Genomic DNA, 57671 nt, shown 5'->3' on the forward strand with positions numbered 1-57671 from the left:
ACGAAGCCGTTGAAGGGTTCGTGGTCGCTCCCGACAAGGAAGCGGTAATCGCCAACTGGGTTCGCGGGGACGGCACCCGAACGCGGGTGCGCCGCCGCCGTGTTGCCGGTCGGCCCGGCTCTCGCGCACCGAAGGAAGGGGAGAGCGGGTGCGGGCCGGCGTCAGGCGAGCCAGTGCCGGCGGCCGAGACTGATCAGCCGCATCTGCTGCGTCGCGAGCCGGGTGACGTGGTCCCGCTTCTCCGGGGCCTCCAGCGCCTCCAGGAACAGCGAGGCCGTGATCAGCATCTGGTCGACGTACAGGTGGGCGAGCATGAGGAGGTCGTCGTCGTTCCACCCCGCCGACTCGGGGTCCTTGGCCAGTTCGTTCCTCACCTCCTCGGCGAACCGGGCCAGTTGCTCCCGGATGGCCTCGCGCACCGGCTGCACCCCGCCATGGCGTTCCCGGGCGATGAATCGGACGTGGGCGGGGTAGGCGTCCACATGACCGGCGATCAACTCGACGGCGCGGACGATGCGTTCATCGCTGTCGCCCGCCGTGGACACCGTCGTCCGGATCATCGGGTGCAGGCTGCCCAGCGCCTCCTCGACCAGGGCCACGCCCAGGTCCTCGGTGGAGCGGAAGTGCCGGTAGAAGGCCGTCGGGGCGACGCCGACGGCGCGCGTGACCTCGCGCAGGCCCAGGCTGCTCAGGGACTGCTCCTCCAGGAGCGTCAGCGCGGCGTCCAGGAGCGACTGCCGGGTCTTCTGCTTCTGCGCCTGCCGGATGCCGAGGGTGTGACTCATGCCATGCAGTTAACAACTGTTCTCCGTAATTGAAAAGCCGTGCGACGCGCTAGACTCCAGAGTCAGTGAACAAGTGTTACTACAACCGTTCACCCAAACGTAACGAGAAGCATCTCGCACGCATCTCGGAGGGGGATCTCATCCCATGCTGTTCCTCGTCGCCGCACTTCTGCTGCTCGGCCTCGTGATGGGCACCGTGGCCCACACGTCGCTCACGGTCACCGCCGTCGCCGCCGCCGTCATCGCCGTCTGGCTCGCCGTCTTCGCGCTCCGCGAGCGCCACGGACGCCGGCGTCACACCTCGACCCACTGAACGCCGTCCCCTTTCACCGGGAGCTGACTGACATGCAACTCACCGCATCGGCCACGAGCCGCACCGGGGCCAGCGACGCCGACGGCATGGCCGTCGCGTCCTTCGTCCTCGGGCTCCTCGGCCTCCTCGTGCTCAACGTCTTCCTCGGCCCGATGGCCATCGCCCTGGCCGGCGTCGCCCTGTGGCGCGGCACGGCCCGCCGCGGCCGCGCCTTCCTCGGCCTCGGCCTGGGCGTGGCGGACCTGCTGGTCCTGGCCGCCTTCATGCAGGCCGACAGCTCGCTGTCGTGGAGCCTGTGACCACCACGAGCCGCGTGCGGCGCCGCGCCTCGCGGAAGCCCTGAGCCGCGAAGCCGCCACCTGTGCGCAGATAGCGGGCTTCGCCGTGCGTGAGGCGCGGGGCGTGAGGCGCCGGGTCCTTGTCAGGCGGGCGGCGCCGGGTGCGAGCCGGGCGTTGACGGCAGGCCTGAGCCGGGCGCGCGCCAGGCGTGAGCCGGCAGGTGTGAGCCGGTCGTGTGACGGCAGGGTGTGCCGCGCGTGAGGCGGCGGGAGGCGGCCGGGGACGAGCCGCGCACCGTCGTGTCCCCGTTCCGGTCGGGCCTGTCACCGAGACCGGTGACCGGGTCCCCGTAGAATCGGGGCACCATGGCATACCTCGACCACGCCGCGACGACCCCGATGCTTCCCGAGGCAGTCGAGGCACTCGCCGCGCACCTGAGTGTCACCGGCAACGCCTCCTCCCTCCACGCATCCGGCCGACAGGCCCGCCGTACGGTCGAGGAGGCCCGCGAGAGCCTCGCGGAGTCCCTCGGCGCGCGCCCCAGCGAGGTCGTCCTCACCTCCGGCGGCACCGAGGCGGACAACCTGGCAGTCAAGGGCCTGTACTGGTCCCGCCGCGACGCCGACCCCGCCCGGACCCGGGTGCTGGCAGGCCCCGTCGAGCACCACGCCGTCCTCGACGCCGTGCACTGGCTCGGCGAACACGAGGGCGCCACCGTCGAGTACCTTCCGGTCGACGCCTACGGCAGGGTCCACCCCGAGGCGCTGCGCGAGGCCATCGCCCGCAATCCCGACGACGTGGCCCTGGCCACCGCGATGTGGGCCAACAACGAGATCGGCACCATCTCCCCGGTCCGTGAACTGGCCGACGTCGCCGCCGAGTTCGGCGTCCCGCTGCACGCCGACGCGGTGCAGGCGTACGGGCAGGTGCCGGTCGACTTCGCCGCCTCCGGCCTCGCCGCGATGGCCGTGTCCGGTCACAAGATCGGCGGCCCGTACGGCATCGGCGCCCTGATCCTGGGCCGTGAGTACACCCCCGTGCCCGTGCTGCACGGCGGGGGCCAGGAACGGCACGTCCGCTCCGGGACCCTCGACGTGCCCGCGATCGCGTCCTTCGCGGTCGCGGGCACGCTGGCCGCCGAGCGGCGCGAGTGGTTCGCGCGGGAGATCGGCGCCCTGCGGGACAGCCTGGTCGAGGCGGTCCTCACCGCGGTCCCCGACGCGATCCTCGGCGGGGACCCGGCACCCGGCGGCCGCCTCCCGGCCAACGCCCACTTCACCTTCCCGGGCTGCGAGGGCGACTCGCTGCTCCTGCTGCTCGACGCCCAGGGCATCGAGTGCTCCACCGGCTCCGCCTGCACCGCGGGCGTCGCCCAGCCCAGCCATGTGCTGCTGGCCATCGGAACCGACCCGGACCTGGCCCGCGGCACCCTGCGCTTCTCCCTCGGCCACACCTCCACGGAGGCCGACGTCAAGGCGGTCGCCAAGGCGATCGGCCCGGCCGTGGAGCGGGCCCGGGCGGCCGGCCTCAGCTAGGACTCCTCGTCCGGATCAGCCCGCCCCCCGGGGCCGGTGTTCAGCCGTCCAGCACCATGAGGGACGCCATCATGCCCTCGTCCTCGTGCTGCAGCAGATGGCAGTGGAGCATGTACATGTAGGTGTCGTCGGAGAAGTCGGTGAACTCCATCGCGATCTTGAGGGAGCCGCCGCCGACCACCTCGAACGTGTCGTACCAGCCGAGTTGGACCCCGGTGGGGGCCGAGCCGTTGATCGAGACCAACTGGTAGGGCACGTCGTGCAGATGGAAGGAGTGCTCCAGCTGGGAGGCGTTGGTGATCGTCCAGATCTCCTTGGCCCCCAGCGTGGTGCTGATCATGGTCATGCCGGACATGGTGAGGCCGGCCTGACCGTTGATCTTCATCGTCGCGCCCGTGTTGCTGAGCGTGATGGTGCGGGCCGTGAAGCCGCTGGTGTCGTACCGCTCGATGGTGCTGAGGCTGCTCGGCAGGTCGTCCGGGGTGTCGCTGCCGCCGGCCGCGACCGTGAGGAAGTCGAACGTGCCGGAGCCGCCGCGGATCCAGCCCGTCGTGATGACGACCTGGAGGGTGACGTCCTCGGTGACGTCCATGACGAACTCGGCGCGGGCCCCGGCCACCAGCCGGATGGTGTCCACCGAGGTCGGCTCCGTCAGGTAGCCCTGGTCGGTGGCGATCTGGGTCAACTTGCCGCCGTCGCTGCGCTGGAGGGTGATGATGTCCGACGGCGAGGCGTTGAGCGCCCGGAAGCGGTTGCGGGTCCTGGTGGCGCTGAAGGTGAGCGTGGTGTCGTCGACGTTGGCGCCGTTGACCAGCACCGGGAAGCTGAGGCCGCTGGTGAGGTAGCCGGCCTGGTCGTACTTGATGTCGCCGGCGCTGTCGACGGCCAGGCACTGGAAGACGAGCGGGATGTCGTCGACGCCGTAGTCGCTCGGCAGGGCGGCGGAGGCGGTGGAGTCGTCCTCCACGATGATCATCCCGGCCAGCCCGTGGGTGGCCTGCTTCGCCGTGGTGCCCAGGGCGTGCGGGTGGTACCAGAGGGTCTTGGCCTCGTCCAGGACGGTGAAGGTGGGGGACCAGGTCGTCCCGGCGGCGAAGGCGTTCTGCGGGCCGCCGTCCATCTTCGGCGGGACGTGCGCGCCGTGGAAGTGGACGGTGGTCTCCTCGGTGAGGCTGTTGGTGATGTTCAGCAGGACGGTGTCGCCGCTGGTCCACTTCATGGTCGGGCCGAGGAACGACTGGTTGTAGCCGGCGGTGGTGCTGGTGACCCCGTCGAGCACCTCGCCGGTGCCGGCCTTCGCCTCCAGGGTGAAGGTGGTGGTGCCGTCGGCGGCGGTGCCTTCGAGGAGGTCGGGGACGGGCAGCGTGCCCGTGCCGGTGGCGGCGCCGGCCTTGTTGCCGCCCGCGTCGGTCAGCAGCCCGAAGGTCGCCCCCGCCGCCCCGACGGCACCGAGGCCGACTCCGGCCATCCCGCCGAGGAAGCGGCGCCGGTGCATTCCCTTCCCGCTCCGGCCCCCGGCCGCCCTGGTGTGCTCGCCCTTGCCGCCCCGGTCGCTTCTCGCGTGGGCGTCCCTGCCGTCTCGCTCCGCGCCGGACGCGGGCTCTGCGCTGTTCGTCATGGCCGTGGAGCCTCGACGCAGGGGCTGTGTGAGGACTGGGGCGAACCTGGGAGCGAGCCGAACAGGCTGTGCGAACGCCCTGCCGGACAGGCGCCGTCAACTGGCTTGTGCAGAGGCCAAGTTGGCGGTTCGCAGGTCATGCTCGTCGGGCGGGACGCATCGGACACGCGGACCTCGGCGATTGGTCACCATATGGCGGTCATGTGGGCTGCGTCACACAGCATCCCCGCTATGCGCTCGCTGTCCGCGCCGCGCGCACCAGCCGCAGGTACCGCTTCCAGTCCCAGTGCGGCCCCGGGTCGGTGTGGTCGGTCCCCGGCACCTCCACGTGCCCGATGACGTGCCGGCGGTCGACGGGGATGCCGTACCGCCCGCATATCCGCGCCGTCAGCCGCGCGGAGGCCGCGTACATCGCGTCGGTAAAGTCCTCGGGCCGGTCCACGAAACCCTCGTGCTCTATGCCGACGCTGCGCTCGTTGTACTCGCGGTTGCCCGCGTGGAAGGCCACGTCCAGCTCGCGGATCATCTGGGTGATGTGCCCGTCCTGACGGACGATGTAGTGGGCCGCGGCCCCGTGACCGGGGTCCTGGAACGCCTTCACCGCGCTCGCGAAGCTGCCCTGGGTGACATGGACGACCACCCGGTCCACGGCGTAGTCGTCGGGCCGGTCCGCCCGCCGCCAGTTCGCCGGCGAGGCCGCCACCCACCGCGCGCCCCGGAAGTCGACCGCGCCCGCCACCCGCGGCTTCTCCACGCCGGGCAGCCGCCACCACAGGTGCGCCAGCTCGTCGCGTGCGAGCGCGGCCGTGCCGGCGGCGGCCGCGGCCCCGCCGATGAGCAGGGCGCGCCGCCCGATACGCCGGTCGGTGTCGCGCTGTGTCTCCCCCATGTGATCGAGAACGGATACGCGCGGGCTCCGGTTCCCGCGCCCCCTTACCCTTGGAGGGCTATGACTGACACCCCGCAGCTTTCCCGTCCGCTCCGAGTCCTCGCCGCCATGTCGGGCGGTGTCGACTCGGCCGTCGCCGCCGCGCGCGCGGCCGAGGCGGGCCACGACGTGACCGGCGTCCACCTCGCGCTGTCCGCGAACCCGCAGTCGTTCCGCACCGGCGCGCGGGGCTGTTGCACCATCGAGGACTCGCGCGACGCCCGCCGCGCCGCGGACGTCATCGGCATCCCGTTCTACGTGTGGGACCTCGCCGACCGCTTCCGCGAGGACGTCGTGGAGGACTTCGTCGCCGAGTACGAGGCGGGGCGCACCCCGAACCCGTGCCTGCGCTGCAACGAGAAGATCAAGTTCGCCGCCCTGCTCGACAAGGCGCTCGCCCTCGGCTTCGACGCGGTCTGCACCGGCCACTACGCGCAGGTCGTGGTCCGCGAGGACGGCGGCCGCGAGCTGCACCGCGCCTCCGACATGGCGAAGGACCAGTCGTACGTGCTCGGCGTGCTGGACGAGCGGCAGCTCGCCCACGCGCTGTTCCCGCTCGGCGACACGGTGACGACGAAGGACGAGATCCGCGCCGAGGCCGAGCGCAGGGGCCTCGCGGTCGCCAAGAAGCCCGACTCGCACGACATCTGCTTCATCGCCGACGGCGACACCCAGGGCTTCCTCGCGAACCGCCTCGGCAAGGCCGAGGGCGACATCGTCGACGAGTCCGGCGCCAGGATCGGCACCCACGAGGGCGCGTACGGCTTCACCATCGGCCAGCGCAAGGGCCTGCGCATCGGCACCCCGGCCGCCGACGGCAAGCCGCGCTACGTCCTGGACATCTCCCCGGTGGACAACACGGTGACGGTCGGCCCTGCGGCCGCCCTGGACGTCTGCGCGCTCACGGCGATCAGGCCGCGCTGGTGCGGAACCGCGCCGAGCGGCCCGGGCACCTACACCGCCCAGCTCCGCGCCCACGGCGGCGAGACGGAGGTGAGCGCCGAACTCGTCGACGGCACCCTCCAGGTGTCGTTCGCCGAGCCGGTCCGCGGAGTCGCCCCCGGCCAGGCGATCGTCCTGTACGACGGCACCCGCGTCCTCGGCTCGGCGACGATCGCGACGACCACGCGGGCGACGGCCGGGGTGGCGTAGAAAGGATCTTCGGGGCTCCGCCGCCGTCACAGGCTTCCCCTGCGGAGCGTCCGCAGGGGTGAGCGAGACGAGCTGATCGTCTGCGTACGTGCCGCCGTGGCCGGTCCGGCGATGAGAGACGCGGCATCCTGCCCGCCCGTGCTGGCGCTCAGGTTCCGAACGGACGGCGCGCTGGTTCAAGTGCGTGCTGTGTCGGTTTTCCTAAGCTTCCACTGCCACCGGGTCACTCCGGTGTCCGTCAGCACCGGCAACGCCCGCACCAGCAGGGGTGCGCGGCGGGCCTCCATCCGGACAGTCGTACTCCGCTGCAGCCCGCCCGCTGCTGATCAGCCGATCCCACGCCTCCCGCGCGCCGAGCCCGGACGCGGCTGGGCGACCCACAGAGCTGACGCGAAGACAACCGTCCCGACTTTCAGACCCTTCAGCGCATAAGCGTCATCAGCTTCTTGATCGTCGAGGGGCTGATTTTCTGACATCCGGCGGTCGGGCAGGGCTGCCGTGGAAAGCGGAGAAATGATGAGCAAGAGTCCTTATGACTATGTCGTGGTAGGAGCGGGGACAGCGGGATGTGTGATTGCCTCCCGGCTTTCGGAACGCCCCGGCATGCGGGTGTTGCTGCTGGAGGCCGGAGCCCGGGACGCGACCGCGACGATGGCATCTCCTTGGGGCTTCCTCGGGTTCGACCCGTCATCCCTCTGGCTGGGCGCCTCGACCGTGCAGGCCGGTACAGGCAGAGCCGCTGATGTGCTGCGCGGCAAGGCGCTCGGCGGATCGTCGAGCATCAACGGCCTCTACCACCTGCGGGGGCACCGCTCCGGTTACGACGAATGGCCCGGCCTCGGCGCTCCGGGCTGGGGTTTCGACGATCTGCTGCCCTGTTTCCGCCGCAGCGAGAGCACTCGCAGCCGTGATGCCTCAGTACGCGGAACGGACGGCCCGGTCGTGGTCGCCCCGGTCCCGGAACCCCATCCCCTGGCCACGGCGGGCATCGACGCCGCGGTGGAGGCCGGGTTCGCACGCGCCGATGACATCGGCAGCGGGCTGGAGACCGGGTTCGGGTGGAGTGACATGAATCTGCCCGCCGGCGCCCGCCAGAGCGCGGCCGACGCCTACATCCGTCCGTTCCTCGACCGGCCGAACCTGGACGTCGTCACGGACGCGACCGTGCAGCGGCTGCGCACCACCGCGGGCCGCTGCACCGGCGTCGAGTACACCATCGGTGGGGAGCGCCGGTCCGTCGACGGCGCCGAGGTGGTACTGACCGCGGGAGCCATCGGTTCCGCACACCTCCTGATGCTGTCAGGGATCGGCCCGGCACAACACCTCGAGGAACACGGCATCGACGTCGTCGCCGACCTGCCGGGAGTGGGCTCCCATCTGCAGGACCATCCGATGGCGGGCGTGGTGTACGAGGCCATCCAGCCCGTACCGTTCGTTCCGGCCAACCCGCCGGCCGAAATGATGGGCCTGCTGTACAGCGACCCCGCCGCGGCCCGGCCGGACCTTCAGGTCTACGTCGTCGCCGCACCGCTCCCGTCGGCATGGGGCCGGCCGCCGGCCAACGGCTACTCCATCGCTTTCTCCGCGATGGCTCCGCACAGCAGCGGCACCGTGCGTCTCGCGGACGCCGATCCCGGAAGCGCTCCCGTCGTCGACCCCGGCTACCTGAGCGACGATCGTGACCTGGAGACCATGCGCAAGGGCCTGGCCCTGGCACGCCGCATCGGGGAGGCCGACGCGTTCGCCGACTGGCGCAAGCAGGAAGCGGTGCCGGGCTCCGGGACGAGCGGCGAATCCGTGGACGAGTTCATCCGCAAGGCGACCGGCCCCTACTTCCACTTCACCGGCACCTGCCGCATGGGAACCGACGCCGATGCCGTCGTCGACCCTGCGAACCTTCGGGTGCACGGAATAGCCGGACTGCGGGTCGCCGATGCGTCGGTGATGCCGTCCATCCCCTCGGCCAACACCAATGCGACCGTCTACGCCATCGCCGAACGGGCCGCCGAACTGATCGACTGAGCCTTCTTCAGTGCCCCCGGCGCTTCCATGACGCGCTCATCCCCGGCGCCCGGACCGCCGGCGGCTGGTCGGAGTCTTCGACCAGTTGCCGGCATCCTGCGTGCCGAACCCGAAGCGGCGGCGAGCTCGACGGGGCCAGGGCCCGTGTGGACGGCTGCCGCATACGCGTGAAAGAGGGGGGCCGACGCCGGTCCGTCGTCGGTCGGCCGGCGGAAGGCGGGCAGCGGACCGGGCAGCAAACACCACCCAAGGGTGAGCCACGGGGCGGCGGATCACCTCTCAGCTCGCCGGGAGCCGCCGGGTCCTACCTTTGGTCACGCGCTTTCGGCCGGCCCATGGCCCGAGGGGTGCCGGTTCGGCGGGAGCGAAGCCGCTCCGGTCGAGCGGGCGTACTCGGTGGGAGTCTGACCGTAGTGCTTCTTGAAGGTCCGGGTGAAGTGACTGCTGTCCGCGAACTGCCAGTGGGCAGCGAGTTCGGAGATACTCAGGCGACCTGACGGCGCGGTGAGGGCGAGCCTGGCCTCTTGCAGTCGCCGGTGGCGGATGTAGGTAGTCACCTGCTCTCCCACCGCGGCGAATGCCCTGTGCAACGTCCGGACGGAGACGCTGAGTTCACGCGCAAGCATCGCGGGAGAGAGTTCGGGATCAGCGAGCCGGCGGTCCGCGAGATCCTTGGCCGCCCGGGTGAGCGCGGGCGCCAGCCGGGGTTCCACGTCGTCGAACCGGCCCTTCGTCACCGCCTTGGCCAGCTCGATCAGCGCGCCGTGGGCGGCTTCCACACCGGCCGGGCCGAGGTCGGACACAGTTGTCTGGATCGTGTCCGCGAGGGCCGTCAGCAGGCGTATCTCGGCCGAGTCCGCCGCCCCGGTGATGGCCCGGTTCCCGAGCAGGGGCTTGAGTTCGCCGGGCGGCAGGACGAAGAACTTCGCCGTGATGTGCGCCGACGTCTCGAAGGCCGACAGACGCCCGACGTGCCGGACGAGGAACCGCCCTGCCGACACGGTCTGTTCGCCGCCACCGGGCGGGCCGCCCAGAGTCCACGTACCGCGCCGCACCACGTACATCGCCACCAGGTCCTGGTCGCCGCCCGGGGCGTCCGCGGTCCGGGTCGCCGACGCGGCGTGCAGATCGGCGATCGCCGCGCCCTGCACCTTGGCCACCTGTCCCCTGACCCGGAAGTCACCGACCGTGTCCGGGCTGAAGGCGGGCAGTTGGAAGACATCGTCGCCGATCTGCGTCTCCCACCCGCGCCGGAAGGAGTCGAGTCCCCGCGGTGCGGCGCCCGGGGCGGTCGAGTTCACTGAGAACACCCCGCGCGCGCCGTCGACCTCCGCTCCCGTACCGTCCACCACTCCCCGATCCCTCACCTTCACAGCTTCAACGCCATCCTGTGGTGCTCGTGTTCCGTACGGACGTCGCCGTGGTCCACGCGGGCACTGTGCCAGTCTTCCTGTAGACGGCCCGCAGGCGGGGTGTCTTGCAGGATCAGGGTCGGTCGGGAATGCCGCGCCTGCCCGGAGTCGGGTCGCAGGTCCGGGTTCGGACCGGGATGGATGCAGTACGACCTCGGCGTCGCCCCCTGCCGAGTCCGCTGGTCAGCGCGCGGCCATCTCAGTTACGGGTCTGAGGGCGGTGTTCCCCCTCGGCATGGCTGCTCCCCGCGCTCGTCAGAATCGCGCTCGCGACAACCTCGAAGAGGCGATCGGCGCGTGGCGCGAGCGAGGGCTGATCGCCGACCCAGGCGAGCATGGCTACCAGCGCGAACAAATCGGCACCGTCGATATCGCCCCGCGCGATGCCCGCGGCCTGGGCACGGGTGAGGAGCCGCGCACCGGCTGCGCGCAGGGTGACGCACGAAGCGTGGAGTGCGGATTCGGTGTCCTCGATGGCGGCTGCCATCAGTACGGTCACGCCCCGATACTCGGTTGTCCACGCGACGCAGTCGCGCAGCCACGAGATGAGAGCGTCTTCGGGCGAGCTCGCCGTCTCGAACTCGCCTGCCTTTGCCGTCAGTTCGTCGAAGCTCGTGCGGAGCAGGGCATCGAGCAGTGCCTCACGCGTCGGGAAGTGCCGCAGCAGCGTCGCGAGCCCGACATCGGCCCGGCGCGCGATGTCGCGCAGTGACACGTCGACGCCTTGCTCGGTGACGGCGGTGCCTGCTACTGCGAGCAGGTGGTCGCGGTTTTTCCTGGCGTCGGCCCGCATCTGCCCCTCTTGACTATCCGGATCAGTGGTCCATATATTCGGATCAGTGGTCCGGTTATGTGGATCACTGATCCGAATAAGCGTATCCCGCAGTGCGGGCAGGAGGAAACGATGCCGACAGACACGATGAGGGCGGTCCGGCTCCATGAGCACGGCGGCCCTGACGTTCTGCGCTACGACGAGGTGCCGATTCCCGAGCCGGGGCCGGGCGAGGTGCTCGTTCGCGTGCACGCGGTCGGCGTCAATCCTCCGGACTGGTACCTGCGCGGCGGGCTGACCAGAATGCCCGGGGAGGCGGAATCGACGGTCAGCCTGCCGGTGATTCCGGGGTCGGACGTGTCGGGCGTCGTCGAGGCTGTCGCCGCGGACGTGGAAGGTCTCGCCGTAGGTGACGAAGTCTTCGGTCTTCTGCGTTTTCCCAGCTTCGACGGCAGCGCATACGCCGAGTACGTGGCTGCGCCCGCATCGGACCTGGCACGCAAGCCGGTCGGCGTCGACCACGTGCACGCCGCCGGGGCGCCCATGGCCGGCCTGACCGCGTGGCAGTTCCTGATCGAGGTCGGACACGATCACCCCTCGCCCTTCCAGGAGGCACGGCATCGCCCGACGGCGCTCGACGCCGACACGACGGTGCTCGTCAACGGCGCCGCGGGCGGCGTGGGGCACATCGCCCTACAGCTGGCGAAATGGAGGGGCGCACGTGTCGTCGCGGTGGCATCGGGCGCGCATGAGACGTTCCTGCGCGAGCTCGGCGCCGACCAGTACATCGACTACACCAAGAGTCGTCCCGAGGAACTCGTGCACGACGTCGATGTCGTTCTCGACGCCGTGGGTGGCCCCGACAGCAAGCGCTTCCTGCGTACGCTCAAGCGCGGTGGCTCCCAGTTCCCCGTGCTTCCCGGGGACTTCGATGAAGAAGAGACCGCGAAGCTGGGTGTAACGGTCTCGAGCGCCCAGGTCCGCTCGAACGGCGCGCAGCTTGCCGAACTGGGGCGCTTGCTCGACGCGGGCACGGTCCGCGTCGCGATCGACAGCACGTTTGCGCTCGCGGACGCCCGAGCCGCGCACGAACGCGCCGCCCGAGGGCACATCCGGGGCAAGATCGTACTCACGGTCGCTTAGGAACGAGCCGTTTCCCCGACGCGGAGAGCCTGGGGCGCGCCTGGCGACGAAGGCGGTCGCGATGCTCGCTGCGGCGAACGGAGCCGAGCGCACGGGTCGGCTCCGTTCGCCGCAGGAGATCGCTTTCGCTGGAGCCGGGTCCGCGCCTTCCTCCGCCGCCGGCGCGAGTACGGGCTGACCGCCGAGTTCCACGACCGGCCGGCTTCTCGCCGGTGCGGCTGCCGGTGCCGGTGCCGGTGCCCGACGGGAGCCACAGCGCGCGGGCGACGTGAAGGGGCGCACCACGGCGCCCGCGCGCAGGAAACTATGCCGCGAAGAACTCCGCCAGCACCGGCGCGAGGACGGCGGGGTCCACCGCGTGCGTCTGGCCGTCCAGCGCGCGGTACACGCCCTCGGGTGCCGCGTCCGCGACGTCCTTCGCCGCCTGCCGCAGCCAGCCGGGGCTCGCCCCGCCGGCCAGGGCCAGGACCGGCACACCGATCGAGGCCAAGCGGTCCCGGGGCACCAGACCGTCGCCCATCACGGCGTCGTCGTAGGCCAGGCTCGGGGCGACCGCCTCCAGGTCGGCCCACATCGGGGACCGGCGTGCGCCCGCGATCATCTCCTCGGCCAGGCCGGTCAGCCGCAGGAACAGTTCCACGGCGTCCCCGCGCCGGCCCTGCGCGAGGGCCTCGGTCAGGTTCTCGGTGTACGCGGCCCGCTCCGGCGCACCGCCCCCGTGGTCGGCGAACGGCGGCTCGTACACGGCCACGGAACGGACCGGCAGCCCGGCCGCCGCCGCCTCCAGGACCAGCGCGCCGCCCGAGGAGATGCCGTACAGGGCCGCGTCGCCGCCCGCCGCCTCCACGATGGCCGCGAGGTCCTCGACCTCGCGGGCCACGGCGTACGGGGCGGTGTCGCCGCTCCCGCCGCGGCCCCGCCGGTCGTAGGCGACGACGGTGAAGCGGTCAGCGAGCAGCGGCGCAAGGGGCGCCACCGTGGCGCCCGTCGACATCGCGCCGCTCACCAGGACGACCGCCGGGCCCTGTCCGGTGCGTTCGTACGCGAGGGGGGTGCCGTCGCGCGAAAGGGTCTTCTTGTCCATGCCGTGGAGACTGCCGTACCCCCGCCGGCTCATCGGTCACGACACTTCGACTTCGTAGAAGCAGAGGTGGTCCTTGATCTCGGTGACGTCGGGCTTCGGGTCCGGGTACCCCCACACCAGGTCCGCCGCGTCCGGCAGCGACCAGTACGAGGCGGTGCCCTTGAACGGGCAGTACGTGTGGGTGTCGGAGGGGGTCAGCAGCTCCAGCCGTACGTCCTCGGCGGGCAGGTAGTACCGCACGGGCGAGCCCGTCTCCCGCAGGACCAGCGGCCGGTCGCTCTCCGCCAGCACCCGGTCCCCGTGGACGACCCTCACATGCTGCGTGCCGTGCTCGATGGTGATCGTGTGTCCTTTGGCCATACCGGAAGAGCACCCGCGGGCCCGTCGTTCTTCCCGCGTACGGTGACGTCATGCGAATCTGCGTCTTCCTCTCCGCCGCCGACCTCGACGACCGCTACACGCGCCCCGCGCGGGAGTTCGCCGGGCTGCTCGGCAAGGGCGGCCACACCCTGGTGTGGGGCGGCTCGGACGTCGGCCTGATGAAGGTGGTCGCCGACGGGGTGCAGGAGGCGGGCGGCCGGCTCTGCGGGGTCTCCGTGGACTTCCTCGCGGCCAAGGCGCGGCCGGGCGTCGAGGAGATGGTGATCGCGCGCGACCTCGCCGAACGGAAGCGGCTGCTGCTGGAGAGGGCCGACGCGGTCGTGATCATGGTCGGGGGCACCGGGACGCTCGACGAGGCGACCGAGATCCTGGAACTGAAGAAGCACGGCCACACCGACAAGCCGGTGGTCCTCCTCAACACCGCCGGGTTCTACGACGGCCTCCGGCAGCAGTTCCACCGCATGGAGGACGAGGGGTTCCTGCCCCGCCCCCTGGCCGACCTGATGTTCTTCGCCGAGGAGCCGGCGGCGGCGCTCGCCCACCTGGAGGCCGCGACGTCGGCGGCTCCCGCCGAGGGCCGGGGCACCGGGTGAGCCACCGGTGATGCGAGCATGGCGGGCATGGCTACCCATGTGATCACCGGCGCCGGCTCCGGCATCGGCGCCGCTCTCGCCCGCCGCCTGCACGCGCGCGGGGACGACCTCGTGCTGCACGCGCGCGACGCGGGCCGCGCGAAGGAACTCGCGGCACGGTTCCCGGGCGCCGCCACGCTCGTCGGAGACCTGGCCGACCCCGACAGGCTGAGCTGGGCCTTCTCGCACCAGAGCCTCCCGGACCGGGTGGACACGCTGTTCCACATCGCCGGAGTCGTCGACCTCGGCAAGGTCGGCGAGCTGACCCCCCGGTCCTGGCACCACCAGCTCAACGTCAACCTGATCGCCCCCGCCGAGCTCACCCGCCACTTCCTGCCGCAGCTGCGCACCGCCCGCGGCCACGTGGTGTTCGTCAACTCGGGGGCCGGCCTGAGCGCCCACGCCGAGTGGTCCGCGTACGCCGCTTCCAAGCACGGACTCAAGGCCCTCGCGGACTCCCTGCGCGAGGAGGAGCACGGCAACGGCGTCCGCGTCACGTCCGTCTACCCCGGCCGCACCGCCAGCCCCATGCAGGCCAAGGTCCACCAGCAGGAGGGCAAGGAGTACGACCCCGCGCGGTGGATCGACCCGGAGTCCGTCGCCACGACGATCCTGACGGCCGTCGACCTGCCCAGGGACGCCGAGGTCAACGACCTGACGGTCCGCCCGGGGCGCTGATCCGCGGGGTGGCGTGGCGCCGACCGGGCGGGTGGTGGGGGCGTTGATCCGTCGGGCGCTGCGGGGCGCTGCCTGGCCGCCGGGCGCCGAGGGTGCTGGCCCATCGGGCGCCGCGGGCGCTGCTCGGCCGGGTGTCGAGGGCGTTGACCCGCCGGGTGCCAGGGGGGCGCGGGCCCGGCGGGGTGCGGGCCGTCGGGTGGCGGGGCGCTGCCCGGCGAGGCGCCGAGGGTGCTGGCCCATCGGGCGCCGCGGGCGCTGCCCGGCCGGGTGTCGAGGGCGTTGGTGCGCCGGGGTGCCGGGGGTGTGGGCTCTCGGGTGGCCGGGCGCAGGCCGGCCTGGCACCGAGCCGCTGACCCGGCGGACACCGCGGTCGCGGGAAAGCCGGGGTCCGGGGGCCGCGCCCCTGGGAAACCTCCGTAGGCTTCCCACGTGAACGCACACCTCAGTCTCGGCCCCGCCACGGGCATCGGCTCCATGCCCGGGGGCGACGCCCTCGAAGCCGCCAAGACCGTCACCGGGTCCGTCGAGGACTTCCCCTTCCTGGCCGAACTCCCCGCCCGCGGACCCGGCGCGGACATGATCGGCCGCACCGCCGGGCTGCTCGCCGAGCTCTACGCGCGCGTGGAGCCCAGCGGCTGGCGGCTCGGCGACCGGCCGGGCCGCGACACCCGGCGGGCCCGCTCCTGGCTCGGTGAGGACCTCGACGCGCTGGAGGAGTTCACCCAGGGCTACCAGGGCCCGCTCAAGGTGCAGGCCGTCGGCCCCTGGACGCTGGCCGCCGCGCTGGAACTGCGCAACGGCGAGGTCGCGCTGTCAGACCCCGGCGCCTGCCGCGACCTGGCCGGTTCGCTCGCCGAGGGACTGCGGACGCACCTGGAGGAGGTCGCCCGCCGGGTGCCGGGGGCGCAGGTCGTGCTCCAGCTCGACGAGCCCTCCCTGGTGGACGTACTGCGCGGACACGTGCGGTCCGCGAGCGGTTACCGCACCCACCGCGCCGTCGACCGGCAGGCCGTAGAGGCCACCCTGCGGGACGTGGTCGCCGTGCACGGCGACCATCCGGTCGTCGTCCACTCCTGCGCGCCCGACGTGCCCTTCGCCCTGCTGCGCCGGGCGGGCGCGTCGGCCGTCTCCTTCGACTTCTCCCTGCTCACCGAGCGTGACGACGACGTGATCGGGGAGGCGGTAGAGGGCGGCACCCGGCTGCTCGTCGGCGTCGTGCCCGGCACCGACGCCGCGTTGTCAGACCCGGCCGGTAGCGTCATGGGTGTCAGGACGCTGTGGCGCAGGCTGGGGCTGCGACCGGGGCTTCTCGCGGAGGCGGTGACCCTCACCCCGTCGTGCGGACTCGCGGGAGCCTCCCCGGAGTACGCGCGCCGGGCTCTCGCCCACTGCGTCCGGGCGGCGAGATCCCTCGCGGACAACCCAGAGTAACGGGAGGACGACACGGTGGCCGGCGACAAGCAGGCGGAGACGACGGTGCCCGCCGAGGCACGGGAGCAGCACGCGCAGCTCGCTGAGCAGATCGAGGAGCACCGCTTCCGGTACTACGTGAAGGACGCCCCGGTCGTCAGCGACGCCGAGTTCGACCAGCTCCTGCGTTCCCTGGAGGCGCTGGAGGAGCAGTATCCGGAACTGCGCACGCCCGACTCGCCCACCCAGAAGGTGGCGGGCGCCTACGCCACGGAGTTCACCTCCGTCCAGCACCCCTCGCGCATGCTCTCCCTCGACAACGCCTTCAGCGAGGTGGAGTTGGCCGCCTGGGCCGAGCGCGTCGCCAAGGACGTGGGCGCCTCCCCCCACCACCTGCTGTGCGAGCTGAAGGTCGACGGTCTCGCCGTCAACCTCACCTACGAGCACGGCCGCCTCACCCGCGCGGCCACCCGGGGCGACGGCCGTACGGGGGAGGACATCACCCCCAACGTCCGCACCATCGCGGAGATCCCCGAACGGCTGCACGGCGACCACGTCCCGGACCGGGTGGAGATCCGCGGCGAGGTCTACTTCCCGATGGAGAAGTTCGAGGAGCTCAACGCCCGCCTGCTGGAGGCCGGCGACAAGCCGTTCGCCAACCCGCGCAACGCGGCGGCCGGTTCGCTGCGCCAGAAGGACCCGCGCGTCACCGCCACCCGCCCCCTGCACATGGTCGTGCACGGCATCGGGGTCCTGGAGGGCTACACCGGCCTCACCCGGCTCTCCCAGGCGTACGACCTGCTGAAGACCTGGGGCCTGCCCACCTCCCCGCACAACAAGGTGGTCGACGGACTCGACGGCGTACGGGAGTTCATCGCGCACTACGGCGAACACCGCCACTCGGTGGAGCACGAGATCGACGGCGTGGTGGTCAAACTCGACGAGATCCCGCTCCAGGGACGCCTGGGCTCCACCTCCCGCGCACCGCGCTGGGCCATCGCCTACAAGTACGCGCCGGAGGAGGTCAACACCAAGCTCATCAACATCCGGGTCGGCGTCGGCCGCACCGGCCGCGTCACCCCGTACGCCCAGGTCGAACCCGTCACGGTCGCCGGGTCCGAGGTCGAGTTCGCCACCCTGCACAACCAGGACGTCGTCAAGGCCAAGGGCGTCCTCATCGGCGACACGGTGGTGCTGCGCAAGGCAGGCGAGGTCATCCCGGAGATCCTCGGCCCGGTCGTCGACCTGCGCGACGGCAGTGAGCGGGAGTTCGTCATGCCGTCCGAGTGCCCCGAGTGCGGCACACCGCTGGCCCCCTCCAAGGAGGGCGACGTCGACCTGCGCTGCCCCAACGCCCGCACCTGCCCGGCCCAGCTGCGCGAGCGGCTGTTCTACCTCGCGGGCCGCAAGGCGCTCGACATCGACCACTTCGGTTACGTCGCCGCCGCCGCCCTGACCCGCCCGCTGGAGCCCGCCGAGCCGCCGCTGAAGAACGAGGGCGACCTCTTCGACCTCACCGTCGAACAGCTGCTGCCCATCAAGGCGTACGTCCGCGACCAGGACAGCGGCCTGCCCAAGCGCGACCCGAAGACCGGCGAGGAGAAGGTCGCCACCGTCTTCGCCAACCAGCAGGGCGAGCCGAAGAAGAACGCGCTCGCGATGCTCGACACCATCGCCGCGGCCAAGGAGAGCCCCCTCGCCCGCATCCTCACCGGCCTGTCGATCCGTCATGTCGGCCCGGTGGCGGCCGAGGCGCTGGCCCGCGAGTTCCGTTCCGTGGACCGCATCCAGCAGGCCTCCGAGGAGGAACTGGTCGCGGTCGACGGGGTGGGGGAGATCGTTGCGAAGGCGGTCAAGGAGTGGTTCGCCGTGGACTGGCACCGCGAGATCGTCGCCAAATGGAAGGCGGCCGGCGTCCGTATGGAGGACCAGGGCTCCGGCGAGGACGAGGGTCCCCGGCCGCTCGACGGCATGACCCTCGTCGTCACCGGCACCCTCGAACACTTCACGCGCGACGCGGCCAAGGAGGCGCTGCAGAGCCGGGGCGCGAAGGTGACCGGATCGGTCTCCAAGAAGACCTCGTTCGTCGTCGTGGGCGACAACCCCGGCTCGAAATACGACAAGGCGATGCAGCTCAAGGTTCCCGTCCTGAACGAGGACGGCTTCCAGGTCCTGCTGGACCAGGGGCCGGACGCGGCGGCCGAAGTCGCGCTTCCGACCGAGGAGTAGCGGTTGAAGGCCACCCGATCGGCGCATACCAGATGCATACGGGTGGCAGGGTGGCATTCGGGCAACCGTCGCCGACCGCTGCCCGTGGAAGCCTTCTGCGGCCTACTGTTGAGGGGTGCGCCCGCCGTGCCCGGCCGCGGTCGGGGCAACCCTCTGCTCCTGGAGAGCAGGGGGAAGGGATGTCGCACGCGGCGCCGTTGACGGATGCAGGGCACCGGGCCGCGTGGCGTGGGCACCGCCGGTTGTGAGAGGGACGGGAATGGAACCGACCGAGAGCGCCGCCCCGGACTCCTGGCTGCGCGTGCGCCGGATGGCCGGCGCACTGCGCGAGAGCCGGTGGACCGGGCGGCCTCCGGAGCGTCCGGGCGCCGGACGCACGGCCGGACGCCACCCCGTGGTGGACGGCCGCGGCGCCGCACGACTCGCCGCCGGACACGGACTGCCCGACGCCGAGCACGAACGGCACCTGTCCTGGCCCGCGCTGCCCGCCGTCGTCGTCGCGGCCGCCGGCATCGTCCTGGGCGCCGGCTTCTACCGCGGCTTCCGCGGGGACCAGGCACTGTTCCCGTCCGGCACGGTGGGCTGGTCCCTGGCCGTGCTCACCGGCGTCATCGTCGGCCACCTGGTCGCGCTCGGCCGCGCCCGCTGGTGGGGCGGCACCGGCTCCGGCGCCGCCCTCACCCTCGCCGGGCTGCTGCTGTACGGCTGGGTGCCGGCCGGCATGGTCAGCCTCACCGTCGTCGTCCTGGTCGGCATAGCCAGGCGCCACCGCTGGCGGCAGGGCCTGCTGCAGGGCGCGGTGGACATCCTCGGCATCGGCGCCGGCGCCCTGGTGCTGGCGTCCTTCGGCCGCGTGCCGTCCGTCGAGCGGCCCTGGGACCCCGGCACCTGGACCCTGTACACCGCCCCCGAGGTGATGCTCGTCGCCGTCGCCTATCTCGCGGTGACCCGGGTCCTGCTCTGGTACCTGTACGCCCCGCGCGGCGGCCTGCCCACCGTGGCCCGCACCGCCCTGGTCCGGCAGGGACTCCTCGCGGTCGCGCTGCTCGGCATCGCCCCGCTGATCTGTGTCGTCGCCGTCGCCATGCCGATCCTGCTGCCGCTGTTCGCCATCCCCCTCATCGCCCTCGACTCCACCCTCTGGATAGCCAGGGCCCGCGCCGAGGAGCAACTGCGCGACCCCCTCACCGGCCTGCCCAACCGCCAGTGGCTGCTGGAACGCATCTGGACCGCGCTGGACGACGCCGAGCGCATCGACGCCCGGGCCGCCCTGATGCTGATAGACCTCGACCGTTTCCGGTCGGTCAACGACACCCTGGGGCATCTCGCCGGTGACCGGCTGCTGCTGCAGATAGCGGACCGGCTGCGGCTGGCCCTGCCGCGCGGGGCGGAGGCCGCGCGGCTCGGCGGTGACGAGTTCGCCGTCTTACTGCCGGTCGCCGACTCCACGACCTCCGCGACCCGCGTCGCCCGCGGTCTCGTGGGCGCGCTCAGCTCCCCGCTCGACCTCGACGGCCTGACCCTCGTCCTGGAGGCGAGCGCGGGAGTCGCCGTCTTCCCCGACCACGCCCTCGACGCCGAGGGGCTGCTCCGGCGGGCGGACGTCGCGATGTACCAGGCGAAGCGGGACCGCACGGGCGTCGAGGTCTACGAGTCCAAGCGGGACTCCAACACCCCGGACCGGCTCGGACTGCTCGGCGACCTGCGCCGCGCCCTGGACGCGCACGAGGTCCAGCTGCACTACCAGCCCAAGGTCCGCTTCGACGGCCAGGTCGCCGGCTTGGAGGCGCTGGTCCGCTGGGTGCATCCCGAGCGCGGGAAGGTGCCGCCGGACGAGTTCATAGCGATCGCCGAGTCCTCCGGGCTGATGCCCCACCTCACCGAGTACGTGCTGGACACGGCGCTCGCCCAGGTCGCCCGCTGGCGCGCCCAGGGCCTGTTCGTGCCGGTCGCCGTCAACGTCTCCCCGCGCGACGTGCACACCCCCGGGTTCGCCGGCTCGGTGGCCGCCCGGCTCGCCCGTCACGGCGTCCCGGCGGGATCGCTGCAGCTGGAGATAACCGAACACGTGCTGCTCGAGGACCCGCAGCGGGCCGCCGACACCCTGGCCGGACTGACCGGGCACGGCGTGAAGATGTCCCTGGACGACTTCGGGACGGGCTACTCCTCGCTGGTGCACCTGCGCCGGCTCCCGGTCAGCGAACTCAAGATCGACCGCTCGTTCGTCGCCCGGCTGGCCGTCGACACCGAGGACGCGGAGATCGTCCGCTGTACGGTCGACCTCGCCCACTCGCTGGGCCTGCTCGTGGTCGCCGAGGGCGTCGAGGACGACGAGACCTGGGAACGGCTGCGCGACCTGGGCTGCGACGCCGTACAGGGCTGGCTGGTGGCGGCCGCGATGCCGCCGGAGGAGGCCACGGCCTGGCTGCTGGCGCGGGGTTCACGCGGCTGGCAGCGCCCCCGCGCCGCCCTGCCGGCCGTGGCGACCGACGACTGACCTTCCCCCGGACAGCCCGGACAGCCCGGACGGCCCCGCCCGGACCTGGATCCGCCGCCCGGCCGGCCCCGCACGACCGTGAATCCGCCCCGCGTCGACCGCCCGCAGCCCGCGCTGCGGACCCCGCGTCGACCGCTCTCCACCGGCGCCGCGCACCCCCCGTCGACCGCCCGCCGCCCGCGCCGGGGCAAACCGTTTAACGGGCACGGCCCCCCGCCCCATAGGATTGGGCCCACCACACGCACTCACCCCAGAGGAACGCCGCATGCCTGGCATCACGCGCGAGGAGGTCGCCCACCTCGCCCGGCTGGCGCGTCTGGAGCTGAAGCCCGAAGAGCTCGACCACTTCGCGGGACAGCTGGACGACATCATCGGCGCGGTCGCCCGCGTCAGCGAGGTCGCCGACCAAGACGTACCGCCGACCTCCCACCCGCTGCCGCTGACGAACGTCATGCGCGCGGACGAGGTCCGTCCCTCGCTCACCCCCGAGCAGGCGCTCTCCGGCGCCCCGGCCCAGGAGCAGCAGCGTTTCAAGGTGCCGCAGATCCTGGGGGAGGACTAACACCACCATGACGGACATCATCAAGCTCACCGCCGCCGAGATCGCCGCGAAGGTCGCCTCCGGCGAACTCACGGCCGTCGAGGTCACCGAGGCCCACCTGGCCCGGATCGAGGCCGTCGACGAGAAGGTGCACGCCTTCCTGCACGTCGACCGCGAGGGCGCCCTCGCGCAGGCACGCGCCGTCGACGCCAAGCGCGCGGCCGGCGACAAGCTCGGCCCGCTCGCCGGCGTCCCGCTCGCGCTGAAGGACATCTTCACCACCGAGGGCATCCCGACGACCGTCGGCTCCAAGATCCTCGAAGGCTGGATCCCGCCGTACGACGCGACGCTCACCAAGCGGCTGAAGGCCGCCGACGTCGTCATCCTCGGCAAGACCAACATGGACGAGTTCGCCATGGGGTCCTCCACCGAGAACAGCGCCTACGGCCCGACCGGCAACCCCTGGGACCTCACCCGGATCCCCGGCGGCTCCGGCGGCGGTTCGTCCGCCGCGCTCGCCTCCTACCAGGCCCCGCTGGCCATCGGCACCGACACCGGCGGTTCCATCCGCCAGCCGGCCGCCGTCACCGGCACGGTCGGCGTGAAGCCGACGTACGGCGCGGTCTCCCGCTACGGCATGGTCGCCTTCTCCTCCTCCCTCGACCAGGGCGGCCCCTGCGCCCGCACGGTCCTGGACGCGGCGCTACTGCACGAGGTCATCGCCGGGCACGACCCGCTCGACTCCACGTCGATCGACGCCCCGGTCCCGCCGGTCGTCGAGGCCGCCCGCAACGGCAGCGTCGCCGGCATGCGGGTCGGTGTCGTCAAGCAGTTCCGCGGCGAGCACTACCAGGCCGGCGTCATGCAGCGGTTCGACGAGTCCGTCGCGCTGCTGAAGGAGCTGGGCGCGGAGATCGTCGAGCTGGACTGCCCGTCCTTCGACCTGGCGCTGTCGGCGTACTACCTGATCGCGCCGTCGGAGTGCTCCTCCAACCTCGCCCGCTTCGACGGCCTGCGCTACGGCCTGCGGGTCGGCGACGACGGCACGCACTCCGCCGAGGAGGTCACCTCCCTGACCCGCGAGGCCGGTTTCGGCCCCGAGGTCAAGCGCCGCATCATGCTGGGCACCTACGCCCTGTCCAGCGGCTACTACGACGCGTACTACGGCAGCGCCCAGAAGGTCCGCACGCTCATCAAGCAGGAGTTCGACGCGTCGTTCGAGAAGGTCGACGTGATCGTCTCCCCGACGACGCCGACCACCGCCTTCCCGATCGGCGAGCGCGCCGACGACCCGATGGCGATGTACCTCGCGGACCTGTGCACCATCCCGACCAACCTGGCGGGCAACGCGGCCATGTCGTTGCCCTGCGGTCTCGCGCCGGAGGACAACCTCCCCGTCGGTCTCCAGATCATCGCCCCGGTGCTGAAGGACGACCGTCTTTACAAGGTGGGTGCCGCCGTCGAGGCCGCCTTCGTGGAAAAGTGGGGTCACGCGCTGATCGAGGAGGCTCCGTCGCTGTGAGCAAGGCACTGTCCAAGGCCAAGGGATTCAAGAAGTCGAAGTCCGGCCTGTACCTGTCCATGGCCACCACCGCGTTCGGCGCGGTCGCCGTCGCCAAGCAGGCCAAGCTGGCCCGCACCGACAACGACACCCTGCGCCTGATCGACGCGGCCGTGTCCGCCGCCGCCATCGCCACCGGCCTCGCCATCCTCTACCGCGAGCTGAAGCGGCTGGGCGACGACGACGTCCTGCTGGGCTGAGAGGGAAGTTTCACCGTGACCACCACGATCGACCTGGTGTCGTACGAGGACGCGCTGGCGTCGTACGACCCCGTCATGGGCCTGGAGGTCCATGTCGAACTCGGCACCAGGACCAAGATGTTCTGCGGCTGTTCCACCGAGCTGGGCGCCGAGCCCAACTCGCAGACCTGCCCGATCTGCCTCGGCATGCCGGGCGCGCTCCCGGCCGTCAACGCGATCGGCGTGGAGTCCGCGATCAAGATCGGTCTCGCGCTGAACTGCGAGATCGCCGAGTGGTGCCGCTTCGCCCGGAAGAACTACTTCTATCCGGACATGCCGAAGAACTTCCAGACCTCCCAGTACGACGAGCCGATCGCCTTCAACGGCTACCTCGACGTGCAGCTGGAGGACGGCGAGAGCTTCCGCGTGGAGATCGAGCGCGCCCACATGGAGGAGGACACCGGCAAGTCGACGCACGTCGGCGGCGCCACCGGCCGTATCCACGGCGCTTCCCACTCCCTGCTGGACTACAACCGCGCCGGCATCCCTCTCATCGAGATCGTCACCAAGCCGATCGAGGGCGCGGGCGAGCGCGCCCCCGAGGTCGCCCGGGCGTACGTCCGCGAGCTGCGGGAGCTGATCCGGGCGCTCGGAGTCTCCGAGGCCCGGATGGAGATGGGCCAGATGCGCTGCGACGTGAACCTGTCGCTGCGCCCGCACGGCCGGGAGAAGTTCGGCACGCGGTCCGAGACGAAGAACGTGAACTCGCTGCGGTCCGTGGAGCGTGCGGCCCGTTTCGAGATCCAGCGGCACGCCGCCGTGCTCAACGACGGCGGCACGATCATCCAGGAGACCCGCCACTTCCACGAGGACACGGGGTCCACGACCTCGGGCCGCGTGAAGGAGGAGGCGGAGGACTACCGCTACTTCCCCGAGCCGGACCTGGTGCCGGTGGCCCCCTCGCGGGAGTGGGTCGAGGAACTGCGCGCCGGGCTCCCGGAGATGCCGCTGGCCCGCCGCAACCGGCTGCTCGGGGAGTGGGGCATCAGCGCCACCGAGATGCAGGCCATCCTCAACGCCGGTGCCCTGGACACGATCGTCGCCACGATCGAGGCCGGTGCGGACGCCGCCTCCGCCCGTAAGTGGTGGATGGGTGAACTGGCCCGCAGCGCCAACGAGTCGGGCACCTCGCTGGACGAACTGGCCATCACGCCGGAGCAGGTCGCCCGGGTCACCGCGCTGGTCACGGCCGGCGACCTGAACGACAAGCTGGCCCGCCAGGTCATCGAGGGCGTGTTGGCCGGCGAGGGCACCCCGGACGAGGTCGTCGACAAGCGCGGCCTGAAGGTCGTCTCCGACGAGGGCGCGCTCACCACCGCCGTCGAGGAGGCCATCGCCGGCAACCCGGGCGTCGCGGACAAGATCCGCGGCGGCAAGGTGGCCGCGGCCGGCGCCCTGGTCGGCGCGGTCATGAAGGCGACCCGCGGTCAGGCCGACGCGGCCCGCGTCAAGGAACTGATCCTGGAGAAGCTGGGCGTGGCCGAAGGCTGAGCCGCTTCCCGAACGCCCCTGGGGGGACGCGCCGTTCGCGGTGCGTCCCCCCAGGCGTGCGGTCAGGTGCGGCGGCCGACGAGCCGTACGAAGCCCAGCGCGCGGCCCTGGTCGGCGCGCAGCATCTCCACGCTCCGGCCGGCCATCCGCACGTGGAAGTCGTCGGTGCTCTCCTCGGCGACGACCTCGCTCCACAGCAGCCAGTCCCGCCAGCCGTCCGGCTGCCAGTCGGCCGCCTCCACCTCGACGGCCCCGCCGCGCGTCCAGTGGCGCCGCCACCAGCCGGGCGAGTGGAAGCACCAGAAGTCGGGCTCCCACCACGGTCGCAGGTGTTGCGGCGGCTCGGTGCCGGCGGGCTCCTCCCGCAGTGCCGGTACGACGACGCCGATCCGCCCGCCCGGCTTCAACAGCCGTGTGAGGGTGGGCAGATACAGGTCATTGGTGCCGAAGTACTGGTAGGCGTCGACGGACACGACGGCGTCGAAGGTGCCGTCGCCGAAGGGCAGGTCGTGCGCCTCGGTGTGCACCGGCAGCACACGGTCGCCGACACCCGCCTCGGCGACGCGTACGGCGTTGTCCTCGGGCCGCACCCACAGGTCGGCCGCGGTGACCTGGACGCCGTACTCCCGGGCGAGGAAGACGGACGTCATGGCCCGGCCGCAGCCCAGGTCGAGGACGCGGGCACCGGGCTCCAGCTCGGCCAGGCCGAGCGCGGGGGCCAGCCATTCCAGCAGCCACAGGGCGTGCGGGCCCATCTGGTTGTCGATGGTCCAGCGCACGTCGTAGCGGCCGCTGCGCGGATAGCGGGGGAGGGTCAGACGGTCAGTGAGGGGGTCGTTCGGGGTCCGCGATGTGTTGGTCGGCATCGGTGAACGGGCTCCTTGTGATCTTCGTAGTGGAAGGAGATGCGTAGGAGCTCGGTCGGACCTTCAAAAAATGCACCCGCTTCGGTCGACGGCGAGGAGCCGGGGACGGCTGACGCGCGGAAGCTAGCAGCGGCCCGGGTCGCCCCGCACCTGGTTTCCGGGCCGGACGCGGCCGAGGACGCCCGGCGGGCCCGCTGGACGGCGGCCGGCACCGGGGTGCTGCTGACCCTCGCCGGGCTGGCCGCGGCCGTGCTGCGGACCACCGGCACCGCTCCCGCGCTCGTGCCCGCCGCCTACGCCTGCGGCGCCTCGGTGTGCGCGGTCGCCGGGGTGCTGGGCGCGCGGGGGCGGACCCGGCGGGCGCTGTGGCTGCTGGTGGCCGGGGCGATGGTGATGGCGCTGGGCGATCAGTTCGACTGAGGTGACAGAGGTGGCGTTACTGTCCTGTGATCTGCCTCGCACTCCTGTGAACAAGCACACGAATGCGAAAAACGATCATTTCTGCCTGCAAGAGTGGTTCTCGCATCGCTCATGCGTTCTTTGCGGGCCGTTCATGTCGTGAACCACTGTTCCCGGTCAAAGATCCACACCTCCACCCCGGGAGCACGTACGTGGCAGCCCTCGCCCGCTGGTGTGTCCGCCACCGCCTCGTCGCGGTCCTGATCTGGCTGCTCGCCTGCGGCGGGGTGAGCACGGCCGCCGCCGTCGCCGGCTCCGCGTACTCCAACGACTACGAGGTCCCCGGCACCGAGTCGGGCCGCGCGGCCCGACTGCTCCAGGAGGGCTTCCCCGGGCTGGGCGGCGACAGCGACACGGTCGTGTGGCACACCACGGCCGGGACCGTCCGCGCCGCCGCCGTCGAGCAGACGATGACCGCGACCCTCGGCACGATCGCGGAACTGCCCGGCGTGGCCTCCGTCACCGGCCCCTACGAGGGCCAGGGCGCGCGCCGGATCAGCGCCGACGCCCACACCGCGTACGCCACGGTCGTCTTCGAGCACCGGGCCGAGGACATCCCCCCGGCCCAGGCGGAGGCGGTCGTCCACGCGGCCACGGCCGCCGCCGGTGACGGCCTCCAGGTCGAACTGGGCGGCACCGCCGTCGCGCTGACCGAGTCGTCCGGCGGGCACCTCGCCGAGATCGTCGGCGTGGTCGTCGCCGCCGTCGTGCTGCTCCTCGCGTTCGGCTCGCCCGCCGCCGCCGGCCTGCCCATCGCGACCGCGCTGATCGGCGTCGGCACCGCCTACGCGGCGATCGGGCTGCTCGGACACGCCATGACCGTCGCCGACTTCGCACCCATGCTCGGCATGCTGATCGGCCTGGGCGTCGGCATCGACTACGCCCTGTTCATCGTGACCAGGCACCGGCGCGGACTCAAACGCGGGCTCACCGTCGCCGAGGCCGCCACCGACGCGGTGGCCACCACCGGACGCGCCGTCGTCTTCGCGGGTGCGACCGTGTGCATCGCCCTGCTCGGCATGCTCATCCTGCGGCTGAGCTTCCTCAACGGCGTCGCCGTCGCGGCCTCGCTGACCGTCGTCCTGACCGTCGCGGCCGGTGTCACCCTGCTCCCCGCGCTGCTGTCCCTCGTCGGGACGCGCGCCCTGAGCCGGCGCGAGCGGCGCCGGCTGGCCGAGCACGGGCCGCAGCCGGAGCTGCCGACCGGGTTCGCCGCCCGCTGGTCGGCGTTCGTGGAACGCCACCCGAAAGTCCTCGGCACTGTCGCCCTGGTCGTCATGGCCGTGCTCGCGCTGCCCACCCTCTCCCTCCACCTCGGCACCTCGGACCAGGGCAACGACCCGGAGTCGTCCACCACACGGCAGGCGTACGACCTCCTCGGCAAGGGCTTCGGACCCGGCGTCAACGGACCGCTGACGCTGGTGACGCACGTCGGCGGCGCCGAGGACAAGCTCGCCCTCGACAACCTCGACGCCGCCGTCCGCACCACCGAGGGCGTCGCCTCGGTGAGCCCGGTCACCTACGGCACCGGCGGGAGCACCGCGTACTTCACGATCGTCCCGGAGTCGGCGCCCCAGTCGCAGCGGACCAGCGAGCTCGTCGACCGGCTGCGCACCGAGGTGCTGCCCCGCGCCGAGACGGGCACCTCGCTCGACCTGTACGTCGGTGGGGTGACGGCCGGTTACGACGACTTCGCGGACGTCATCGTCGGCAAGCTGCCGCTGTTCGTCGGGGTCGTCGTCGGCCTCGGCTGTCTGCTGCTCCTGCTGGCCTTCCGGTCCGTCGGGATACCGCTGAAGGCCGCCGCGATGAACATCGTCGCCGTGGCCGCCGCGTTCGGGGTGGTCGTCGCGATCTTCCAGTGGGGCTGGGGCGGCGAACTGCTGGGACTGGGCCGCGCGGGCCCGATCGAACCCTTCCTGCCCGTGATCATGGTGTCGGTGCTGTTCGGCCTCTCCATGGACTACCAGGTCTTCCTGGTCAGCCGGATGTACGAGGAGTGGCTGGAGACCGGCGACAACCGGCGGTCCGTCCGGGTCGGCCTCGCCGAGACCAGCCGGGTCATCAACTCCGCCGCCGTCATCATGATCTCCGTCTTCCTCGCCTTCGTGCTCAGCGGCGACCGGGTGATCGCCATGTTCGGCATCGCGCTCGCCTCCGCCGTCGCCCTGGACGCGTTCGTCCTGCGCACCCTCCTGGTGCCGGCCCTCATGCACCTGCTCGGCGGCGCCAACTGGTGGCTGCCGCGCCGGCTCGACCGGTACCTGCCCCGCATCAGCATCGAACCGCCGGAGTGCCGGGCCGCCCACGAGAGGCTGGCCGCCGCGACGGACGCCGAGGCGGCGGACGTACTCGCGGGGGAGCGCCGGCCCGGCACCCGCGACCTGTCCGGGTGACGGACGACCTCCGTCCCGCCCGGCACGGGTGCCGCGCACAGGGGTCATTAAGGAACCTCTCAGACTCCGTCCGTACGGTGCGGAGCATGGGAACCGAGACAGTGGACGAGACCGGCGCCGCAGCCGGCGCCGAGGCGACGACCGACAAGGAGAAGGTGAAGGTCACCAAGACCGACGAGGCCACGCGGACCGCGGCCCCGGTGACGGCCCCGGCGACCGCCGCGACCCCGGGTGAGGCCGCCTCGGCCGGCGCCGACGACACGGACGCCGAAGACGACGCCGAAGACACCGAGGACGACCTCCTCGCCGCCGGCCCGGCCGGCGACCAGGGCTCGGCCGGTGTCGGGCAGGGCGCCGGCGCGGTCGTCTCCGCGGCCCTCGGCCTCGTCTCGCTCACCGGTGGCTGGATCGCCACCGTCGCCGCCGCCCGCGAGACGCTCGTCGGCCAGCTCAAGACCTCGCAGAGCGCGAGCGTCTCCACCCAGGTCAAGGAGATCTACGGCGACGCCTGGCACACCACCGCGCTGTGGGGCGGCCTGTTCGCGCTGGTCGCGCTGCTCGTCGGCGTGGTCGTCCTCGCCCGGCCCGCGTTCGGCGCCCCGGGCAGGCCGCAGGCGCCGTGGATCAAGTCGGTGGCCTGGGGCGGCGTCGCGCTCGGCGTCATCGGCCTGCTCCTGGCCGTCCTGAAGTACACCGACGTCCTGCTCGGCCTGCCGTCGGCGACCTGAGCGGCAGCAGTTCCTGAGGGGCCTTAGGGCGTCCGTGAGCACCTTACGGACGGACCCGAGGCCCCTCACGCACGTCTAAGGCCCCCCGCGCCGCGGAAGATGCGGAACTCTCCCGATGTGGCGGACCCCCCTGGCGGACGAAGGTTGAGCCATCGCACCGAGCGAGGCCACACCGACTCCCCCAGAGGACACACCATGTACGAGTACGAGCTCCAGCAGCTGCGGTCCGCCGAACTGATCCGCCGGGCCGAGGACGAGCGGCTGGCCCGCGAGGTCGTCCGCGGCCGCCGCGCCGCCCGCCGCGAGGCCGCCCGACGGGCCGCCGAGGGCGAGGTGCATACCGGCCGTCCGCGCCGGCCCCGGCTGCCGCGCACCGCGTGAGCGCCGGGGCACGGCGGCCCGGCCGTACGACACCGCAGGCCGTCGGAAGGCCGTCACGGCCGCCCCTCGCCGCGGCGGCCGTGACGGCCGTCCTCACGAAAACCGGTGCACCGCCGACCACACCCCGTGCGATGCTCGGGCCCGTGGAAACCAGATCCGTCAGTCCGGTGTTCGTCGGCCGCGCCGAGGAACTGCGGGCGCTGAACGACGCGCTCGCCCGCGCCGCCGCGGGCGAGCCGCAGGCGCTGCTGCTCGGCGGCGAGGCCGGGGTCGGCAAGACCCGCCTCGTCGAGGAGTTCGCCACCGCCGCCTGCCGGCAGGGCGCCGTCGTCGCGCTCGGCGGCTGCGTCGAGATCGGCGCCGACGGACTGCCGTTCGCCCCGTTCTCCACCGCGCTGCGCGCCCTGCGCCGCGCACTGCCCGGCGAACTCGACGCCGCGGCCGCCGGGCAGGACGAGGAACTGGCCCGGCTGCTGCCCGAACTCGGCGAGCCGGCCACCGCCCGCGGCGCGCGCCGCGACGACGAGGAGGGCATGGCCCGCCTCTTCGAGCTCACCGCCCGCCTCCTGGAGCGCGTCGCCGCCGACCGCACGGTCGTCGTCGCCCTGGAGGACCTGCACTGGGCCGACGCCTCCACCCGCCACCTGCTCGCCTACCTCCTGCGCACCCTGCGCACCGGCCGTCTCGTCGTCCTCGCCACCTACCGCGCCGACGACATCCACCGCCGCCACCCGCTGCGCCCCCTGCTCGCCGAACTCGACCGGCTGCGCACCGTCCGCCGGGTCGAGCTCGGGCGGTTCAACCGTGCCGAGGTCGGCCGTCAGATCGCCGGCATCCTCGCCCGCGAACCCGACCCGGCCCACGTGGACGACATCTTCGAACGCTCCGACGGCAACGCGTTCTTCGTCGAGGAACTCGCCGTCGCCGTCCACGAGGGCTGCTGCACCGGCCTCACCGACTCCCTGCGCGACCTGCTGCTCGTCCGCGTGGAAGGACTGCCGGAGAGCGCCCAGCGGGTCGCCCGGATCGTCGCCGAGGGCGGCTCCACCGTCGAGTACCGGCTGTTGGCCGCCGTCGCCCGGCTCGCCGAGGACGACCTCATCGAGGCGCTGCGGGCCGCCGTCAACGCCCACATCCTGCTCGCCGCGCCCGACGGCGACGGCTACCGCTTCCGGCACTCCCTGGTCCGCGAGGCCGTCAGCGACGACCTCCTGCCCGGTGAGCGCTCCCGCCTGAACCGCCGCTACGCCGAAGCCCTGGAGGCCGACCCGACGCTCGTCCCCGCCGACGAACGGGTCCTGCGCCTGGCCAGCTACTGGTACCACGCCCATGACCCGGCCAAGGCCCTCCCCGCCGTCCTGGACGCCTCGGCCGTCGCCCGTCGCCGGCACGCCTACAGCGAGCAACTGCGGCTGCTCGAAAGGGCGATGGAGCTGTGGGACGCCGCGCCGCCGGACGTGCGGGCCCGGCTGCGCCCGGCCGGCCACCCGGAGGCGCTCCCGCCGGGCGGCGGCGACCCGCAGACCACCCCGCTCGGCTACCTCGACCTGCTGGCCCAGGCCGCCGTCGCCGGCCGGCTGTGCGGGGAACGCGAACGCGCCCTCAAGATCACCAAGCGGGCGCTGCGACTCCTGGAGGACGAGAACGACCCGCTGCGCGCCGCCTGGTTCTGGGTGCAGCGCTCCCGGCTCGTCCAGGCGCGGACCCACGCCGGCGACGGCTGGGCCGAACTGTCCACCGCCCAGGAACTGGTGCGCGGCATGCCGCCCTCCGAGGTGCACGCCGAGGTGCTGGGCACCGTCGCCAGCTGGTCGATGATGCACGCGCCCGGCCCGGAGGCCCTGTCCGCCGCCGAGCGGGCCGTGGAGTACGCCCGGATGGTGGGCGCGCACGAGATCGAGCTCAACGCCCGCCTCACACTGGGCGTCCTCATGGTCGACGCGGGCGACGTCGACGCCGGCCTCGCGCAGCTGTACGAGGTCAAGAAGCGGGCCTTGGAGGCGGACAGCCCCTTCGTCCTGGGCCGGGCCTATGTGAACCTGCCCGCCGAACTCGAAGCGGTCGGCCGCTCCAGGGAAGCGGTCGCCCTCCTGGAGGAAGGCGCCGTCGGCACCCGCAAGTTCGGCCTGCGGGACTCCGAGGCGTGGGTGTGGGGCAACCTCTCCGAGTCGCTCTACTCGCTCGGCCGCTGGGACGAGGCCGTCGAGGCCGCCGAGCGCGCGCTGCGGCTGGGACGCGACGCCAAACCCCACGCCGGAAGCGCCCTCGTCCTGGCCCAACTCGCCCTGGACCGGGGTGACGTGGCCGAGGCCGCCCGCCACGTCGCCTACGTTCGCGAACATCTGGGCACCCAGGGCACCGCCCCCGCGCACTCGATACCGCTGGCGTACCTCTGCATCGGCATCGCGGCCGGCGAGGGCCGGCTCCTCGACGCCCGGGCCGCGCTCGCCGGCGCCCTGGACGCCGGGTTCCCCATCGGCACCCAGCGCTACGCCTGGCCCCTGCTCCTTGCCGCGGCCACCGCCGAGGCCGACGCCCCGCCGCTGCCCGCGCTGGCCGAGGGGCGCGCCGCCGTCCTCGAACAGATCCTGGAGGCCGCCCGGAAGACCACCACCGGCGCCCCGGTCTGGCTCGCCCACGACCGGTGGGTCCGTGCCGAACTCGACCGGGCGGAAGGCCGGGCGTCCGTCGACGCCTGGACGGAGGTGGTCGCGGCCTTCGAGGAACTGGAGAACCCCCACGGCCTCGCCCGCGTCCGGCACCGCCTCGCCGAGGCCCTGCTCGCGGCCGGCGGCGACGAGGAACGCGACCGCGCCACCGAACTGCTCCGGCTCTCCCACGCCGTCGCCGACCACCTCGGGGCCCGTCCGCTGGCCGACGCCGTCACCCTGCTCGCCCAGCGCGCCCGCCTCACCCTCACCTCCGCGCCGGCCCGGCCGCAGGCACCCGCGGACCCGGTCGAGGCCCTCGGCCTGACCGGCCGGGAACGGGACGTGCTGCGACTCGTGGCGGCCGGCCGGACCAACCGCCAGATCGCCGGGGAACTGTTCATCTCACCGAAGACGGCGAGCGTCCACGTCTCGAACATCCTGGGCAAGCTCGGCGTCTCCGGGCGGGGTGAGGCCGCGGCGGTGGCCCACCGTCTGGGACTGTTCCCGACGGAGGTCGTCGAGGCCCCCTCGGCGGGCTGAGGCGTACGCTGGCAGGGACCGGCAGGGGAGGCGCCGTGTTCAACATGTTCGAGGAACTGTTCGCACCCGGTCGAAAGCACACCCACGACGAGCAGAAACGGCTCGAACTGACCCGGGAGGACGTCGGAGACGGCGACCCGGGACGCGGCCCGATAGACCTCGGCTCGGGAAAGGTCGTCGTACGGCGACCGAAGGACCCGGACGCCGAGCCCGCGGCCGGCACCGGGACCGCCGCCGAGGCCGAGGACTGAGAACGAAGCCCCGAGGCCGAAGGGGCCGGACGCCCCTCTCAGCTCACCCGGAGCTCCAGGATCCGGTCGTCCCCGCCCTTCGGGTCCCCCCGGCCGTCCGTGTTGCTGGTCGTCACCCACAGCCGGTCGCCGCCCGCCGACACCACCGTGCGCAGCCGGCCGTACTCGCCCTTCAGGAACGCCTGCGGGTCCGCCGAGGCGGCCGTGCCCTTCAGCGGGACGCGCCACAGACGCTCACCCTTCAGGCCGGCCATCCAGACCGAGCCCTGCGCGTAGGCGATGCCGCTGGGCGAGGCGTCGTCGGTGTGCCACTGGGCCACGGGGTTCTGGTACGCGGAGTCGCTCGACCTGCCCTCGGCCTTCGGCCAGCCGTAGTCGGCGCCCGGCTTGATCGCGTTCAGCTCGTCCCAGGTGTCCTGGCCGAACTCCGAGGCGAACAGGCGCTGCCGGTCGTCCCAGGCGAGGCCCTGCACATTGCGGTGGCCGTACGAGTACACGGGGGAGTCCGGGAAGGGGTTGCCCGGGGCCGGCTCGCCCTCGGGGGTCAGCCGGAGGATCTTGCCGCCCAGGGACTTCCGGTCCTGGGCCAGGCCGCGGTCGCCGCTCTCACCCGTGCCGGCGTACAGCATCCCGTCGGGGCCGAACGCGATCCGGCCGCCGTTGTGGATGAACCCCTTCGGGATGCCCTTGAAGACCGTGTCCGGGGCGCCCAGCTGCTCCCCGGCCGGCTTCTCCGGCTGGTACAGCACACGGACGACGCGGTTGTCCGAGGCCGAGGTGAAGTAGGCGTAGACCATGTGGTCGGCCGCGTAGTCGGGGGACAGGGCGATGCCCAGCAGACCGCCCTCCCCGGCCGCCGACACCCCCGGCACCTCGCCGAGCAGGGTCTTGCGGCCGGTCTTCTCGTCGACCCGGGTGATCGTGCCGTCGTCCCGGGAGGAGACCAGGAGGCCGCCGTCGGGGAGGGCGGCGAGGCCCCAGGGCGTCCTGAGGTGCCCGGCGACGGTACGGAGCACCCGCACCGAACCCTTCGCGGGAGGCGTCGACCCGGCCCGCGCCGAGGAAACCGAGGAAGGGGAGCGCGAGTCCACGCCGCCCGCCGACGCGCTCCCGCCGCCTCCCGAGGTCCCGGCCGCCCCTCCGCCACCGCCGGAACAGCCGGCCGCGAGCAGGAGCGCGGCCGCGGCCATGACGGCCGACACAGCTCGACGTTGCACGATCGGGTCCCTTCGACGCGACGGGTTCTCCCCTACATACTCCGCTCGCGCCCCACAGGTTCCCGCTCCCCGGATCCCGAACCACAGGGACGAGCGCGCTCTGCCGGCCGGGGGGTCCGCTCCGGGCGGGGTCGATCCGGCGGAGCCATCGGCCCGGGGGCTGCGCCCAGCCGGTCCGGTCCGGTTCGGTGGACCGGTGGACCGGTGGACCGGTGGACCGGTGGACGGGGCCGGGCCCGGGCCCGGGCCCGGCGAGTCCAGCGTTCCCGGGGCTGGGCTCGGTGAGTCCGGTTCGGTCCGGTGGTCCGGCGTTCCCGGGGCTGGGCCCCGTGAGTCCGGTTCGGTCCGGTGGTCCGGCGTTCCCGGGGCTGGGCTCGGTGAGTCCGGTTCGGTCCGGTGGTCCGGCGCCTCGGCCCCATCCCGTCCGGCCTCAGTCCCACGACCCCAGTGCCCGGGGCAGGCGGGACAGTTCCGTGAGGTCCTGGGGGGTCAGGCGGAGCGCGGTCGCGGCCGCGTTCTCCGTCACCCAGCGCTCCCGCTTGGCGCCCGGCACCGGGACCACGTGCCGGCCCTGCGCCAGGACCCACGCCAGGGCGACCTGGGCGGGGGTGACGTGCTCGCCGTGCCGACGGGCCACCCGTCGCAGGCCCACGACGATCGGCTGGTTCGCGGCCATCATCTCCGCGGTGAAGCGGGGGTGCCGGGCGCGGACGTCGTCCGGTTCGAAGCCCTCACCCGGGGTCAGGGTGCCGGTCAGGAAGCCGTTGCCGAGTGGCATCGCCGCCAGCAGACCGACCCCGCGCGCCTCGCACCAGGGCAGCAGTCCCTCCAGCGCCTCCGGTGACCACACCGACAGCTCCGCCTGCACCGCGCTCACCGGGAAGACCTGCTGCACCCGCCGCAACTGCCGGATCGTCGCGTCGTGCAGGTGGGCGCCGGAGCGTCGGCCGCCCCGCGCGCCCACCGCGCACAGCCCGAGCGCCCGTACCTTTCCGGCCCGCACGAGCTCCGCCATCGCGCCCCAGGGTCTCCTCGACGGGGACCTCCGGGTCCGCCCGGTGCAGCTGGTAGAGATCGATCACGTCCGTCTGCAGCCGCCGCAGCGAGGCGTCGCACGCCCTGCGCACATAGCCGGGGCGGCCGTTGGCCACCACGTGCTGCTCACCCACCAGCAAGCCGACCTTGGTCGACACGAACGCGTCCCCGCGCCGCTCCTTCAGCGCCCGCCCCACCAGCAGCTCGTTGGTGAACGGGCCGTACATGTCGGCGGTGTCGAGCAGGTTCGAGCCCTCGTCCAGCGCCCGGTGCACCGTCCTGAGCGACTGCTCCCCCCGCTGCCGCGACCCGCTGTAGGCCCAGCTCATCGGCATGCACCCGAGTCCGACGGCTCCCACCGCGAGCGCCGCCGCGCCGATCGTCCTGCGCTCCACCTGCCCGTGACCCTCCCTGTACAGACCCACCAACCTAACCTCTGTGCCGACGTGTGCCTGACATAGCCTCCCCACCATGAGCAATGACGTGTGGCTCCCCATCCGGCCGGACGAGATCGAAGGGCTGCCGAAGGGCCCGGACTACCGTTACTGGGACGGCGGCGACGACTTCCCGGCGGACCCCGCCGACTGCGCGTTCTACGTCGTCCCCTACATGAAGCCCGCCGACGTGGGCCGGCGGCCCCTGCCCGCGATGACCGGCCTGCGGGTCGTGCAGACGCTGTCGGCCGGCATCGACCACGTGGAGCCCGCCCTCGGCGACCTGCCGTCCGGCGTACGGCTGTGCAACGCCCGTGGGGTGCACGAGGCGAGCACCGCCGAACTCACCCTCACCCTGGTCCTCGCCTCGCTGCGCGGTGTCCCCGACTTCGTCCGGGCCCAGGACCGGGGGGAGTGGCTGGGCGGGTTCCGGCCCGCGCTGGCCGACCGGAGCGTCCTCATCGTCGGCTACGGCTCGATCGGAGCGGCCATCGAGGACCGGCTCGCGCCCTTCGAGCTCGCGCGGGTGGCGCGCGTCGCGCGCTCAGGGCGCACCTCGGCGCGCGGACCGGTGCACCCACTCACCGACCTGCCCGCCCTGCTGCCGGAGGCGGACGTCGTCGTCCTGTCCACGCCGCTCACCGAGGACACCCGGCACCTGGCCGACGCCGCGTTCCTGGCCCGGATGAAGGACGGAGCCCTGCTGGTCAACGTGGCCCGCGGTCCGGTCGTCGACACCGCGGCGCTGCTCGCCGAGCTGGAGTCCGGGCGCCTCACCGCGGCCCTCGACGTCACCGACCCCGAGCCGCTGCCGCCGGGGCACCCGCTCTGGCAGGCGCCGGGCGTGCTCGTCAGCCCGCACGTCGGTGGGCCCACGTCCGCGTTCCTGCCGCGCGCCAAACGGTTGCTGGTGGACCAGTTGGGCCGGTTCGTGAACCGGGAGCCGTTGCGCAACGTGATCCTGACGACGGGCGCGAGCGATGCGTGACGCCTGCGGGACGAGCCTCGCGCGCGCGGTCCGCAGGGCGCGCGCAACGGGCGTGTAATCCGTTTCCCGTACCCTCCGCAACCCTGTGGACGCGGTCCGTACGCGCGGCGGCCCGAACCGTCACGGAGCGTAGAGGAACTATGTCCCTGAGTGACGAGACTGGTGTATCGTCCCGACAGGGGCTGCGCCGCGCACCGTTCGGCGCCGGGGATGGACATTGCAGACTGTGAGGGGGGCGACGGGCGATGCACGGCCTATGGACGAACGATCCGACGCGGCGAGGCCGCCGGCGACGACCCTGGCGCACGACCGTGCGCCGACGCGGTCACCACAGCGGCCCCGACAGCCGGCCGACCGGTCACGGCGGGCGGCAGAGCCCTCACCACCGTCGCCCGACCAGCCGCCGCAGGCATGCCCATCCGGCGCACCGGGATCCCCGGGACCCGGGAGCGGCGCGGACCGGGAGGGCCCGGTGAGTTCGCCCCCGCCCCCCACGACCACGCTGCACGGAGCGCTGCGGGCGCAGCCCGCACCGAGCGCGCCGAGGGCCCGGCTGCCCCGGCCGCCCGCCCCCGACGGCGGGAGCGGCCTGGTGCAGCAACTCGTCCTCGCCCTGGTCTGCGCGGGATACGCCGTCGGCGCCGCGCTCGGCTGGGGTTCCAGCGAAGCCGCGCTGATCATGGGCGACTTCGGGCTGAGCGCCGCCGCCGCCACCGCCGCAGTCTCCTGTTTCCTCTACACCCGCAACCGCCGCATCCGCTTCCGGCCCGCCTGGCTGCTGTTCGCGCTCTCCTCGGCGATGGCGTCCCTCGGCAACCTGGTCTGGGGGTGGTACGAGGTCGTCCTGGGCCGGCCCGTGCCCAGCCCCAGCTACGCCGACCTGTTCTTCCTGTGCTTCGCGCCGCCCGCCATCGTGGGCCTGCTGGTGCTCGCCAAGCGGCCGGTGACCAAGGCCGGCTGGGGCTGTCTGGCCCTGGACGCCTGGCTGATCGGCGGCTCACTGCTCACCCTCGCCTGGAGCCTGGCCCTCGCGCAGGCGGCCAAGTCCGAGGGGCCGAGCGTGGCGCACACCGCCCTCTCCCTCGCCTACCCGCTGCTGGACATCGCCCTGGTCAGCATGGTGCTCGCGCTGCACTTCCGGCGCTCACCGGGCAACCGCACGGCGGTGAACACCGCGATCGGTGCCCTCGCCCTCACGGTGATGTGCGACGCCCTGTTCACCTCACCGCTGCTGCACAACGACTACCGCTCCGGGCAACTGCTCGACGCGGGCTGGTTCGCCGGCTCGCTGCTCCTCGCCTACGCCCCCTGGGCCGCCCCGCGCGGAACCGCCGCGGCCGACGACCCGCACACCCGCGTGGTGCGCGAGCACCTGCCCGGGCAGCGCACCGGCCCGCCCCACCACGCGCCCCCGCAGGGAGGCGATCACGGCCGGTATCCGGCCACCCGGCCCATCACCGGCTCGCTGGCCGCCCTCACCCCGTATCTCGCCGCCGCCGTCTGCACCCTGGGCATCCTCTACAACGTCCTCAACGGCAACAGCGTGGACCGCGTGGTGCTGCTGACCGGCGGCACCGTGGTGCTCGCCCTCGTGGTGCGGCAGGGCATCATGCTGCTCGACAACATCACCCTCACCCAGGAACTGGCGCAGAAGGAGAACCACTTCCGCTCCCTGGTGCAGGGCTCAAGCGACGTCATCATGATCGCCGCCCCCAACGGCATCCTGCGGTACGTCTCGCCGGCCGCCGCCGGGGTCTACGGCCGCCCGGCGGAGGACCTCGTCGGCACCGAGCTGGCCGGCCTCATCCACCCGGAGGACCTGGGCTGCGTGGTGCACGAGGTGCGCCGGTTCCTCGCCGCCAGCCCCCAGGACGAGCCCACTACGCGCATCGAGTGCCGCTTCCGCTCCGGTGACGGCGGCTGGCTCAACGTCGAGTCGACCGTCAACCGGCACCACGGCGGTCTCATCTTCAACAGCAGGGACATCACCGAGCGGGTGCGGCTCCAGGCCCAGCTCCAGCACAACGCCGAGCACGACCCGCTCACCGACCTGCCCAACCGCGCCCTGTTCACCCGGCGCGTCCAGCAGGCCCTGTCCGGCCGCCGCTCCTCCGACCGCGGGACGGCCGTCCTCTTCATCGACCTCGACGGCTTCAAGGCGGTCAACGACACCATCGGACACCAGGCCGGGGACGAACTCCTCGTCCAGGCCGCCCGCCGCCTCCAGGACGCCGTACGGTACGGCGACACCGCCTCCCGGCTCGGCGGGGACGAGTTCGCCGCCCTGATCGTCGGGGACGGCACCCGGGACCGCGCCGCCCGCGAGCGCCACATCCAGGAGCTCGCCGACCGCCTGAGGATCACCCTCTCGCAGCCCTACCTCATCGACGGCAACGACGTCCGGGTCGCCGCGTCCATCGGCGTCGCCTTCGCCGAACCCGGCCTCGGTGCGGGGGAGTTGCTGCGCAACGCCGACCTCGCGATGTACCGCGCCAAGGCCGGCGGCAAGGGCCGGGTCGAGCTGTACGCCCCACAGATGCAGCAGGACGTCGTACGCAAGGCGGAGCTGGCCACCCGGCTGCGGACCGCACTGCACGACGGGGAGTTCGCGCTGCTGCACCAGCCGGTGGTGTGCCTGGAGGACGGCCGGATCACGTCGGTCACCGCCCAGGCCCGCTGGCGCTCCTCCCAGGGTGTGCTGTTCACGCCCGCCGAGTTCCTGCGGGTGGCCGAGGACGGCGACCGGACGGCCGAGCTGGGCCGGTGGATGCTGGAGGAGGCCGTCGAACAGGCCGCCGAACGCGCCGCGACCGGGGACGCCGTGCCGGTGGCGGTCCGGATGAACGCCCGCCGGCTGCTCGACCGTTCGATGCCGTTCGGCTCGATCGAGGCCCTGCTCACCCGGCACGGGCTGCCGTCCGGCTCCCTGGTGATCGAGCTGTCCGACACCGACCCCCGGGTCCCGCTCGACGAGCTGGAGCGCCGGCTGAGCGCGCTGCGCAGGCTCGGCGTACGCATCGCGCTCGACGGCTTCGGCAGCGGATACGCGGCGATCACCGCCCTGCGCCGCCTCCCCGTCGACGCCCTCAAGCTGGACCGCGGGCTGGTGGAGGGCGTCGTGGAGTCCGCGCGGCTGCACAAGATCACCAGTGGGCTGCTGAGGATCGCCGCCGATCTCGGGCTCCAGTCCGTGGCCGACGGCGTGGACCTCCCGGAGCAGGTCGTGGCGTTGCGCGCGATGGGCTGCACCCACGGGCAGGGCATGGCCTTCTCAGGGCCGCTGGACGAGTACCGGCTGCGCCGGGCGCTCGCTTCCGGCCATTATCCGGTGCCCGACGGACCCGCCGAACCCGTGTTCGCGGGAGGCGCCCCGAAGGTGTACACCGGGGGGGTGGCCGCCGTTCTCGGTGGTGGCGCCGGGCTGCGCTCACATAATGAGACTCCCGTCCCACCCACTTGACACGTGGTGCGTGCCGGGGGGAGGGTCAGTGCCATGCGCACCCGAATTCTCGTACTTGGAAAGCGCGTCGGCTGAAGCTGGTGACGTCCGGACGGACCCGGAACTCCCAGCGACCACCTCCCGGCGCGCTCCCCTCGCTTGCCTCACGGCACGAGGGGTTTTTTGTTGCACAGACACTTGCCGTACAACCGTCGTACACCGCACAAACGTCGCAAAAACCCTCAGCATCGAGAAGAGAATGCCGATGACCGAGCAGGCCACCGGGGCCCACCAGCCGCAGCCACGGCCCCGATCCGGAGGACAGTCCGCGCCCGAGCGCGTCACGGGTGCGAAGTCCCTCATCCGCTCTCTCGAGGAAGTCGGGGCCGACACGGTATTCGGCATCCCCGGCGGCACGATCCTGCCGGCGTACGACCCGATGATGGACTCCGCCCGGCTGCGCCACGTCCTGGTCCGCCACGAGCAGGGCGCCGGTCACGCGGCCACCGGTTACGCGCAGGCCACCGGAAAGGTCGGCGTCTGCATGGCGACCTCCGGCCCCGGCGCCACCAACCTGGTGACGCCGATCGCCGACGCGAACATGGACTCGGTGCCGCTGGTCGCGATCACCGGCCAGGTCGTCACCAAGGCGATCGGCACGGACGCCTTCCAGGAGGCGGACATCGTCGGCATCACGATGCCGATCACCAAGCACAGCTTCCTCGTCACCAAGGCGGAGGACATCCCGAAGACGATCGCGGAGGCGTTCCACATCGCCTCGACCGGCCGCCCCGGCCCGGTCCTCGTCGACATCCCGAAGGACGTGCTGCAGGCGCAGACGACCTTCTCCTGGCCGCCGGTCATGGACCTGCCCGGCTACCGCCCGGTGACCAAGCCGCACGCCAAGCAGATCCGCGAGGCCGCGAAGCTGATCACCTCCGCCAGGCGGCCCGTCCTGTACGTCGGCGGCGGCGTGCTGAAGGCACGGGCCACCGCCGAGCTGAAGGTCCTCGCCGAACTCACCGGAGCGCCCGTCACCACCACCCTGATGGCGCTCGGCGCATTCCCCGACAGTCACGAGCTGCACGTGGGAATGCCGGGCATGCACGGTGCGGTCACCGCCGTCACCGCGCTGCAGAAGGCCGACCTGATCGTCGCCCTCGGAGCCCGCTTCGACGACCGTGTCACCGGCAAGCTGGACAGCTTCGCGCCGTACGCGAAGATCGTCCACGCCGACATCGACCCGGCCGAGATCGGCAAGAACCGCACCGCCGACGTGCCGATCGTCGGGGACGCCCGCGAGGTCATCGCCGACCTGGTCCAGGCCGTGCAGAAAGAGCACAGCGAGGGCCACCGCGGCGACTACACCGCCTGGTGGAAGGACCTCAACCGCTGGCGGGACACCTACCCGCTCGGCTACGAGCAGCCCGACAACGGCTCGCTCTCCCCGCAGCAGGTCATCGAGCGCATCGGGCAGCTCGCGCCGGAGGGCACGATCTTCGCCGCGGGCGTCGGCCAGCACCAGATGTGGGCCGCGCACTACATCCAGTACGAGAAGCCCGCGACCTGGCTGAACTCCGGCGGCGCCGGGACGATGGGCTACGCGGTGCCGGCCGCGATGGGGGCCAAGGCCGGAGCCCCGGACCAGACGGTCTGGGCGGTCGACGGCGACGGCTGCTTCCAGATGACCAACCAGGAACTCACCACCTGCGCCCTGAACAACATCCCGATCAAGGTCGCCATCATCAACAACGGCGCCCTCGGGATGGTCCGCCAGTGGCAGACCCTGTTCTACAACCAGCGCTACTCCAACACCGTGCTGCACAGCGGCCCGGAGGCGGACGGCAAGCAGCCGAGCGCGGGCACCCGCATCCCCGACTTCGTCAAGTTGTCGGAGGCGATGGGCTGTTACGCGATCCGCTGCGAGTCCCCGGACGACCTCGACAAGGTCATCGAGGAGGCGAACTCGATCAACGACCGCCCGGTCGTGGTCGACTTCATCGTCCACGAGGACGCCATGGTGTGGCCGATGGTCGCCGCCGGCACCTCGAACGACGAGGTCATGTTCGCCCGGGACGTCCGCCCCGACTTCGGCGACAACGAAGACGACTGAGCGAGAGAGACGAAAGACAAATGTCCAAGCACACGCTCTCCGTCCTGGTCGAGAACAAGCCCGGTGTCCTCGCCCGGATCACCGCCCTGTTCTCGCGGCGGGGCTTCAACATCGACTCCCTCGCCGTCGGCGTGACCGAGCACCCCGACATCTCCCGCATCACGATCGTGGTGAACGTGATCGAGGCACTCCCGCTCGAACAGGTCACCAAGCAGCTCAACAAGCTCGTCAACGTGCTGAAGATCGTCGAGCTGGAGCCGGGTTCGGCCGTTCAGCGTGAACTCGTTCTGGTGAAGGTGCGCGCCGACAACGAGACGCGCTCGCAGATCATCGAGATCGTCCAGCTGTTCAGGGCCAAGACCGTCGACGTCTCCCCCGAGGCCGTGACCATCGAGGCCACCGGCGGCAGCGACAAGCTGGAGGCCATGCTCAAGATGCTGGAGCCGTACGGCATCAAGGAACTGGTCCAGTCCGGCACGATCGCGATCGGACGCGGTGCCCGTTCGATCACCGACCGGTCGCTGCGCGCCCTCGACCGGTCGGCATAACGACGGTTCCGGGCGGCCGGGGGACAACGGCCGCCCGTATACCGAGACCCCGAATCCTTCCTTCCGCCCGCCGTCATACGGTGGGACGCAACACCCGCACCCCAAGGAGAGAACCCAAAGTGGCCGAGCTGTTCTACGACGCCGACGCCGACCTGTCCATCATCCAGGGCCGCAAGGTCGCGGTCATCGGTTACGGCAGCCAGGGCCACGCCCACGCCCTGTCGCTGCGCGACTCGGGTGTCGACGTCCGCGTGGGTCTGCACGAGGGCTCCAAGTCCAAGGCGAAGGCCGAGGAGCAGGGGCTGCGCGTGGCGAGCCCGGCCGAGGCCGCCGCCGAGGCCGACGTCATCATGATCCTCATCCCGGACCCGATCCAGGCCCAGGTCTACGAGGAGTCCATCGCCCCGAACCTGAAGGACGGCGACGCGCTGTTCTTCGCCCACGGCTTCAACATCCGCTTCGGCTTCATCAAGCCGCCGGCCGGCGTGGACGTCGCCCTGGTCGCCCCGAAGGGCCCGGGCCACCTGGTGCGCCGCCAGTACGAGGAGGGCCGCGGCGTCCCCGCGATCGCGGCCGTCGAGCAGGACTCCACCGGCAACGCCTTCGAGCTGGCCCTGTCCTACGCCAAGGCCATCGGCGGCACCCGCGCCGGCGTCATCAAGACGACCTTCACCGAGGAGACCGAGACCGACCTGTTCGGTGAGCAGGCCGTGCTGTGCGGTGGCACCTCGGCGCTGGTCAAGGCCGGCTTCGAGACGCTGGTCGAGGCGGGCTACCAGCCGGAGATCGCCTACTTCGAGTGCCTGCACGAGCTGAAGCTGATCGTCGACCTCATGTACGAGGGTGGCCTGGAGAAGATGCGCTGGTCGGTCTCCGAGACCGCCGAGTGGGGCGACTACGTCACCGGTCCGCGCATCATCACCGACGCCACCAAGGCCGAGATGAAGCAGGTCCTCGCCGAGATCCAGGACGGCACGTTCGCCCAGAACTGGATGGACGAGTACCACGGCGGTCTGAAGAAGTACAACGAGTACAAGACGCAGGACGAGAACCACCTGCTGGAGACCACCGGCAAGGAGCTGCGCAAGCTCATGTCGTGGGTCAACGACGAGGCGTGACGTGACGGTCCGGCCGGGGCACAGGGGCGCACCCGCCGCCCCGGCCGGACCTCGGGGTTCCGCCCCCGGACCCGCTCCCCGGACGCCCGAGGGGCTCATTCCGGTGTTGGCCGCCGTGTACAGCCACGTCCGGGTGATCCTTCCGCACAGGCGCAGGACGATCTCCCCCACGCCACTACACTGCCGTACTACATACGCGTCAGGCCCACAGCGTCGTGCGTCTTCCACGCGGCTAGCACCCTCCACCGCCTGCGGCCGTCGGGACGGCCGTCCGCATGCATGGGACTTGTGAGGACTCACGTGAGCTCGAAACCTGTCGTACTCATCGCTGAAGAGCTGTCGCCCGCGACTGTCGACGCACTCGGCCCGGACTTCGAGATCCGGCACTGCAACGGCGCCGACCGGGCCGAGCTGCTGCCCGCCATCGCCGACGTGGACGCGATCCTGGTGCGTTCCGCCACCAAGGTCGACGCGGAGGCCATCGCCGCCGCGAACAAGCTGAAGGTCGTCGCACGAGCCGGCGTCGGCCTGGACAACGTGGACGTCTCCGCCGCCACCAAGGCCGGCGTGATGGTCGTCAACGCGCCCACCTCGAACATCGTGACCGCCGCCGAACTGGCCTGCGGTCTGCTGCTCGCCACCGCCCGGCACATCCCGCAGGCCAACACCGCCCTGAAGAACGGCGAGTGGAAGCGCAGCAAGTACACGGGCGTGGAGCTGGCGGAGAAGACCCTCGGTGTCGTCGGCCTCGGCCGCATCGGCGCGCTCGTCGCGCAGCGCATGTCGGCCTTCGGCATGAAGGTCGTCGCCTACGACCCCTACGTCCAGCCGGCCAGGGCCGCGCAGATGGGCGTGAAGGTGCTGTCGCTGGACGAGCTGCTGGAGGTCTCCGACTTCATCACCGTGCACCTGCCGAAGACGCCGGAGACCGTGGGTCTCATCGGTGACGAGGCGCTGCACAAGGTCAGGCCCTCGGTGCGGATCGTCAACGCCGCGCGCGGTGGCATCGTCGACGAGGAGGCGCTGTACTCGGCGCTCAAGGAGGGCCGCGTCGCCGGCGCCGGTCTCGACGTGTACGCGAAGGAGCCCTGCACCGACTCCCCGCTGTTCGAGCTCGACCAGGTCGTCTGCACTCCGCACCTCGGCGCCTCCACGGACGAGGCGCAGGAGAAGGCGGGCATCGCCGTCGCCCGGTCGGTGCGGCTCGCGCTCGCCGGCGAGCTGGTGCCGGACGCGGTCAACGTCCAGGGCGGGGTCATCGCCGAGGACGTCAAGCCGGGCCTGCCGCTCGCCGAGCGCCTCGGCCGGATCTTCACCGCGCTCGCGGGTGAGGTCGCGGTCCGGCTCGACGTCGAGGTGTACGGCGAGATCACCCAGCACGACGTGAAGGTGCTCGAACTCAGCGCGCTCAAGGGCGTGTTCGAGGACGTCGTCGACGAGACCGTGTCGTACGTCAACGCCCCGCTGTTCGCGCAGGAGCGCGGCGTCGAGGTGCGGCTGACCACCAGCTCGGAGTCCGCCGACCACCGCAACGTCGTCACCGTGCGCGGCACGCTGGGCAGCGGCGACGAGGTGTCGGTCTCCGGCACGCTGGCCGGCCCCAAGCACCTCCAGAAGATCGTCGCGGTCGGCGAGTACGACGTCGACCTCGCGCTCGCCGACCACATGGTGGTGCTGCGCTACGAGGACCGTCCCGGTGTCGTCGGGACGGTGGGCCGGATCTTCGGCGAGGCGGGCATCAACATCGCCGGTATGCAGGTCGCCCGTGCGGCGGCGGGCGGCGAGGCGCTGGCCGTGCTGACGGTCGACGACACGGTGGAGGCCGGTGTGCTGGCCGAGGTGGCGGAGGAGACCGGGGCGACGTTCGCCCGTTCGGTCAACCTCGTCTGAGGTGACCGGGCCCGGGGGCTGCCGCCCCCAGGCCCCGTTCGGGTCTGAAACGACGCCGGGTGGGCTGAGGACTCCTCAGCCCACCCGGCGTCCGTGTATTCCCTACGCCTCGCTCTTGGTGGTCCCGGTGGTCCCGGCGTCCTCGGTGAGCCCGCGCAGGGTCACCGCCGCCAGGACCGCCGACCCGGCCAGCAGGGCCGCTCCCGCGATCGCCGCGCCCTGCATCCCGTGGGTGAACGCCTCGCGGGCCGCCGCCGCCAGGGCGTCTCCCGCGCGCCCCGGCAGCTGCCCGGCGACAGCCAGCGCGCCGCCCAGTGTCTCGTGGGCCGGTGCGGGCGCCGAGGCCGGGATGTCGTGGCGGTAGATCGCGGTGCCGATGGAGCCGAGGACGGCCATCCCGAGGGCGCCGCCGAACTCGGTGCCGGTCTCCAGCAGGGAGGACGCGGCGCCCGCCCGTTCCACCGGAGTGGTGCCGAGCGCGAGGTCCGTCATCTGGGAGAGGACCATCACGATGCCCGAGGCGAGGACACCGCACGCGGTGAGCACCAGCCACATCGAGTCGGTTCCGGCCAGGGCCAGCAGGCCGTAACCGCAGGCGGCGACGGCGAAGCCGGCGGTGACGACGTGCGCCCGGTCGATGCCCCGCTGGACGAGCGCGGTGGCCATCGGGGCGGCCATGCCGATCGGCACCGAGGGGAGCAGGGCCCACAGGGCGGCGGCCATCGCGCTCTTGTCGAGCACCGACTGCAGGTACTGCGTGGTGAAGAGCGCCGACCCGAGCATCCCGAAGGCCGACACCAGGTTCAGGACGACGGCCGGGGCGAAACCGCGGCCGCGGAAGAGGGCCGGGGAGATCATCGGTGAAGCGGTGGTGCGCTGGCGGTGGACGAACGCCGCCGCGACGAGCAGGCCGAGGGTGATCGAGACGACGTACTGCGCGTGCCAGCCCCTGGAGGTGATCTCCTTCAGGCCGTAGATCACGGGGAGCACGGCGGCCATCGACAGCGGGACGCTCGGCCAGTCGAAGCGGCCGGGCGCGGGGTCCTTCGACTCGGGCAGCAGGACCGGGCCGAGGACCAGCAGCAGGGCCATGGCGGGCAGGTTGACCAGGAAGACCGAGCCCCACCAGAAGTACTGCACCAGGACACCGCTCAGCACCGAGCCGAGCGCGATCCCGGCCGTCATCACGCCGGACCACAGGCCGATCGCCTTCGCGCGCTGGGCGGGGTCGGTGAACATCGTGCGCAGCAGCGCCATCGTGGACGGCATCAGGGTCGCGCCGCCTATGCCGAGGACCGCGCGGGCCGCGATCAGGGTCTCGGCGCTGTCGGCGTAGGCGGCCACCAGGGAGGCGGCGCCGAAGGCGGCCGCGCCGATCAGCAGCAGCCTGCGCCGGCCGATGCGGTCGCCGAGCGAGCCCATCGTCATCAGCAGGCCGGCCAGGACGAAGGCGTAGATGTCGAAGATCCACAGTTGCTGGGTGCCGCTGGGCTCCAGGTCCGCGCTGATCGCCGGGATGGCGAAGTACAGGACCGAGACGTCCATGGAGACCAGGAGCAGCGGCAGCATCAGCACGCCGAGAGCGGTCCATTCGCGGCGGCCGGCGCGGCTCGCGGAGGCCGGGGTGGTGCGGGTCGGGTTCGTCATGCCGTCAATGTACGGGCGTCTTAAACGCTTGTCTAGAACGATTGTGTAAGTCATCTGTATGGGACGGTCGTATGGATCGGGGGTAGGCTGCTCGCCATGGGACACCGTGAGGATCTGCTCGAAGGCGCCAAGCGCTGCCTGCTGGAAAAGGGCTTCCTGCGCACGACCGCCCGCGACATCGTCAAGGAGTCGGGGACCAACCTGGCGTCGATCGGCTACCACTACGGCTCGAAGGACGCGCTGCTCGTGCAGGCGTACGTGTCGCTCATCGAGGGGATGGGGGACCGCTTCGACCCGGGCTGGGGCGCGGGCGGTGCGGCGACGGCGCCCGCGCGGTCCCTCGAGCGGTTCCAGGAGGTCTGGGCGAACATCATCCGCTCGTTCCCCGACTCCCGCCCCATCTGGCTGCCGAGCTTCGAACTCATCCTCCAGGGCGACCGCCTCCCCGAGGTGCGCAAGCTGCTCGCCGAGGCGCAGGAGCAGGGCCGGTCGGGCATCGTGCCGCTGTTCACCGGCGTCCCGGAGGCGGACCTCGACCAGGAGACCGTCGACACCGAGGGCCGTCTCTACCAGACCCTGCTCCAGGGCCTGATGGTGCAGTGGGTCTTCGACCCGGGCACGGCCACCGACGCCGAGCACCTCACCGAGGGACTGCGCCGGCTCATCGCGGGCGCCGCGGAGAGCTGACCGCGGGCACCGCGGACGGCTGCCACCAGCGGTTACCGCTCGCGGTGGCCCGTGCCGCGCGGACGGCGTCCAGCCCTTAGAAGGGCCGGCCGGCCCTTCTAAGGGCTGTCGCGTAATCCCCGGCGGGAACTCACCGAAGCCGACCTGGCCGGCGAACCGCTGGTCTGGCACGCCGACCCGGACACGCAGCCCACCAGGCGCCCGCACCCCAACGCCGGGTACCTGGTGCGCGGGGTGGACGAGACGCTCGCGCATGTCGCGGCCGGCCGGGGCATCTCGTTCCCGGCCCGTTCGGCGACCGTGTTCTCCTCACATCCGGACGTCGTCTACGTGCCCGTCCCGGATCTGGCGCCCGACCAGGCGTGCCTCGCGGTGGCGGCATCGCGCAGCTCGCCGACGGTCGACGACTTCCTCACCGCGGCTCAGACGACGGCCGAGATCACGGCGGAGTGCGGGAACTACGAGATGTGGCAGCGCGGCGGCGGTGCCCTTTCACAGCACGGTCGGGCAGCACCGGCCGAGTGACGTCCGCGGCTGACCGGCCCGCACCGCGAAGTGGCCTACAGCCGGGCCGCCTTCAGCGCCATGTGCAGCAGGAGCCGGTCCTCCCCGTCGTCCAGGTCCAGGCCCGTCAGCTTCTCGACGCGGGACAGGCGGTAGTACAACGTCTGGCGGTGGATGCCGAGTTCGGCGGCGGTGCGGCCCGCCTGGCCCGCGCAGTCGAGGAAGACCTCGGCGGTGCGGGCGAGTTCGCGGTGGGCGGCGGAGAGCAGGGGCCGTACGGCGGGGTCCCGCGCGGTCTCGGGGGGCAGCGCCGTGAGCAGGCGGAACGGGCCGATGGACGCCCACTCGGCGACCGGACCGAACCGGGGCTCCGACAGGGCCGCCCGGGCCGCCGCCGACGCCTCCCGCCAGGCCGTGCCCAGCTCCACGAGCCCGGGGCGGCCGGCCGCGACTCCCGCCGCGACGCTGGTCGGCGCGCCAGGCCCGACGGGTCCCGTCCCGCTGCCGCGGGCCCGCTCCAGCAGCCGCGTCGCCGCCGAGACCGCCGGGGTCGGGACGTCCGCCGAGCGCAGTCTCACCAGCAGGGCCAGGCACTGGCCGGCCGCCCCCCACGGCACCGTGCACAGGGCCGTCGCCCCCGGCAGCGTACGGAGGGAGGGGGCGTCGTCGGGGTCCGCCGACGGCCAGGGCGCCACGCACACCACCGTGTGCGGGCCGTTCGCGCGGGACCCCAGGGCGGTGCGGAGTTCGGCGACCGCCATGTCGTGCTGCCAGTCGCGCTCCGCCGTCAGGACCGCTCGCAGTTCACGGGTGAGGTCGGCGCCGTGCTGCGCCTCGTCGGCGAGCAGCGCCCCGATGCGCGCCGTCACCTCCATCGCCGCGGCCAGCCGGACCGCGCTCGGGCCCGGGTCGTCGTCCAGCAGCCAGACGTACCCCAGGGCGACCCCGCGGTGCCGTACCGGAAGGCACACCCGCCCGCGGTACACCCCGGCCTCCGGCGTGGGCGGGATACGGACGGGGCCGGTGGCGCGGGTGATGCCGAAGCCCTCGAACCAGGAGCGGATCGCCGCCGTCGAGCGGCGGGTCAGGATCGAGCGGGTGCGGACGGGGTCCAGGGCGGCCGCGTCGAGGTCGTCCTCGCTGTCGTAGGCGCCGAAGGCGATCAGCTCGAAGTCCCGGTTCTCCAGCGTGGCGGGGGCGCCCAGCAGCTCCGAGATCTCGTCGACCAGCTCCTGGTAGTCAGCCCTGAATTCCGACGTCACCCGGGCATTCTCCCCCATCCCCGCGCCTTCTTCATACATCTGTCTGAGATCGGTGGCACGGATGCGTGACAGCTGTCGATGGCCGACGATCGGAGGGATCCTTAGGTTTCACGGTGGTTCTCCGTGCCGTTCCCGAAGCTCCGGGAGTCGGCCTCGTGTGGGTTGGTAAGTGGAGGTGCCCCGTGCTGGGTCCCGTGATTCTCGCCGCGTCGCGCAGCGACCGGATGCGCCGCCTGATCTCGGCCGCCCCGGTCACCAGGCAGGTCGTCGACCGGTTCATCCCCGGCGAGAGCGTGGACGAGATCGTCCCGATCATCAGGGACCTCACCGACCGGGGTCTCGAACTCACCATGGACGTCGTCGGCGAGGACATCACCCGCCCCGAGCAGGCCGCCGCCGCCCGGGACGCCTACCTGGCGCTCGTCGACCGGCTCGGCGAGCTGGAGCTGGGCACCCGCGCCGAGATGTCCGTCAAGCTGTCCCTGTTCGGGCAGTCCCTGGCCGGCGGTCACGAGCTGGCGCTCGCCAACGTCCGGCCCGTCGTCGAGGCGGCCGCCGCCATCGGCACCACGGTCACCCTCGACGCCGAGGACCACACCACCCTCGACTCGATGTTCGCCATCCACGAGGAGTTGCGGAAGGACTTCCCGCAGACCGGCTGCGTCATCCAGGCCTACCTGTTCCGCACCGAGGCCGACGCCCGCCGGCTCGCCGCGAGCGGCAGCCGGGTGCGGCTGGTGAAGGGCGCGTACAAGGAGCCCGCCGAGGTCGCGTTCCAGCAGAAGCGGGAGATCGACAAGGCCTACGTCAGGGTCCTGCGCATCCTGATGGAGGGCGACGGCTACCCGATGATCGGCTCCCACGACCCCCGCCTGATCTCCATCGCGCAGGAACTGGCCCGGCGCGCCGGCCGCAAGCTGGACGAGTACGAGTTCCAGATGCTGTACGGCATCCGCGGCGAGGAACACCTGCGGCTCGCCGCCGAGGGACACCGCATGCGCGTCTACACCGCCTACGGCACCGACTGGTACGGCTACTTCATGCGGCGGCTCGCGGAGAAGCCCGCCAACCTGCGGTTCTTCGTACGCAGCATGATCACCAAGGGCTGAGCCCGGACCACACCGCTCAAGAAGGAGCAACGGAACCCATGGACGCTGTGACCCAGGTCCCCACCCCCGTCAACGAGCCGGTGCACGGCTACGCCCCCGGCTCGCCCGAGCGCGCCCGCCTGGAGGCCAGGCTCAAGGAGCTGGCCGAGAACCCGATCGAGCTGCCGATGACCATCGGCGGCGCGAAGCGGCTCGGTGGCGGTGAGCGCTTCGAGGTCGTGCAGCCGCACAACCACAAGGCCGTCATCGGCACCGGCGCGCACGCCACCCGGCAGGACGCCCAGGACGCGATCGACGCGGCCCTGGCCGCCGCGCCCGCCTGGCGCGCGATGTCCTTCGACGACCGTGCCGCGATCATCCTGCGCGCCGCCGAGCTGCTGGCCGGCCCGTGGCGCGAGACGCTGGCCGCCTCCACCATGCTCGGCCAGTCCAAGACCGCCCAGCAGGCGGAGATCGACTGCCCCTGCGAACTGGTCGACTTCTGGCGCTTCAACGTCAAGTACGCCCGCGACCTGCTCGCCGAGCAGCCGCCGGCCAACTCCCCGGGCGTCTGGAACCGTCTCGACCACCGCCCGCTGGAGGGCTTCGTCTACGCGATCACGCCGTTCAACTTCACGGCGATCGCGGGCAACCTGCCGACCGCGCCCGCGCTGATGGGCAACGTCGTCGTGTGGAAGCCGTCCCCCACCCAGACCCACGCCGCCGTGCTGCTGATGCAGCTGCTGGAGGAGGCCGGTCTGCCCAAGGGCGTCATCAACCTCGTCACCGGCGACGGCATCGAGGTCTCCGAGGTCGCCCTGACCCACCGCGACCTCGCGGGCATCCACTTCACCGGCTCGACGAAGACCTTCCAGTACCTGTGGAAGACCGTCGGCGCCAACATCGAGAAGTACCGCTCCTACCCGCGTCTGGTGGGCGAGACCGGTGGCAAGGACTTCGTCGTCGCCCACCCGAGCGCCGACCCCGCGATCCTCAAGACCGCCCTGACCCGCGGCGCGTTCGAGTACCAGGGCCAGAAGTGCTCGGCGACCTCCCGGGCGTACGTCCCCGCGTCGATCTGGAACGGCGGTTTCCGCGAGGAGTTCGCCGCCGAGGTCGACTACCTCACCATGGGGGACGTCACCGACCTGTCGAACTTCGTCGGCGCGGTCATCGACGAGCGGTCCTTCGCCAAGAACAAGGCCGCCATCGACCGGGCGAAGCAGGATCCGACCTGCACCATCGTCGCGGGCGGCACCTACGACGACTCGGTCGGCTACTTCGTCCGCCCGACCGTCGTGGAGTGCACGGACCCGGAGAACGAGGTCTTCACGACCGAGTACTTCGGCCCGTTCCTCGCGGTGTACGTCTACGAGGACGAGCGCTACGACGAGATGCTGGCCCAGATGGAGTCGGTCTCGGACTACGCCCTCACCGGCTCGGTCGTCGCCGGCGACCGCGCGGCGGCCGCGTACACGATGGAGAAGCTGCGCTACGCGGCCGGCAACTTCTACATCAACGACAAGTCGACGGGTGCCGTCGTCGGTCAGCAGCCCTTCGGCGGCGGCCGGGCCTCCGGCACCAACGACAAGGCCGGCGCCCCGCAGAACCTGATGCGCTGGACGCTGACCCGCGCCATCAAGGAGACGCTCGTCCCGCCGACCGACTACACCTACCCGCACATGGGCTGACCGCCCCCGCGCAGGCAACGGGCCGGGTCCTCACGGGACCCGGCCCGTTCGCCGTGGCGGGCGGCTCCGGGGGCTTCGGACGCTTCCCCTCCGGAAGAGGAACGCGCAGGTCGCGGGGGTATGGCGGGGGGTGCCGTCTCAGATAGTAGGAAGTCCGAGTAATTGTGGAGACAGACGCGCGCTCCTCGCTTACTTTTGTAGGAGCCGAACGTCTCGCTCGATCAAGCGAATGGCGGTCGTGAGCCGGGCCCCATGCAGGCAACCCCTGCGGCACCGCTCCCCGCCCCTTCCGGCGTCTCGTATCCCCTTTCCGCCTTCCGGAATTCGAAGGAGCCGATTCCCCATGGCCGAGACGACCGCACGCCGACGAGTCCGTCACACCTCCCGTATCAGCGAGTCGGACCGCAAGAACGCGGCCGCCGCCCTCCAGCGCGCCCTCGACCGCCGGGACAACGGCGGTTCGACCGGTCACTGAACCACCGGGCCGCGCTCCGGTCACTGAGCAGCGGCCCGAAAGGGTAGAACCCTCATGCCGGGAGCCGCACCCGCCGGGGTGCGGCGCGGCCTCAACCGCCGCGCCGCACCTCGAAATGGTCGATGCGCTCACCGTTCTGCGCGAGCGCCGACACCGCGAGCCTCGGGGTGCTACCGCTCACCGCCTCCACCGACAGCAGCGAGAAGCCCCGGTAGCGCACCCGCGACCACTCCACGGTCTCCTTGTCGGGATCCCCGGACCGGGTCCACCGGAAGGTGTCGACGGATTCGCCGCGGGTCACGCGCCCCTCGTAGCTCTCCTTCACCCCCGGCGGGAAGCCGTACAGGTCGCGGCCGCCGCCGCCCGCCGTCACGTACACGGTCCCGTCCCGGGTGGGGTCCGTGCTCGCGCCGATCGGGACCGGCCTGCCGACCCGGCCGTCCTTGACGGCGTCGGTCCGCTCGTACACGTGGTTGTGCCCGTTGATCACCAGATCCACCTGGTGCCTGGCGAACAGCGGCAGCCACTCGGCCCGGACGCCGCCGTCGGAGGCGTGCGAGGACGTCGAGTAGGCGCAGTGGTGGAAGAAGACGACCACGAAGTCGACCGCCCGGTCCGCCCGCAGTCCGGCCAGCGTCCGGTCCAGCCACGCCGTCTGCCGGCCGCCCGTGTGACCGAGGTTGGCGGGGATCTCGTAGGAGACGTCGTTGGCGTCCAGCGCGACGACCCCGACGTTGCCGTAGGTGAACGTGTAGGCGCCCGGGGTGGTGCGCGGGTCGAAGCCGCTGTCGGGGAGGGAGAAGCGGGCCAGCTGGCCGCCGTAGCCCTCCGGCGAGTACCAGGCCTCCATGTCGTGGTTGCCGGTGGTCACCATCCACGGAACCGACCTCGCGACCGGCTCGTTCTGCTTGAGGAACAGGTCCCAGAAGGCGGGGTCGTACCCGTCGGTCTTCAGGCCCCGGCCGTTGCCGTCGGCGTAGCAGATGTCGCCCGCGTGCAGGTGGAAGGCGGGCTTTCGCCGCAGCAGCAGGTCGTCGTTGGCGGCCGCCGCCCGGCTCACGCCCTGGTCGCCGAAGGCGGTGAACACGAACTAGCGGGGGCTCGCCGGGGCGGTGTCGAAGGACGTGATGGTGTGCCGGCCGGCCGCGGAGGCCGGGTCGAAGCCCTCGTGGCCGACGCCGTAGTAGTACGTCGTGCCGGGCGCCAGGGCGTCCAGGGCCGCGTGCAGGTAGTACTGGTCGAGGGCGGCTCGTACGCCCGTCAGCCCCGGGGTGTGCAGGTGGCGCACCTCGGCCTCGACCTTCCGGCCGAGCGCGTCGGGCCGCGGGCCGATCCGGACGTACGGCTGGCGGACCGCCAGCGGCACCTGCCAGGAGATCCGCATCTGTGTCCGCGGATCGGCGCCGAAGGCGAGATGACGGCCGAAGGGGCGCACGACGGAACCGTTCACCCGCTCCACCGGCGCCGCGGAAGCCGGGGCGGCGCCGGCCGCCACGCCCGCGCCCGAGCCCGAGCAGCCGGTCAGCAGACCGCCCGCCACCGCGCCCGCCGTGACCAGTGTGCGGCGCCGGGTCAGCTTCGTGCGCAGGTACTCGTACTGCTCCGCCATGCTCATCCGGCGGGCGAGCCGCTCGGGGATGCCGACGTCCGGTGTCTCCATGTTCCTCACGTTCCCGCCGGAAGCCGACGGCCGCCCCACGCCCGGGTGAACTCACGGAGAAGGGCGGACGCCTTCCCCCGTGTGGGTGTCCGGATCGCGGACACCGCATGTCATCCCATGGGACAAGGAGTACGGTGCCGACATGTCTCGCAGCATCAATCTCGCAGTGATTCCCGGTGACGGCATCGGCCAGGAGGTCGTGGCCGAAGGTCTGAAGGTCCTCTCCGCCGTCCTTCCGCAGGATGTGAAGCTGGAGACCAAGGACTACGACTTCGGCGCCACGCGCTACCACGCGACCGGTGAGACCCTCACCGAGGCCGACCTCGACGCCCTCAGGCAGCACGACGCCATCCTGCTCGGCGCGATCGGCGACCCGTCGGTGCCGTCCGGCGTCCTGGAGCGCGGCTTCCTGCTCAAGCTCCGGTTCGCCTTCGACCACCACGTCAACCTGCGTCCGTCGAGGCTCCTTCCGGGTGTCGCCACCCCGCTCGCGGGTGAGCCGCAGATCGACTTCGTCGTGGTCCGCGAGGGCACCGAGGGCCCGTACACCGGCAACGGCGGCACCATCCGCAAGGGCACCGAGCACGAGGTCGCCACCGAGGTGTCCGTCAACACCGCCTTCGGTGTCGAGCGCGTGGTCCGCGACGCCTTCGCCCGCGCCCAGGCCCGGCCGCGCAAGAAGCTGACCCTCGTCCACAAGAACAACGTGCTCACCTTCGCGGGGCACCTGTGGACGAACGTCTTCAACAAGGTGGCCGAGGAGTTCCCCGAGGTCACCACGGACTACATCCACGTGGACGCCGCGACGATCTACCTCGTCACCGACCCCGCGCGCTTCGACGTGATCGTCACCGACAACCTCTTCGGCGACATCATCACCGACCTCGCCGCGGCCGTCTCCGGCGGCATCGGCGTCGCCGCCTCCGGGAACATCAACCCGAGCGGCGAGTTCCCCTCCATGTTCGAGCCGGTGCACGGCTCGGCCCCGGACATCGCCGGCCAGGGCAAGGCCGACCCCAGCGCCACGGTCCTGTCCGTCGCCCTGCTGCTGCGCCACCTCGGCCACGAGGCCGAGGCCGCCCGCATCGAGGACGCCGTCTCCGCCGACCTCGCGGAGCGCGCCGGGGGCCCCGCCCGCAGCACCGCCGAGATCGGCGACGCGCTGGCCGTACGAGTAGCCGGCTGACCCCGCGCCCCTCGAACCACCTTCGAAGCCGCCGGGTCACTCCGTACCCGGCGGCTTTCGTATGTCCCCGCCGGGTGCCACCATCATCCCCTGAGCCGCATTCACGCCGTTTTCGTCCACGGTCCCCGCTCTTGAGACAATCGAACGCGGAGCCGCGGAATGAGGGAATGCTCGGACGTCCTAGCACTGGCCACTGGCAGTACGGGCGTGAGCGCGGCCCGTCACTACAACCGGTGAAGGACAAGCATCCATGACGACGCCCACGACGATCGAACTCAAGCCGTCCGCCAGCCCGCTGGCCGACGCCGAGCGCTCGGCGCTCCTGGCCGACCCCGGGTTCGGCCGCCACTTCACCGACCACATGGTGACGATCAGGTGGACCGAGGGCCGCGGCTGGCACGACGGACAGCTGGTGCCGTACGGCCCGCTCTCCCTCGACCCCGCCAACATGACCCTGCACTACGCGCAGGAGATCTTCGAGGGCCTCAAGGCATACCGTCAGCCCGACGGGAGCGTGGCCACCTTCCGCCCCGAGAAGAACGCCCGCCGCTTCCAGTCCTCCGCGCGCCGGCTCGGCATGCCGGAGCTCCCGGTCGAGACGTTCATCGAGGCGTGCGACGCGCTGGTCCGCCAGGACCGTGACTGGGTCCCCGCGCACGGCGGCGAGGAGTCCCTCTACCTGCGCCCGTTCATGATCGCCACCGAGGTCGGGCTCGGGGTGAAGCCCGCCAACGAGTACCTCTTCCTGGTGATCGCCTCCCCGGCCGGCGCGTACTTCCCCGGCGGCGTGCGGCCGGTCTCCATCTGGCTGTCCGAGGACCGCGTCCGCGCCGTCCCCGGCGGCATGGGCGACGCGAAGACCGGCGGCAACTACGCGGCCTCCCTCCTCGCCCAGGCCGAGGCCGCCGCGAAGGGCTGCGACCAGGTCTGCTACCTCGACGCGGTCGAGCACAAGTGGGTCGAGGAGCTCGGCGGGATGAACCTGTACTTCGTGTACGGGGACCGGATCGTCACGCCCGCCCTGACCGGCTCGATCCTGGAGGGCGTCACCCGGGACAGCCTGCTGACGGTCGCCCGCGACCTCGGCTACACCTCCGAGGAGGGACGCGTCTCCGTGGACCAGTGGCAGCGCGACGCCGAGAACGGCACCCTCACCGAGGTGTTCGCCTGCGGCACCGCCGCGGTCATCACCCCGGTCGGCACGGTCAAGCGCGAGGGCGTGGAGTGGCGGCAGTCCGGCGGTGAGCCCGGCGAGGTGACCCTCGCCCTGCGCGGGGCCCTGCTCGACATCCAGCGCGGTATCGCCGAGGACACCCACGGCTGGATGCACCGGCTGGGCTGAGCCAGGCCGGCGGTGACGGCGCCGGGGCCGGGCCGGAGCGGGATCAGAGCCCGTCCCCGGCGAACCGGCTCCCGCACGGCAGCGGGCGGGGAGGGCGTCGGGCGCGGCGCGAGCAGCAGGCAGGCGACCGCGCCCACCGCGCCCGACAGCGGGAAGCTGCGGTCCACCCCGCCGGTCAGGGGCAGCGGCGGGCCCCTCGTACGGCGGCAGGGACAGGGCCTGCAGCCCGCTGGCCGCGCCGGGGGCCCAGGAGGCGGTGGCGGGGATGTTCCAGCCGGCCGTGTACCAGTGGATCCCGCCCCGGGAGCGGCGGTTGAAGACCTGGAGGGCCTCCGCGTCGTAGACCCGGCAGCGGGCGAAGCCGATCAGGGTG

General features: G+C 72.2%; 45 protein-coding genes and 3 pseudogenes (1 of these 48 running past the window's edge). 34 read left to right on the top strand and 14 right to left on the bottom strand.

Translation table 11 applies throughout. The features are described from left to right. Window positions 1-161: 161 nt before the first annotated feature. A complete protein-coding gene (locus tag ABZT03_RS23940; protein ID WP_356042435.1) occupies window positions 162-785 on the bottom strand; it encodes a TetR family transcriptional regulator in 624 nt (207 codons plus the stop codon). A gap of 145 nt (window positions 786-930) precedes the next feature. Between ABZT03_RS23940 and ABZT03_RS23945 the strand changes: the two genes are divergently transcribed. The 3 genes from ABZT03_RS23945 to ABZT03_RS23955 all read left to right on the top strand — a co-directional run bounded on the left by ABZT03_RS23945 (window position 931) and on the right by ABZT03_RS23955 (window position 2912). After that, window positions 931-1098, top strand: a complete 168-nt coding sequence (locus ABZT03_RS23945) for a hypothetical protein (RefSeq protein WP_356042436.1) — start codon at window positions 931-933, stop codon at window positions 1096-1098. A gap of 32 nt (window positions 1099-1130) precedes the next feature. Continuing rightward, on the top strand, window positions 1131-1397 hold the full coding sequence (locus ABZT03_RS23950; protein WP_356042438.1) for a DUF4190 domain-containing protein: 267 nt from the start codon (window positions 1131-1133) through the stop codon (window positions 1395-1397). 345 nt (window positions 1398-1742) lie between these two features. Further along, window positions 1743-2912, top strand: a complete 1170-nt coding sequence (locus ABZT03_RS23955; protein WP_356042439.1) for a cysteine desulfurase family protein — start codon at window positions 1743-1745, stop codon at window positions 2910-2912. Window positions 2913-2952: 40 nt separating this feature from the next. Here the strand turns inward: ABZT03_RS23955 and ABZT03_RS23960 are convergent, their stop codons facing one another. After that, window positions 2953-4530, bottom strand: a complete 1578-nt coding sequence (locus ABZT03_RS23960) for a multicopper oxidase domain-containing protein (protein ID WP_356042441.1) — start codon at window positions 4528-4530, stop codon at window positions 2953-2955. Window positions 4531-4759: 229 nt separating this feature from the next. Further along, a complete protein-coding gene (locus ABZT03_RS23965) occupies window positions 4760-5419 on the bottom strand; it encodes an N-acetylmuramoyl-L-alanine amidase (RefSeq protein ID WP_356042443.1) in 660 nt (219 codons plus the stop codon). A gap of 60 nt (window positions 5420-5479) precedes the next feature. Here ABZT03_RS23965 and mnmA point away from each other — a divergent pair, with 60 nt between their 5' ends. Next, window positions 5480-6610 (top strand): tRNA 2-thiouridine(34) synthase MnmA, encoded by a 1131-nt coding sequence (mnmA, locus tag ABZT03_RS23970; RefSeq protein ID WP_356042445.1) that lies wholly within the window; start codon window positions 5480-5482, stop codon window positions 6608-6610. Between the two features lie 516 nt (window positions 6611-7126). Next, window positions 7127-8632, top strand: coding sequence for a GMC oxidoreductase (locus ABZT03_RS23975; RefSeq protein WP_356042524.1), 1506 nt, complete (start codon window positions 7127-7129; stop codon window positions 8630-8632). Window positions 8633-8946: 314 nt separating this feature from the next. Here the strand turns inward: ABZT03_RS23975 and ABZT03_RS23980 are convergent, their stop codons facing one another. After that, window positions 8947-9933, bottom strand: a complete 987-nt coding sequence (locus ABZT03_RS23980; RefSeq protein ID WP_356042447.1) for a helix-turn-helix domain-containing protein — start codon at window positions 9931-9933, stop codon at window positions 8947-8949. 310 nt (window positions 9934-10243) lie between these two features. After that, window positions 10244-10837, bottom strand: a complete 594-nt coding sequence (locus ABZT03_RS23985; RefSeq protein ID WP_356042449.1) for a TetR/AcrR family transcriptional regulator — start codon at window positions 10835-10837, stop codon at window positions 10244-10246. Window positions 10838-10948: 111 nt separating this feature from the next. Here ABZT03_RS23985 and ABZT03_RS23990 point away from each other — a divergent pair, with 111 nt between their 5' ends. Next, complete coding sequence (locus tag ABZT03_RS23990) at window positions 10949-11959, top strand: NADP-dependent oxidoreductase (protein WP_356042450.1); 1011 nt, start codon at window positions 10949-10951, stop codon at window positions 11957-11959. Window positions 11960-12263: 304 nt separating this feature from the next. Here the strand turns inward: ABZT03_RS23990 and ABZT03_RS23995 are convergent, their stop codons facing one another. Both ABZT03_RS23995 and ABZT03_RS24000 read right to left on the bottom strand, forming a co-directional pair. Beyond that, window positions 12264-13043 carry an alpha/beta hydrolase gene (locus tag ABZT03_RS23995; protein ID WP_356042452.1) on the bottom strand — a complete coding sequence of 260 codons (780 nt, stop codon included), beginning with the start codon at window positions 13041-13043 and terminating at the stop codon, window positions 12264-12266. Window positions 13044-13079: 36 nt separating this feature from the next. After that, the gene (locus tag ABZT03_RS24000; RefSeq protein WP_356042454.1) at window positions 13080-13403 is read right to left on the bottom strand and encodes a DUF427 domain-containing protein; all 324 of its coding nucleotides are present in this window, start codon (window positions 13401-13403) and stop codon (window positions 13080-13082) included. A gap of 50 nt (window positions 13404-13453) precedes the next feature. On the opposite strand from ABZT03_RS24000, the gene ABZT03_RS24005 reads away from it, so the two are divergent. From ABZT03_RS24005 to gatB, 9 genes are all read left to right on the top strand, one after another. Next, window positions 13454-14017 carry a TIGR00730 family Rossman fold protein gene (locus tag ABZT03_RS24005; protein WP_356042456.1) on the top strand — a complete coding sequence of 188 codons (564 nt, stop codon included), beginning with the start codon at window positions 13454-13456 and terminating at the stop codon, window positions 14015-14017. 18 nt (window positions 14018-14035) lie between these two features. Continuing rightward, a complete protein-coding gene (locus ABZT03_RS24010; protein WP_356042458.1) occupies window positions 14036-14734 on the top strand; it encodes an SDR family oxidoreductase in 699 nt (232 codons plus the stop codon). Window positions 14735-15208: 474 nt separating this feature from the next. Continuing rightward, complete coding sequence (locus ABZT03_RS24015) at window positions 15209-16165, top strand: methionine synthase (RefSeq protein ID WP_356042526.1); 957 nt, start codon at window positions 15209-15211, stop codon at window positions 16163-16165. Between the two features lie 15 nt (window positions 16166-16180). Beyond that, on the top strand, window positions 16181-18373 hold the full coding sequence (ligA, locus tag ABZT03_RS24020) for an NAD-dependent DNA ligase LigA (RefSeq protein ID WP_356042460.1): 2193 nt from the start codon (window positions 16181-16183) through the stop codon (window positions 18371-18373). Between the two features lie 259 nt (window positions 18374-18632). Further along, window positions 18633-20870, top strand: a complete 2238-nt coding sequence (locus ABZT03_RS24025) for a bifunctional diguanylate cyclase/phosphodiesterase (RefSeq protein ID WP_356042462.1) — start codon at window positions 18633-18635, stop codon at window positions 20868-20870. Window positions 20871-21135: 265 nt separating this feature from the next. Further along, the gene (gene gatC, locus ABZT03_RS24030) at window positions 21136-21432 is read left to right on the top strand and encodes an Asp-tRNA(Asn)/Glu-tRNA(Gln) amidotransferase subunit GatC (protein ID WP_018531282.1); all 297 of its coding nucleotides are present in this window, start codon (window positions 21136-21138) and stop codon (window positions 21430-21432) included. Window positions 21433-21439: 7 nt separating this feature from the next. After that, the gene (gatA, locus tag ABZT03_RS24035; protein WP_356042464.1) at window positions 21440-22933 is read left to right on the top strand and encodes an Asp-tRNA(Asn)/Glu-tRNA(Gln) amidotransferase subunit GatA; all 1494 of its coding nucleotides are present in this window, start codon (window positions 21440-21442) and stop codon (window positions 22931-22933) included. Then, window positions 22930-23172, top strand: a complete 243-nt coding sequence (locus ABZT03_RS24040; RefSeq protein WP_356042466.1) for a hypothetical protein — start codon at window positions 22930-22932, stop codon at window positions 23170-23172. The genes gatA and ABZT03_RS24040 overlap by 4 nt, the downstream gene beginning before the upstream one ends. A gap of 15 nt (window positions 23173-23187) precedes the next feature. Further along, window positions 23188-24702, top strand: coding sequence for an Asp-tRNA(Asn)/Glu-tRNA(Gln) amidotransferase subunit GatB (gene gatB / locus ABZT03_RS24045; RefSeq protein ID WP_356042468.1), 1515 nt, complete (start codon window positions 23188-23190; stop codon window positions 24700-24702). A gap of 62 nt (window positions 24703-24764) precedes the next feature. On the opposite strand, the gene ABZT03_RS24050 is transcribed toward gatB, so the two are convergent. Continuing rightward, complete coding sequence (locus ABZT03_RS24050; RefSeq protein WP_356042470.1) at window positions 24765-25568, bottom strand: methyltransferase domain-containing protein; 804 nt, start codon at window positions 25566-25568, stop codon at window positions 24765-24767. A 39-nt stretch (window positions 25569-25607) separates the two neighbouring features. On the opposite strand from ABZT03_RS24050, the gene ABZT03_RS24055 reads away from it, so the two are divergent. The 6 genes from ABZT03_RS24055 (at window position 25608) to ABZT03_RS24080 (ending at window position 32974) form a co-directional block, all read left to right on the top strand. Next, entirely contained in the window at window positions 25608-25988 is a 381-nt protein-coding gene (locus ABZT03_RS24055; RefSeq protein ID WP_356042471.1) for a hypothetical protein, read from the top strand. 191 nt (window positions 25989-26179) lie between these two features. Further along, entirely contained in the window at window positions 26180-28423 is a 2244-nt protein-coding gene (locus ABZT03_RS24060) for an MMPL family transporter (RefSeq protein ID WP_356042472.1), read from the top strand. Window positions 28424-28509: 86 nt separating this feature from the next. Beyond that, window positions 28510-29151 (top strand): hypothetical protein, encoded by a 642-nt coding sequence (locus ABZT03_RS24065; RefSeq protein WP_356042473.1) that lies wholly within the window; start codon window positions 28510-28512, stop codon window positions 29149-29151. Window positions 29152-29346: 195 nt separating this feature from the next. Further along, window positions 29347-29532: a hypothetical protein gene (locus tag ABZT03_RS24070; RefSeq protein WP_356042474.1), complete on the top strand. Its 186-nt coding sequence runs from the start codon at window positions 29347-29349 to the stop codon at window positions 29530-29532. Window positions 29533-29663: 131 nt separating this feature from the next. Beyond that, a complete protein-coding gene (locus ABZT03_RS24075; RefSeq protein WP_356042476.1) occupies window positions 29664-32723 on the top strand; it encodes an AAA family ATPase in 3060 nt (1019 codons plus the stop codon). A gap of 35 nt (window positions 32724-32758) precedes the next feature. After that, window positions 32759-32974: a DUF6191 domain-containing protein gene (locus ABZT03_RS24080; RefSeq protein WP_356042478.1), complete on the top strand. Its 216-nt coding sequence runs from the start codon at window positions 32759-32761 to the stop codon at window positions 32972-32974. A gap of 38 nt (window positions 32975-33012) precedes the next feature. Here ABZT03_RS24080 and ABZT03_RS24085 read toward each other — a convergent pair whose 3' ends face one another. Both ABZT03_RS24085 and ABZT03_RS24090 read right to left on the bottom strand, forming a co-directional pair. After that, complete coding sequence (locus ABZT03_RS24085) at window positions 33013-34164, bottom strand: PQQ-dependent sugar dehydrogenase (RefSeq protein ID WP_356042528.1); 1152 nt, start codon at window positions 34162-34164, stop codon at window positions 33013-33015. Window positions 34165-34621: 457 nt separating this feature from the next. Beyond that, a pseudogene (locus tag ABZT03_RS24090) lies at window positions 34622-35621 on the bottom strand (aldo/keto reductase). Window positions 35622-35697: 76 nt separating this feature from the next. Between ABZT03_RS24090 and ABZT03_RS24095 the strand changes: the two are divergent. From ABZT03_RS24095 to serA, 6 genes are all read left to right on the top strand, one after another. Continuing rightward, window positions 35698-36648 (top strand): 2-hydroxyacid dehydrogenase, encoded by a 951-nt coding sequence (locus ABZT03_RS24095; protein WP_356042480.1) that lies wholly within the window; start codon window positions 35698-35700, stop codon window positions 36646-36648. Between the two features lie 472 nt (window positions 36649-37120). Next, window positions 37121-40108 (top strand): EAL domain-containing protein, encoded by a 2988-nt coding sequence (locus tag ABZT03_RS24100; RefSeq protein ID WP_356042482.1) that lies wholly within the window; start codon window positions 37121-37123, stop codon window positions 40106-40108. 238 nt (window positions 40109-40346) lie between these two features. After that, on the top strand, window positions 40347-42200 hold the full coding sequence (locus ABZT03_RS24105; protein WP_356042484.1) for an acetolactate synthase large subunit: 1854 nt from the start codon (window positions 40347-40349) through the stop codon (window positions 42198-42200). 20 nt (window positions 42201-42220) lie between these two features. After that, entirely contained in the window at window positions 42221-42748 is a 528-nt protein-coding gene (ilvN, locus tag ABZT03_RS24110; protein WP_356042486.1) for an acetolactate synthase small subunit, read from the top strand. 119 nt (window positions 42749-42867) lie between these two features. Further along, a complete protein-coding gene (gene ilvC, locus ABZT03_RS24115) occupies window positions 42868-43866 on the top strand; it encodes a ketol-acid reductoisomerase (protein ID WP_356042488.1) in 999 nt (332 codons plus the stop codon). A gap of 300 nt (window positions 43867-44166) precedes the next feature. Next, on the top strand, window positions 44167-45756 hold the full coding sequence (gene serA / locus ABZT03_RS24120; RefSeq protein WP_356042490.1) for a phosphoglycerate dehydrogenase: 1590 nt from the start codon (window positions 44167-44169) through the stop codon (window positions 45754-45756). A gap of 102 nt (window positions 45757-45858) precedes the next feature. Here serA and ABZT03_RS24125 read toward each other — a convergent pair whose 3' ends face one another. Continuing rightward, window positions 45859-47403 (bottom strand): MFS transporter, encoded by a 1545-nt coding sequence (locus ABZT03_RS24125; protein ID WP_356042492.1) that lies wholly within the window; start codon window positions 47401-47403, stop codon window positions 45859-45861. Between the two features lie 96 nt (window positions 47404-47499). Here ABZT03_RS24125 and ABZT03_RS24130 point away from each other — a divergent pair, with 96 nt between their 5' ends. Together ABZT03_RS24130 and ABZT03_RS24135 are read left to right on the top strand one after the other, a co-directional pair. Continuing rightward, entirely contained in the window at window positions 47500-48090 is a 591-nt protein-coding gene (locus tag ABZT03_RS24130; RefSeq protein ID WP_356042494.1) for a TetR/AcrR family transcriptional regulator, read from the top strand. Window positions 48091-48195: 105 nt separating this feature from the next. Continuing rightward, window positions 48196-48615, top strand: coding sequence for a LysR substrate-binding domain-containing protein (locus ABZT03_RS24135; RefSeq protein WP_356042529.1), 420 nt, complete (start codon window positions 48196-48198; stop codon window positions 48613-48615). A 35-nt stretch (window positions 48616-48650) separates the two neighbouring features. Here ABZT03_RS24135 and ABZT03_RS24140 read toward each other — a convergent pair whose 3' ends face one another. Then, on the bottom strand, window positions 48651-49874 hold the full coding sequence (locus ABZT03_RS24140; protein ID WP_356042496.1) for a helix-turn-helix domain-containing protein: 1224 nt from the start codon (window positions 49872-49874) through the stop codon (window positions 48651-48653). 164 nt (window positions 49875-50038) lie between these two features. On the opposite strand from ABZT03_RS24140, the gene ABZT03_RS24145 reads away from it, so the two are divergent. The 3 genes from ABZT03_RS24145 to ABZT03_RS24155 all read left to right on the top strand — a co-directional run bounded on the left by ABZT03_RS24145 (window position 50039) and on the right by ABZT03_RS24155 (window position 53110). Continuing rightward, window positions 50039-50965 (top strand): proline dehydrogenase family protein, encoded by a 927-nt coding sequence (locus ABZT03_RS24145; protein WP_356042497.1) that lies wholly within the window; start codon window positions 50039-50041, stop codon window positions 50963-50965. 38 nt (window positions 50966-51003) lie between these two features. Next, entirely contained in the window at window positions 51004-52635 is a 1632-nt protein-coding gene (pruA, locus tag ABZT03_RS24150; RefSeq protein WP_356042499.1) for an L-glutamate gamma-semialdehyde dehydrogenase, read from the top strand. Between the two features lie 343 nt (window positions 52636-52978). Beyond that, window positions 52979-53110 carry a hypothetical protein gene (locus ABZT03_RS24155; protein WP_356042501.1) on the top strand — a complete coding sequence of 44 codons (132 nt, stop codon included), beginning with the start codon at window positions 52979-52981 and terminating at the stop codon, window positions 53108-53110. 91 nt (window positions 53111-53201) lie between these two features. Here the strand turns inward: ABZT03_RS24155 and ABZT03_RS24160 are convergent. Next, window positions 53202-54770 (bottom strand): annotated as a pseudogene (locus ABZT03_RS24160) (metallophosphoesterase family protein). Between the two features lie 142 nt (window positions 54771-54912). Between ABZT03_RS24160 and ABZT03_RS24165 the strand changes: the two are divergent. Further along, entirely contained in the window at window positions 54913-55956 is a 1044-nt protein-coding gene (locus ABZT03_RS24165; protein ID WP_356042502.1) for a 3-isopropylmalate dehydrogenase, read from the top strand. Window positions 55957-56206: 250 nt separating this feature from the next. Continuing rightward, complete coding sequence (locus ABZT03_RS24170) at window positions 56207-57298, top strand: branched-chain amino acid aminotransferase (RefSeq protein WP_356042504.1); 1092 nt, start codon at window positions 56207-56209, stop codon at window positions 57296-57298. 113 nt (window positions 57299-57411) lie between these two features. Here ABZT03_RS24170 and ABZT03_RS24175 read toward each other — a convergent pair. Beyond that, window positions 57412-57671: pseudogene (locus ABZT03_RS24175) on the bottom strand (cytosine permease); its annotated part runs 11 nt beyond the window's last position; the annotation flags it as partial.

Origin of the sequence: Streptomyces sp. NPDC005574 (assembly GCF_040605435.1) — a bacterium.
Lineage (GTDB): Bacteria > Actinomycetota > Actinomycetes > Streptomycetales > Streptomycetaceae > Streptomyces.

Coding starts and splice junctions, on each gene's coding strand:
- ABZT03_RS23995 (WP_356042452.1), bottom strand. CDS start 13,043: ATGGACAAGAAGACCCTTTCGCGCGACGGCACCCCCCTCGCGTACGAA.
- ABZT03_RS23975 (WP_356042524.1), top strand. CDS start 7,127: ATGAGCAAGAGTCCTTATGACTATGTCGTGGTAGGAGCGGGGACAGCG.
- ABZT03_RS24085 (WP_356042528.1), bottom strand. CDS start 34,164: ATGGCCGCGGCCGCGCTCCTGCTCGCGGCCGGCTGTTCCGGCGGTGGC.
- ABZT03_RS24155 (WP_356042501.1), top strand. CDS start 52,979: ATGGCCGAGACGACCGCACGCCGACGAGTCCGTCACACCTCCCGTATC.
- ABZT03_RS24095 (WP_356042480.1), top strand. CDS start 35,698: ATGAGCAATGACGTGTGGCTCCCCATCCGGCCGGACGAGATCGAAGGG.
- ABZT03_RS23990 (WP_356042450.1), top strand. CDS start 10,949: ATGCCGACAGACACGATGAGGGCGGTCCGGCTCCATGAGCACGGCGGC.
- ABZT03_RS24130 (WP_356042494.1), top strand. CDS start 47,500: ATGGGACACCGTGAGGATCTGCTCGAAGGCGCCAAGCGCTGCCTGCTG.
- mnmA (WP_356042445.1), top strand. CDS start 5,480: ATGACTGACACCCCGCAGCTTTCCCGTCCGCTCCGAGTCCTCGCCGCC.
- ABZT03_RS23945 (WP_356042436.1), top strand. CDS start 931: ATGCTGTTCCTCGTCGCCGCACTTCTGCTGCTCGGCCTCGTGATGGGC.
- ABZT03_RS23940 (WP_356042435.1), bottom strand. CDS start 785: ATGAGTCACACCCTCGGCATCCGGCAGGCGCAGAAGCAGAAGACCCGG.
- ilvN (WP_356042486.1), top strand. CDS start 42,221: ATGTCCAAGCACACGCTCTCCGTCCTGGTCGAGAACAAGCCCGGTGTC.
- ABZT03_RS24075 (WP_356042476.1), top strand. CDS start 29,664: ATGCTCGGGCCCGTGGAAACCAGATCCGTCAGTCCGGTGTTCGTCGGC.
- ABZT03_RS23950 (WP_356042438.1), top strand. CDS start 1,131: ATGCAACTCACCGCATCGGCCACGAGCCGCACCGGGGCCAGCGACGCC.
- ABZT03_RS23985 (WP_356042449.1), bottom strand. CDS start 10,837: ATGCGGGCCGACGCCAGGAAAAACCGCGACCACCTGCTCGCAGTAGCA.
- ABZT03_RS24050 (WP_356042470.1), bottom strand. CDS start 25,568: ATGCCGACCAACACATCGCGGACCCCGAACGACCCCCTCACTGACCGT.
- ABZT03_RS24005 (WP_356042456.1), top strand. CDS start 13,454: ATGCGAATCTGCGTCTTCCTCTCCGCCGCCGACCTCGACGACCGCTAC.
- ABZT03_RS23955 (WP_356042439.1), top strand. CDS start 1,743: ATGGCATACCTCGACCACGCCGCGACGACCCCGATGCTTCCCGAGGCA.
- ABZT03_RS24070 (WP_356042474.1), top strand. CDS start 29,347: ATGTACGAGTACGAGCTCCAGCAGCTGCGGTCCGCCGAACTGATCCGC.
- ABZT03_RS24170 (WP_356042504.1), top strand. CDS start 56,207: ATGACGACGCCCACGACGATCGAACTCAAGCCGTCCGCCAGCCCGCTG.
- ABZT03_RS23965 (WP_356042443.1), bottom strand. CDS start 5,419: ATGGGGGAGACACAGCGCGACACCGACCGGCGTATCGGGCGGCGCGCC.
- gatC (WP_018531282.1), top strand. CDS start 21,136: ATGCCTGGCATCACGCGCGAGGAGGTCGCCCACCTCGCCCGGCTGGCG.
- ABZT03_RS24065 (WP_356042473.1), top strand. CDS start 28,510: ATGGGAACCGAGACAGTGGACGAGACCGGCGCCGCAGCCGGCGCCGAG.
- ABZT03_RS24010 (WP_356042458.1), top strand. CDS start 14,036: ATGGCGGGCATGGCTACCCATGTGATCACCGGCGCCGGCTCCGGCATC.
- ABZT03_RS24025 (WP_356042462.1), top strand. CDS start 18,633: ATGGAACCGACCGAGAGCGCCGCCCCGGACTCCTGGCTGCGCGTGCGC.
- pruA (WP_356042499.1), top strand. CDS start 51,004: ATGGACGCTGTGACCCAGGTCCCCACCCCCGTCAACGAGCCGGTGCAC.
- ABZT03_RS24125 (WP_356042492.1), bottom strand. CDS start 47,403: ATGACGAACCCGACCCGCACCACCCCGGCCTCCGCGAGCCGCGCCGGC.
- ABZT03_RS24140 (WP_356042496.1), bottom strand. CDS start 49,874: ATGGGGGAGAATGCCCGGGTGACGTCGGAATTCAGGGCTGACTACCAG.
- ABZT03_RS24165 (WP_356042502.1), top strand. CDS start 54,913: ATGTCTCGCAGCATCAATCTCGCAGTGATTCCCGGTGACGGCATCGGC.
- ABZT03_RS24055 (WP_356042471.1), top strand. CDS start 25,608: ATGCGTAGGAGCTCGGTCGGACCTTCAAAAAATGCACCCGCTTCGGTC.
- ABZT03_RS24015 (WP_356042526.1), top strand. CDS start 15,209: ATGCCCGGGGGCGACGCCCTCGAAGCCGCCAAGACCGTCACCGGGTCC.
- ABZT03_RS24105 (WP_356042484.1), top strand. CDS start 40,347: ATGCCGATGACCGAGCAGGCCACCGGGGCCCACCAGCCGCAGCCACGG.
- ABZT03_RS24000 (WP_356042454.1), bottom strand. CDS start 13,403: ATGGCCAAAGGACACACGATCACCATCGAGCACGGCACGCAGCATGTG.
- gatA (WP_356042464.1), top strand. CDS start 21,440: ATGACGGACATCATCAAGCTCACCGCCGCCGAGATCGCCGCGAAGGTC.
- ABZT03_RS23960 (WP_356042441.1), bottom strand. CDS start 4,530: ATGACGAACAGCGCAGAGCCCGCGTCCGGCGCGGAGCGAGACGGCAGG.